Origin of the sequence: Micromonospora arida (assembly GCF_003857035.1) — a bacterium.
Classification (GTDB): Bacteria; Actinomycetota; Actinomycetes; order Mycobacteriales; family Micromonosporaceae; genus Micromonospora; species Micromonospora arida.
The window spans coordinates 1-53918 of record NZ_QGSY01000134.1 but is presented as its reverse complement, the minus strand read 5'-3'; the positions used below and the strand labels follow the sequence as shown (position 1 = coordinate 53918).

The window sequence follows — 53918 nt, the reverse complement described above, 5'->3', positions numbered from 1 at the left end:
CGACAAGCGTGTCCCCCCGCCGCATCACCAGGAACTGGTCCCCGTGCTGCACAGACACCTCGTGCATCCGAGGATCCGACAGGTCCGGAGAAGACCGACGCAGGGCGATCAACCGCTGGTAGAACGACAGCATCGAAGCATGCTCAGGCTTGTCCAGCTCCGCCCAGTCCAACCGCGACCGTACGAACGTCTCCGGGTCCTGCGGATCGGGCACGTCCCCCTCCGGCCACCCGTGCGACGCGAACTCCCGCCGCCGCCCGGTGCGCACCGCAGAGGCCAATTCCGGCTCCGGGTGCGAGGTGAAGAACTGCCACGGCGTAGAAGCAGCCCACTCCTCCCCCATGAACAGCATCGGAGTAAAGGGCGCGGTCAGCAGCAACACAGCGCCAACCCGCAGCAGCGAGGGTGAGAGAGAAGCCGAGATCCGATCCCCGGTAGCCCGGTTCCCGATCTGGTCGTGGTTCTGTAGGTAGGCCACCAGCCGATGCCCAGGCACCCGCGAATCCAGAGGTCGCCCATGGTGCCGGTTACGGAAGCTGGACCAGGTCCCCGCGTGGAAGAACCCACCCGTCAGCACGTCCGACAGCGTTTCGAGGGAGCCGAAGTCGCCGTAGTAGCCGTGCCGCTCCCCCGTCAGCAACGTGTGCAGCGCGTGGTGCGCGTCGTCGTTCCACTGCGCGTGCAGCCCGAACCCACCCGCCTCCCGGGGCGTGATGAGCCGCGGGTCGTTGAGATCCGATTCGGCGATCAGCGACAGCGGCCGACCCAGGTGCGTCGACAGCGACTCGACCTCGATGGCCAACTCTTCGAGCAGAGGCACCGCCCGGGTGTCCGGCAGCGCGTGCACCGCATCCAACCGCAGCCCGTCGACGTGGTAGTCGCGCAGCCACATGAGCACGCTGTCGATGATGTAGCGGCGTACCTCGTCGGAGTGCGGGCCGTCCAGGTTGATCGAGCGGCCCCAACTGTTGCTCTGCTCGGCGAGGTACGGACCGAACTGCGGCGCGTAGGCCCCGGAGGGCCCGAAATGGTTGTAGACAACGTCGAGGATCACCCCCAACCCGCGCTCGTGGGCGGCGTCGACGAACCGTTTCAGGCCGTCGGGGCCGCCGTAGGGCTCGTGGGGGGCGTACCAGCAGACGCCGTCGTACCCCCAGTTGTGTTCGCCGTTGAAGGCGTTCACCGGGAGCAGTTCGATCAGGTCGACACCGAGCGACACGAGGTGGTCGAGGCGGTCGATGGCCGCGTCGAAGGTGCCTTCCGGGGTGAAGGTGCCGATGTGCAGCTCGTAGAGGATGCTGCCGGGCAGCTGCCGGCCCGTCCAGGAGGAATCGGTCCACTGGAACGCAAGATGGTCGTAGCGGCGGCTCGGCCCGTGCACTCCCGCAGGCTGCCACGGTGACCGGGGGTCGGGCAGTGGGGTTTCGTCGTCGTTCAGCAGAAAGGAGTAGTCGGCGCCGGCGTCGGGCACGTCGACCTTCCACCAGCCGTCGGTGGCGGCGCGCATCTCGTGGTCGGTGTCGCCGGCCAGACGCAGCCGCACCCGGGTGGCGTCCGGTGCCCAGACGGAGAATTCGGTCATGAAACGGCCTCCTCGGCAGCGGTGGGAGGAGCCAGCAGAGCGACGGGGTAATCGGCCAGGAGGGTGTCCAGCGGCGTCTCTCCGCCACTGTAGACCCGCCCGGTGAACAGGTCCTTCATCTCGTGAACGGGAAGTGACAGGGCTGTGTCGCACCACCCACCGACACGTGCCAGTTCCAGCGGGAGCCGGGTCGCCACGGCGATCACCCCGCCCCGGTCGAAGGACACCGCGTGCCGGCTCACCGGCCCCTGCGCGGGCACCGGCCGGTAGGTGGTGAACAGCTCCGGGTGCGCCCGCCGCAACCGCAGGGTCCGCGACACGACGAGCAGCTTCGCCGCTCCGTCGGTGTCGACTGGGGGACGCCAGCCGCCGTCGATGCGTGCCAGCATTTCTCGGCGTACGTCGAAGTCGACCGGGCGGCGGTTGTCCGGGTCGACGAGGGAGTTGTCCCACAGCTCGGTGCCCTGGTAGGTGTCCGGCACCCCGGGCATGGTGAGTTGGATGAGCTTCTGCCCCAGCGAGTTGGACCAGCCGGCGGGGGTGATCGCGGCGGCGAGTTCGCTCAGCTCGTCGTGCAGGCTCGGGTCGTCGTACATCAGGTCGACCAGGGTGTGCAGGGCCTGCTCGAAGGCCGGGTCGGGGTCCGCCCAACTGGTCGAGGCCCCGGCCTCCCGGGCGGCCTTCTCGGCGTACGCGTGCAGCCGTTCCCGCTCGATCGGCCACGCGCCGACGGCGGTCTGCCAGAGCAGGTGGGCGAAGGCCGGGTCGGGCAGCGGCGCGTACTCCATCCATGCCTTGACCTGCTCGGCCCAGCGGGCCGGCAGTTCGCTGAGCACGGCGAGGCGGGCGCGGACGTCCTCGCCGCGTTTGGTGTCGTGGGTGGAGAGGGTGGTCATGCTGGCCGGCCAGCGGACCTGTTGGGCGGTGGCGAAGCGGTGGAACTCCGCGGGTGGCACGCCGAAGCGGACCGGGCTGTCGCCAACTTCGTTGAGCGCCACGAACCGGGTCCACCGGTAGAAGGCGGTGTCCTCCACGCCCTTGGCCATCACCGCGCCGGTGAGCTGCGGGAACCGCATGCCCAGCTCGTCGTCGGGGTTGCGCAGCCGGCGGGTCACCGCGTCCAGGGCGCCGGCCAGGTCGGGGCGGCGGCGACCCGCCTCGGAGCGGGCGGCGGCGAGCAGCCGGGCGCCGTGCGGCGGGTAGCCCCGGTAGACGGCGAACGCGGCGGCCAGCTCGGCGAGCGCCGCGCGGGCCTGCTCGGGCGGAACCTCGGGGGCGAGGGCGGCCAGCCGGGTCAGCTCGGCGGCGAGCAGCCGGGTGGCGGCGGCCAGTTTGGTGGCGTGGGTCAGGTCCTCCCAGGAGGTGTGCCGGCCGGTCACGTGAGTGTCCAGCACGGTGAAGTCGCCCTCGGCGTCGATGTCGATGAAGAGCCCACCGACCATGGCCAGGGCGTCGTAGCCGGTGGTGCCGTCCACCGGCCAGTCCGGCAGCTCCTCGCCGTACTCCAGGATCTTCTCCACCACGAGCCAGGTGTCCGGCGCGGCCTCCCGCAGCCGGGCCAGGTAGCCGGCCGGGTCGCGCAGGCCGTCCGGGTGGTCGACGCGGATGCCGTCGACCTCCCCGGCGGCGGCCCAGCGCAGGATCAGCTCGTGGGTGGCGGCGAAGACCGCCGGGTCCTCCACGCGCAGACCCGCCAGGCCCGCGATGGCGAAAAATCGGCGGTACGTCAGCTCGGCGTCACCGCGCCGCCAGGAGACCAGCTCGTAGTGCTGCCGGTCGTGCACCTCCCGGGCGCTGCCGTCGCCGGTGCCGTCGGCGACCGGGAAGCGGTGCTCGTGGTAGCGCAGCTCCCCGTCGACCAGCTTGAGGTCGTCCAGGGCGGCCGGGTCGTCGCCCAGCACCGGCAGCAGCAGCCGGCCCCGGTCCCAGTCGATGTCGAACCAGTCGGCGTACGACGAGTCGCGCCCCCGGCGCAGCACGTCCCACCAGGCGGGGTTGGCGGCCGGTACGGCGACCCCGGCGTGGTTGGGCACGATGTCGACGACCAGGCCGAGCTGCTTGTCGCGCAGGGCGGCCAGCAGCCGCTGCCGGGCGGCCTCCCCGCCCAGCTCCGGGTTGACGGCCCGGTGGTCGACCACGTCGTAGCCGTGCTGGGAGCCGGGGGTGGCGGTCAGCAGCGGGGCGCTGTAGAGGTGGCTGACGCCGAGGTCGTCCAGGTAGTCGACGATCGCGGCGGTGGCGTCCAGGTCGAAGCCGGGGCGGACCTGGATGCGGTAGGTGGCCTTGGGAGGGGTGGCCGGCATGTCAGATCGTCCTCTCCAGCACGACGAGGGAGCGGTCCGGCACCCGGATGGTGCCGCCCGCGCTGATCACGGCGGCGTCGTCCGGCTCGGGTTCGGCGGTGCTGATGACCCGTTCCCACTTCTGGCCGTACTCGCTGCCGGGCATGGTGAAGTCCAGTGGCGCGTCGTGGGCGTTGAAGCAGAGCAGGAACGACGCGTCGTGGTGCTTCTGGCCGTACTGGCCGCGCTCGCGGATGCCCTCACCGTTGACGAAGAGCGCCACCGAACGGCCGAAGTCGTTGCCCCAGTCCTCGCCGGTCATCTCCCGCCCGTCCGGGGTGTGCCAGGCCAGGTCGGGCAGCGGCTCGTCGATGCCGCGCCCGTTCACCGGCAGGCCGGTGAAGAAGCGGCGACGCCGGAACACCTGGTGCCGCTTGCGGAACGCGGTGAGCGTCTGCACGAACTCCAGCAGCTGCTCGTCGACGTTGTCCCAGTCGACCCAGGCCAACTCGCTGTCCTGGCAGTAGACGTTGTTGTTGCCGTGCTGGGTGCGGCCCAGCTCGTCACCATGACCGATCATCGGCACACCCTGCGACAGCATCACGGTGGCCAGGAAGTTCCGCCGCTGCTTGGCCCGCAGGGCGAGGACCGCCTCGTCGTCGGTGTCGCCCTCGACCCCGCAGTTCCAGGACCGGTTGTGGCTCTCGCCGTCCCGGTTGTCCTCACCGTTGGCCTCGTTGTGCTTGTCGTTGTACGACACCAGGTCGTTGAGGGTGAACCCGTCGTGCACGGTGACGAAGTTGATGCTGTGGAACGGCCGGCGGCCGTCGTCCTGGTAGAGGTCGGCGGAGCCGGAGATCCGGGACGCGAACTCGGCGAGGGTGGCCGGCTCGCCGCGCCAGAAGTCCCGCACGGTGTCGCGGTACTTGCCGTTCCACTCCGTCCACAACGGCGGGAAGTTGCCCACCTGGTAGCCGCCGGGGCCGACGTCCCACGGTTCGGCGATGAGCTTCACCTGGCTGACCACCGGGTCCTGCTGCACCACCTCGAAGAAGGTGGAGAGCCGGTCCACCTCGTAGAACTCGCGGGCCAGGGTGGCGGCCAGGTCGAACCGGAAGCCGTCGACGTGCATCTCGGTCACCCAGTAGCGCAGCGAATCCATGATCAGTTGCAGCGAGTGCGGGCTACGCACGTTGAGGCTGTTGCCCGTGCCGGTGTAGTCGACGAAGTAGCGGCGGTCCTCCTCGCTGAGCCGGTAGTAGCTCGGGGCGTCCACGCCCTTGAAGCTCAGCGTCGGCCCGAGGTGGTTGCCCTCGGCGGTGTGGTTGTAGACCACGTCGAGGATGACCTCGATGCCGGCGGCGTGCAGCGCCTTGACCATGCCCCGGAACTCCTGCACCTGCTGGCCGAGTCGGCCCAGCGCCGAGTAGCCGTGGTGCGGGGCGAAGAAGCCGATGGTGTTGTAACCCCAGTAGTTGCGCAGCCCCAGATCGACGAGGCGGTTGTCGTGGATGAACTGGTGCACCGGCATCAGCTCGATCGCCGTCACCCCGAGCCGGGTCAGATAGTCGATCATCGGCGGGGAGGCGATGCCCGCGTACGTGCCGCGCAGCTCCTCCGGGATGTCCGGGTGGCGCATGGTCAGCCCGCGCACGTGCGCCTCGTAGATCACCGAGTGGTGGTAAGGGGTGCGCGGCGGCTTGTCGTTGCCCCAGTCGAAGTACGGGTTGACCACCACCGACTTCGGCATGAACGGCGCCGAGTCGGTCTCGCTCATCCGCTCCGGCTCGTCCATGTCGTAGTCGTAGACCGCCGGGTCCCACTCCACGTCACCGTCGATGGCCTTGGCGTACGGGTCGAGCAGCAGCTTGTGCGGGTTGCAGCGCAGCCCGTTCGCCTGGTCGTACGGGCCGTACACCCGGTAGCCGTAGCGCTGGCCCGGCTCGATGCCCGGCAGGTACGCGTGCCACACGTAGGCGTCCACCTCGCGCAGCTCGACGCGGCGCTCCGCGCCGGTGTCCCACTCGTCGAAGAGGCACAGCTCGATCCGCTCGGCTACCTCGGAGAAGATGGCGAAGTTGGTGCCCATCCCGTCGTAGGTGGCGCCCAGGGGATACCGCTCGCCCGGCCAGACCTGCATCTCGCTCCTTCAACCCATGGTTATGTGCGCACCGGCCGATCGCTGCCCGCACGCATGCAGGTAGTGCCCCCGGCCCAGGCGCACCAATCCATCCTTCCAGGCGCTGCCCGGAAAACACCTGTCTGATGCGCGCTTTGCACCTCAGGTGTCCTCCGTCACGATCACCCTTTTGAAGGTGCGTTCTTGGGGCCGATGGACTTTCCTTGATCGGGGACAAGCGTCCGCGCGTGCCCGCCAGGCCCTCGGCCACCCCTTACACCTCTCGCTCCGCCGCCACTGACGCCGGCGCGTACCACCATGCATGGACGGAGATTGATGTGACGACCCTGCGGGTCGACGAGCAGCTCGCTGCCACCAAGGACCGGGCCCACCGGCCCACCGTGACCTCCCGGCCCCCCGCGCAGTCCGGTCCCACCGCGCAGCCCGGCACGCCCGTGCCGGCGCAGTCCGGCCCCGGGGTGCCCCCGCAGACCCGCCGCATCCTCATGCTGTCCTGGGAGTACCCGCCGGTGCTCGTCGGCGGTCTCGGTCGACACGTGCACGCGCTGTCGGTGGCGTTGGCCGCCGCCGGCCACGAGGTCACCGTCGTCACCCGCCACTCCGAGGGCGCGCCCCTGGAGGAGTACGCCGACGGCGTGCGCATCCTGCGCGCCCCCGAAGACCCGGTGGCCTTCCCCCTCGCCACCGGCTCACTGCTGGCCTGGACCATGGCCTTCAACCACACCCTCACCCGCACCGCCCTGCGCGCCACCCAGGCCGGCTCCTACGACGTCATCCACGCCCACGACTGGCTCGTCGCGCACACCGCGATGACGTTGCGCGACCACCTGGACATCCCGCTGGTCACCACGATCCACGCCACCGAGGCCGGGCGGCACCAGGGCTGGCTGCCGGAGGAGATGAACCGCACCATCCACGGCGTCGAGCAGTGGCTCAGCAGCGAGTCCAACCGGGTGATCGTCTGCTCCGGGTACATGCGCGACGAGGTGAACGCGCTGTTCGGCGTACCCGCCGGGCGGGTCGACGTGGTCGCCAACGGCGTGGAGCCGCGCCGCTGGCGGGTGCCCGCGCGTGCCGTGGCCGCCGCCCGCGCCCGCTTCGCCGGGAACGGCCCGCTGGTCACCTTCGCCGGCCGCCTGGTGTACGAGAAGGGCGTCCAGCACCTGATCGCCGCGCTCCCCCGGCTGCGCGAGCGGCACCCCGGGCTGCGTGCCGTGATCGCGGGTGACGGCCCGTACCGCGCCGAGTTGGAGGCCGAGGTGCACCGCCGCGGCCTGGGCGGCATGGTCACCATGCCGGGCTTCCTGGGCGGCACCGACCTGCCGGCGCTGATGGCCGCGTCCGACTGCTTCGCGGTGCCGAGCATCTACGAGCCGTTCGGCATGGTGGCCCTGGAAGGCGCCGCGGCCGGCGCTCCGCTCGCCGTCGCCGCCACCGGTGGCCTCGGCGAGATCATCGAGCCGGGCGTCACCGGGATGACCTTCCGTCCGCACGACCCGGACAGCCTGACCGACGCCGTTGACGCGCTGCTGTCGGACCCTGACCGTTCCCGCGTCATGGCCCGCCGTGCCCGCCGGATGGTCCACGACCAGTACGGCTGGGCCGCGATCGCCCAGCGCACCGCCGCCAGCTACGCCGCTGCCATCCACCACGACGCCGCGTTCACCGCCGAGCGCGCCGAGCAGCGGATGTCGCAGGGTCGGGCCCTCCCGGCGCTGCCCGAGGGCAACCTGCTCGCCGCCGCCGGCCTGCGCTGACCCTCGCCGTCCGGCCCGCTTGCGGTTGATCGACTCGGCCTTCTTGAAGTCGGGGTATCCCGGTGCTGCGGACCACCCGACTTGCGGTTGATCGACTCGGCCTTCTTGAAGTCGGGGTGTCCCGGCGCCGGAGACCCCCCGACTTCCTGAAAGCCGAGTCGATCATGACGTGAGGAGCGCACCGCACAGCTCAGCGGTGGGACGCCGGGCTACGCTGCCGGGCGCGAGGCGCCGGGGCGCCGGCCGGGTAGCTCGCCGCTGGGCCCGGCCGCGCCGCTCAATGTCGGGGCCGTCGGGCCGGGGCCGCTCAGCCCGCCCTCGGCGCACCAGTCTCGGGCCGTCGGGCCAGGGCCGCTCAGCCCGCCCTCGGCGCACCAGTCTCGGGCCGTCGGGCCAGGGCCTCTCAGCCCGCCCTCGGCGCACCAGTCTCGGGCCGTCGGGCCAGGGCCGCTCAGCCCGCCCTCGGCGCACCAGTCTCGGGCCGTCGGGCCAGGGCCGCTCAGCCCGCCCTCGGCGCACCAGTCTCGGGCCGTCGGGGCCGGGGCCGCGCAGCTCGGCGCCGGTCGGCCGGGGCTGTCAGAATGTGCGGATGTCTCGTCCTGTCGACGCCCTGGATGCCAGCTTTCCGATCGCCGCCTCGATCGCGCTGGACCTGATCCGACGCCCCGAGGTGACCGAGCAGTGGTCGAGCCCGAGCGCCCTGCCACACCTGTCGGTGGGTGGGCTGGCGTGTCACCTGGGACGACAGGCGGTCCGTGCCGCGGAACTGCTGCCGGCGCCGAGCGATCTGCCCACCCTGAAGTCGGCCGACAACCACTACGAGCGGGCCGCCTGGGTCACCGAGGGTTCCCCGGACAAGGACTCCGTCGCCTCCGGCCCCGACGAGGCCGACGCCGTACGCGGACCGGCCGACCTGCACGCCCGTTCCGCCCAGGCGCTGGAAGAGGTCGGCGACCTGCTCTCCCGGGGTGCCGCCCGTGACATCGTGCCGATTCCCTGGCAGGGCTGGGCCCTTCCGCGCAGCGAGTTCCTGCTCACCCGTCAGCTGGAGATCGTGGTCCACTCCGACGACCTCGCGGTGAGCGTCGGCGTGCCCACGCCGGAGTTCCCGGCCGACGTCTTCGACCCCGTACGCGACCTGCTGGTCCGCCTGGCCGTGCGTCGTAACGGCCAGTCCGCGCTGATCAGCGCACTGAGTCGCAGCGAGCGATCCCGGAACATCTCCGCCTTCTGACCGCCCGCCCCGGTCGCCGACCACCCGGGGCCCGGGGCCCGCCACCCGGGGCCTCCTGACGCCCAAGGCTGGGGGCCTGCCCCCGGCGTCACCCCGCCCGTGATCGACTCGGCTTTCTGAAAGTCGGGGTGTCCTGGCACGAGGAACACCGCGCCTTCAAGGAACTCGAGTCGATCACGGGCGTGACGGGGCAGCTCGGAGCGCGGAAACGCGGCAGGCCGCCGACCCCGGAGGGGTCGACGGCCTGCTGGCGTAGCGAGGAGCGGGTCAGCGCTCGCCGAAGGGGACGTAGTCCCGCTCGGCGGAGCCGACGTAGACCTGCCGCGGACGGCCGATCTTGGTCTCCGGGTCGTTGATCATCTCGCGCCACTGGGCGATCCAGCCGGGGAGCCGGCCGAGCGCGAAGAGCACGGTGAACATCTTGGTCGGGAAACCCATGGCCTTGTAGATCAGGCCGGTGTAGAAGTCCACGTTCGGGTAGAGCCGACGGGAGACGAAGAAGTCGTCCGCGAGGGCGATCTCCTCCAGCTCCATGGCGATGTCCAGCAGCGGGTCCGGCTTGGCCATCCGGCCCAGCACGTCCTGCGCGGCCTTCTTGACGATCGCCGCCCGCGGGTCGTAGTTCTTGTAGACCCGGTGGCCGAAGCCCATCAGCTTGACGCCGTCCTGCTTGTCCTTGACCTTGCGGACGAAGGACCGGACGTCGCCGTCGCCGGCGTGGATCTGCTGGAGCATCTCCAGCACCGCCTGGTTCGCGCCACCGTGCAGGGGGCCGAACAGCGCGTTCACGCCGGCCGAGACCGAGGCGAACAGGTTGGCGTTGCTGGAGCCGACCAGGCGGACGGTCGACGTGGAGCAGTTCTGCTCGTGGTCGGCGTGCAGGACGAAGAGCATGTCCAGCACCTTCGACATCACCGGGTCGACCTCGTACGGCTCCGCCGGCACGCCGAACGTCATCCGCAGCAGGTTGTCCACGTACCCCAGCGAGTTGTCCGGGTACAGCAGCGGCTGACCGATGGACTTCTTGTACGCGTACGAGGCGATGGTGGGGACCTTCGCCATCAGCCGGACCGTGGAGATCTCCACGTGCTCGGAGTCGAACGGGTCCAGGCTGTCCTGGTAGAAGGTGGACAGGGCGCTCACCGCGGACGAGAGCACCGCCATCGGGTGGGCGTCCCGGGGGAAGCCGTCGAAGAAGCGACGCATCTCCTCGTGCAGCAGCGAGTGCCGCCGAATCCACTCGGTGAACTCGGTCAGCTGCTGCTCGGTCGGCAGCTCACCGTAGATGAGCAGGTAGGAGACCTCCAGGAAGGAGGACTTCTCGGCCAGCTGCTCGATCGGGTACCCCCGGTAACGCAGGATGCCCGCGTCGCCGTCGATGTAGGTGATCGCGGATGAGGCAGCGGCGGTGTTGACGAAACCGGGGTCGTACGTGGTCATCCCGGTTTCCTTCAGCAGCTTGCTCACCCCGACACCGGCGGGGCCCTCGACCGCAGGATGCACCGGCATCGACAGCTGCCCACCGGGGTGATCGAGCTTGACTTCCGTCATGTGGTTCCTCGCTTCGCCGGCAGATCTACGTTGAATTGCCTTCGCTTCTACCGTAATTGCGGCTCGGGGGACAACGCCCGCCGTGGTTCGGCGGTGAGGTATGCGTCACCCGATTCCCGACCGGGCGGCCGGGAAACCCGGTATCCCGCCAGACGGGACCGGACCGCACCGACCCCGGGAGCCAGGCCGGACCAACCCCGGGACCGGACCGGACCGACCCGGGGAAGCCAGACCTGACGACCCCGGAAGCCGGGCCGGACCGACCCGGAAGCCAGGTCACGACAGGCTGAGGCGTCGCAGCGTACCGTCCGTCGCGACCTGGAAGACGGCGAGCTGGTTGGTGCCGGCGTGGAACAGCTTGTCGTCGGCGAGCAGCGCGGCGAACCGGCGTCCGCCGGGGTCGGCCGGCACCACCGGGACGACGGCCCCGATGCGGCCGTTGACGGCGACGGCGAGGAGGGTGCCGTCCGGGATCCGGTCCGGGACGTCGCCCCAGACCAGTGCCGGGAGGGCGCCGGTGTCCGGGTCCGTGGCGGTGAACGCCGCCAGGTCGGCGACCCGGGCGCTGCCGGCGGCCGGGCCGGCGCGTACCTCGGTGCCGACCAGGGGGTGGGGTGTCGGCAGGGGTGGCGGTGCGGGCACGCCACCGGGGAAGGTGACCGGTTCGCCGGGGCGGTCGTAGAAGTGCTTCGTACCGTCGGTGCGGGGGGCCTGCCGGGCGGAGCGCCCGTCGACCCGCCAGGGCAACCGGACGCCGGCCTCGTCGGCCACGGTCGGCAGCAGGTCGACGTGTTCCCAGTTGCGGTCGTCCACCCGGCCGGCCTGCTGCCGGGGTTCCTTGACGAACGTCGGCACCCAGGCGACCTCCCCGGCGGCGGCTTTGATGGCGTCCATGCCTCGGCCCTGCGCGCCGGGGCGGAAGCTGACCCCGTGGTCGGCGGTCACCACGACGAGGGCCTGGTCGTAGAGGCCGTTGGCGCGCAGCGTCCGCAACGTCTCGCCGATCAGCCGGTCGGTGTAGCCGAGCTGGGCGAGGTGCCGCTGCCGGGCCAGGTCGACCCACCCGGCGCCGTCGTTGGGCAGGTCCTCGGGGGCGTCGTAGCGCGCCCCGGACGGCAGGTACGCCCACGGTGAGTGCGGCATCAGCAGGTGCAGGAAGTGCAGGGTGGGCCGGGTTGTCGGCTTCAGCCCGGCCAGGAAGCTGGTGAACCGGGCCGGTTGGTTGTCGTCCAGGCTGTCCCAGCGGAACTTCGGGTCGGCCGGCACCGGTTCGGCGGCGTCCAGGCCGGCTTCGGCGCGGGTCTGCTCGCGGTAGGAGTCCTCCGGGTCGACAGCGCTCTCCGTCGGCCCGGCGACCCGGCCGAGCAGCTTGCCGGTCTCCCGGACCAGTACGCCGAGCCCCTGTTCCGGGGTGACCGGCTGCTCGCAGCGGCTGGGTGGGCAGAGCCGGGTGATGCTCTCCTCGGCGCGGATGTCGTACAGGCCGCCGAAGGCGGTGAAGATGTTGTCCGGGTACTGCGAGTAGTGCGGGGCGACCGGCTTGGCCGGGTAGCGGCCGGTGAGCATCGCCGGGAGCGCGTTGGGCGTCCACCCGCTGACCCCGGTGGAGTTGCGGTACCAGGTGGAGCCGCCGGCCAGCTCGGCGAAGTGCGGGTACCGCCCGGCGTCGATCTTCCCGTCCGCGCCGAGCAGGCTGACCAGTGGCAGCTCGTCGAGGATCAGCATGACCACCGGCGGGTGCACGGCCGAGCCCTGCGCGGTGCCGGCCGCACCGCCGTCGCCGCGCGGCAGGACCACCGCCGAGGTGGGCGAGGCGAGCAGGAAGAGCGCCACGAAGGCCACCGGCCCGGCGGCGGCCAGTCGCAGCACCCGGCCCGGCGCCCGCCACCGTCGGTGCGCGGCCGCGCCGGCGGCTCCGGCCAGCACGGCCACCAGCAGCAGCGGTACGCCCCGAAGTGGCGTGACGTGTCGGCCGACCTGCACGGCGAGGGCGGCGACCAGCAGCCCGACCAGCCCGGTGTGGGTGAGGGCGCGGGTGGTCCGGCCGGCCAGTCGGCTGAGCGCGCCGAGCAGCGCCACCGCAGCCGTGGGGAGCACCGTCACCAGGGCGAGCAGCAGCAGAATCTGGGCCGGGTCGGCGCGGTGGAAGAGGAAGAAGTCGGGGCTGCGGCCGAGCACGTCCAGCAGTGGCTGGGTGACCACGAGACCGACCAGCGCGACGATCTCCAGCAGCCGACCCAGCTCCCCTCGCCAGCCCTTGTCCCACAGCGGTTCAGCCACCCATCACCGTCCGGTAGAGCGTGCGGGTGCCCGAGGGCAGTTCCAGCCGGTCGGTGATCCGCCCTCGGGCGGCGAGCAACGTCTCGAAGGTGTCGCGTCGGTAGTCCGGGAACAGACCGGCGGGCTTGTTGGCCAGCAGCCGGGTCGCCATCGGGTCCTCCGGGTGGACGAACTCCACCACCACCGCGCCGCCGGGCGCGGTCATCCCGGCCAGCCAGTCGATGACCTCCGGCAGCGGTACGTTGCGCCCGATCGCCAGGTGGTGCACCACGGCCAGGGCGAGCACCACGTCGGCGGACGCCCGCTCGGCGAAGCCGGCCCGCTCGACGCCCCGCCAGCCGCCACCCGGCGAGGGGTCGGCCAGGTCGAGCACCAGCGGCAGGATGCGGCGCTGCCCCTCGGAGCGCAGCTGTCGGTACAACTCGTCGACGACCGTGGGGTCCTGCTCGACGGCGACCACGTAGTCGGCGTGCCCGGCTGCCAGCCGGGAGTACCGGCCGTCGTTGGCACCGAGGTCGAGCACGAGGCGGGGGCGGGTGCCGGCGGCGACCGCGGCGGCCACGAACTGCTCCTTCGCCACCCGGTCGCGGGCCGAGTAGCCGCAGGTGCGTTGGTAGTCCGACCAGTGGCTCTCGGGCGGGCGGCGGTCCAGTTTGCGGACCAGTTTCTCGATGCCGCGTACGGTGGCGAGCAGCAGCTCCCGGGAGAAGCCGGCGGCCCGCAGTTGGTCGCGTACCTCGGTGGTGCTGGCGGTGGCGTTGCGTTGCTGCATGGCCCCGTGCAGGTGCAGGTGGGTCAGCACGCCGGGGCGCAGCCGGCGGGCCCCGCCGAAGAGCGGGCGCAGCTCGTCGGCCTCGATGCCGTCGACCCGGGCGCGCAGCCACGGTTGGAAGTCGACGCCCAGGTGGGCGGTGAGCATCAGCGGGTAGAGCACGGTCTGGCAGAACTGCCGGTAGCCGGCCCAGGCTTCGCCGTCGCGGACCGGCTCGAAGGAGCCGATGTCGATGAAGACCGGTTGGGCGCCGCGCCACTGGAGGTTGTACGCCGACCCGTCCTTCGTGGTGAAACCCTCGCCGAGCGCGGCGGTCAGGATCTCCAGGTGCAGCAGGGCGGCGTCGCGCAGCATGCTGAACGACCACTCGTACGGGTGGGAGACGAACGGGATGCGCTCGTGGCGCAGCACGGCCGCCCACGGCGTTCCGGTCGCGGCCGGCAGCAGGGTGGGCGGGGCGTCCTCGGTGGCGCATACCTTGCGCGCGGCGACGAGCGCCGGGAAGAACGTGCTGCCGGTCAGTGCCCGCCAGTGCTCGGCGGCCTGGGGGTCCAGCCCGCGCAGCACCTCGTCGCCGACGTGGAAGACCCGGTTGGCGGGGTCGCGGAAGGAGGCCGGCTCGGGCCGTACCTCGGTGGGTGAGATCGCCATCGTCGGGGCTGGCCCGCTCAGCGCTGGTCGGTGGGTTGCCGGCGGAACCGGTCGACCAGCCGTCGCCAGTAGAGTTTTGCGGCGACCGCGGCGCCAGCCACCCCACCGACGACCGCCTGCACGATCAGGCTGCCGGACCCCGCGTCCAGGTAGGCCAGATGTTCCACCGATCGCTCCTTGCCTCGCCGCCTCGACACCGGCGTCCCAGGGCGTACACCGATGAGGCTTTTGACCCAGAAAGCCGGACTTGTCCATCACCGTACGCCGGTCGCTGTCGCCGTCGCGGCCACATCGGCGTACTCCCAGCCTCACCACAGAATGCGGCCGTGACGGCCGGCCGCGCCGGTACGCTGCGGACGTGCGCTGGATGATCGTGGACGCGCCGCTGGACTCCTCCGGAGCCGGGCGCGGCGAGGAGCGGGCCCCGGCGGCGCTGCGCCGCGCCGGCCTGCGCGAGGCCCTCGCCGCCGACGACGACGGACAGATCGACGAGGCGCGGTTGCGCGACCCGAACCGCGACCCGGCCAGCGGGGTGATCGGAGCGGCCGGGCTGGTCCGCGCCGGTGGCGCCATCGCCGCGCGGATCGGCGCGCTCATCGCGGACGGCCACCGACCACTGGTGCTCGGCGGCGACTGCGCGATCCTGCCCGGCGTCTGCCGGGCCCTGCCCCCGGCGACCGACCTATGGTTCGTCGACGCCCACCCGGACTTCCTCGACGGCACGACCTCACCGACCGGTGAGGCCGCCGACATGGACCTCTCGGTGGTCACCGGGCACGGCCCCGCCGCCGCCGTCGGCCCGGACGGCGCGCTGATCGAGCCGAGCCGCGTCCATCTGATTGGGCACCGCCCGGCCACCGACGAGAGCAGCCGGGTCGAGGCGGCCCGGATCGACCCGGCGATCCACCAGGTCAACGCCGCCGAGTTGCGGCGCCGGGGCGCGGCGACGGTCGGAACCGGCCTGGCCACCGACGGCGACGGGCCGGCCTGGCTGCACCTCGACCTGGACGTGGTGGACCCGCGCGACCTGCCCGCGGTGACCTACCCCGAGCCGGACGGGCCCCGCTGGGCGGACCTGATCGCGCTGGTCACACCGTTGGCCCGCGCCGACCGGCTGCTCGGGATGAGTGTGACCGACCTGAACACTGACGAGGACCCCGACGGGCGGCACACCCGACGCGTCGTCGAGGTCCTCACCGAGATGCTGGTCGGCTGACCGGTCAGCCGTCGGCCGTTCCCGGCCGGGTGGTGCGCTCCGCCCAGGCGTGCAACGCGTCGCGGTCGCCGGCGCCGTCGAGGTTCAGCGCCGCCTCGATCAACGCGAGGTGGGTGAAGGCCTGCGGGTAGTTGCCCAGCGCGGTGCCGTCGGCGTCGAGCTGTTCGGCGTACAGGCCGAGCGGCCCGGCGTACGCGCGGAGCTGGTCGAACACCTCGGCGGCCTCCTCTCGGCGCCCGGCCAGGACCAAGGCGGAGACCAGCTCGAACGAGCAGAGCAGGAACGCGCCCTCCTCGCCGGGCAACCCGTCGTCGGCCGCGTACCGCCGGATGAGCGCCGGGGCGATGGCGAGGTCCCGCCGGATACGGTCGATGGTCGCCACCACCAGCGGGTCGCCACCGGCAAGGAACCCGACCAGGGGCATCCGGAGCAACGACGCGTCGAGTTCGGTCGAGTCGTACGCCAGCACGAAGCTGCCGACGCGGCTGTCGAAGCCACGCTCGATCACCTCGGAGTGGATGGCGTCGCGTTCCGCGCGCCACCGCTGCGTCGGTGCGTCGTGGTCCCCGACCAGGTCGGCGAGGCGGACACCCCGGTCGAGGCAGACCCAGGCCATCATCTTCGAGTTGACGTAGTGCCGCAGTGGCCCGCGGATCTCCCAGATGCCATGGTCCGGCTCCCGCCACCGGGCGGCCATCGTGTCGACGTGCCGGCGCAGCACCTGCCACTGCGCGCCGGTCAACTCTCCGGTGAGCTGCTGGTACAACAGCGCGGCGTCGAGCACGTGCCCGTACGTGTCGAACTGGAGTTGCTGGGCGGCATCGTTGCCGATGCGCACCGGCCGCGAGCCCGCGTACCCGTCGAGGTGATCGAGGATCTCCTCCTCGCGGGTCACCCCGTGGATCCCGACGAGTGGGCTGAGGACGTCGCTCGCCCCGCCGCACGTGCTGAGCAGGAAGCGCAGGTAGCGACGGCCCTCCTCGGCGTGGCCCAGTCGGAACAGGGCGAGCAGCAGCAGCGCGGCGTCGCGGTGCCAGGTGAAGCGGTAGTCCCAGTTGCGGACCCCGCCGATCTCCTCGGGAAGCGAGGCGGTGGGTGCGGCGAGCAACGCCCCGGTCTCGTCGAACGACAGGCCCCGCAGCACGGCGGCGCTGTGCCGCACCTCGTCGCTGCCCTGGCCGGTGTAGTCGGCGCGGTCGGACCACTCCCGCCAGGTGCGGCAGGTGCGTTCCAGCAGGTCGGCCGGGTCCAACTCGTCGATGTCGCCCGGGCCGTAGCCGAGGAGCACGTCGACCGTCTGACCCTCGTGCAGCACCGCCTCGGCCCGCAGCGCCGCGCCGTCGACGCGGAACGGCAACCCGGAGCGGAGCCGCAGCCCGGCCTCGGCCGCCACCCAGTGGTCGGCGTCCCGGTGCCAGAGCGCCGGGCGGGCACCGTACCCGGGGCGTGGCGTCACCTCGGCCCGCACCCGCACCGACCCCTCCCGTACGAGGAGGCGGCGTACCAGCAGCATGTCCGCGCGGAACGGCTGTGCGGCGTCGCCGGCCCGTACGGCGAGGAAGTCCTGACCGACGGCGCTGCCACCGCCAGCGTGGTACGCGCTCTCCAGGACCAGGGTGCCGGGCAGGTACCGGCGGACCGGCGCGGCGTCAGTGGCGACGGAGAACGTGAACGCGCCCCCGACGCGACGGTCCAGCAGCCGCGCGAAGACAGCGTCACCCTCGAAGTGCGGCACGCAGAACCAGTCGACCGCGCCGTCCACGCCGATCAGCGCCCCGGTGTGGGTGTCGGAGAGGAACGCGTACGAGTCGATCGGCGGCGTGGTCGGGAAGCCGAAGGCCGGCACGCGGCTCCTTACCCGGCGGTCCGGCACGGAAACGCGACTACCGGTCGCGGCGACGGGTAGTCGGCCGGATGCGACAGTTCGTCAACTGGTCCGGCAGCCTTTCGTTCACCCCGGGGGAGTTCGCCGAGCCGGCCGACGAGGACGCGGTACGGGAGCTGGTGGTGCGGGCACGCCAGGACGGCAGGACGATTCGCCCGGTGGGGTCCGGCCACTCGTCGAGCCCGTTGGTGCGCACCGACGACATCCTGCTCAGCGTGGATCGGCTCGCGGGTGTCATCACCGAGGACGCCGATCGGGCGCGGGTGTGGGCGGGCACCAAGCTCAAGGCCCTCGGTGAGGGGTTGTACGACGCCGGGCTGGCCATGGACAACCTCGGCGACGTGGATTACCAGTCGATCGCCGGCGCGACCGCCACCGGCACGCACGGCACCGGCATCGGTTTCGGCAACCTGTGCACCCAGGTGACCGGTGTTCGCCTGGTCACCGGCACCGGTGACGTGCTGGAGATCTCGGCCGACGAGAACGCGCACCTGGTGCCGGCGGCCCGGCTGTCGCTGGGCGCGCTCGGCGTCGTCACCCAGGTCACGTTGCAGGTGCAACCCCAGTATGAGCTGCGCCGCCGGGCGTGGTGCGCGCACCTCGAGTGGACCCTCGACCACCTGGCCGAGCTGCAACACACCAACCGCAACATGGACTTCTACTGGTACCCGCGCAGCGACCAGACGCAGATCCGCACCATGAACCGCGCCGACCAGGCGTCCGGCCAGCGGGTGTGGGCCGCGCCGCGGGTCCCGGACTCCGGGCCCTGGGGCGCGCCCCACGAGATCCGGTCCGGCCCGGCGCACCGCACCATCCCCCGGGAACGGGACCTGCGGTTCGAGGAGATCGAGTACATGCTCCCGTCGGAGGCGTTCCCGGCCTGCTTCGCCGAGGTCCGTCGGCGGATCCTGCAACGGCACCGCACGGTTGTCGGCTGGCGGGTACTGGTGCGCAGCATCGCCGCCGACGACATCTGGCTGAGCAACGCGTACGGGCGGCCCACCACCACCATCGCCTGCCTCCAGAACACCTCCCTGCCGTACGAGGACTACTTCCGGGACATGGAGGCGGTGTTCCGCCAGTACGGTGGCCGCCCGCACTGGGGCAAGAAGCACTGGTTGACCGCCCGTGACCTGCGGCCCCTCTATCCGCGCTGGGACGACTTCCAGGACGCCCGCCGCCGACTCGACCCGGACGGCGTGTTCCTCAGCCCCGACCTCGCCCGGCTGCTGCAGGAGACCCGATGACCGAGATCGGCGCCCGCCTGTGGGTCGTGCCGGGCGGGCACATCCCGTTCCCCGGCAACGGTCCGGAACCGGCGTTCACCAGCTTCGACCAGCTCTGCGTCCTCAACGCCACCGACACCCGCGCCGACGTCGAACTGAGCCTCTACTACGAGGACACCGAGCCGGTCGGCCCGTACGCCATCACCGTCGACGCCCGCCGGGTGCGACACGTTCGGCTCAACGACCTGATCGACCCGGAGGCCGTACGACTCGACCGACCGTACGGCTGTCTGCTGCGCTCCCCCGTCCCGGTGGTGGTGCAGTTCCTGCGCCAGGACACCCGACTGCCGGGGGTGGTGGCACTGGCCGCCACCATGGCCTATCCGGCGTGACAGCGCACTCAGGTTCATTCGACGGTCACCGGGTAACCGCCACCATGAAAACGACGGCCGGGGCGACCGGCGGGCAGACCGCGTCCGGCGCCCTCCGGGACCGGGTCGCCGAGGCCGCCCGGGCCGGTCACGGCCGCCTGCGGACGTACCTCATCGTGGCCCTGCAGGCGGGCGTGGCCGCCGCGCTGGCCTGGCTGGTGGCCCGCGAGGTCCTCGGCAACCACGAACCGACCTTCGCGCCGGCCGCGGCCGTCGCCGTCATCGCGGCTTCGCTCGGCAACCGCGCGCCCCGCGCGGTGGAGTTGGTCGCCGGGGTGGTCCTCGGCATCGGCGCGGGTGACCTGCTGATCAGCCTCTTCGGCACCGGCCCGTGGCAGACCGGAGTGATCGTCTTCCTGGCGACCGCGGCGGCGGTGCTGATCCGTGGCGTCGGCGCGCTGATGGCCCAGGCCGGCGGTACCGCGGTGCTCGTCGCGACCCTCACCCCGACCGCACCGGACCTGGAGCTGCCTCGAACAATCAACGCCCTGGTCGGCGGGGTGGCGGGACTGTTCGTGATGCTCGTCCTGCTGCCCATTAACCCCATACGGACGATTCGCCGCACCGCCGAACCCGCCCTGGACCTGTTCGCGCGGGAGATGACCGCGTCGGCACAGGCGCTCGCCGAGGCGGACAGTGAGCGCGCGAAGGCGGTGCTGGACCGGATGCGCGACGCCGACCCGCAACTCCAACAACTCACCGAGGTGACGACAGCCGCCGAAGAGGTCGTCCGGCTGTCCCCGGTCCGGTGGCGGCGTCGTCGAGTGATCCGCGCGTACCGGGCCGGGGCGGCACACATGGAGCGCGCCTTCCGGAACAGCCGCGGTCTGGTCCGGCGGATCGTCACCACGCTGCGCGACGGGGAACCGGTGCCGGCGGGCCTGCCGGCGGCGGTCGAGCACCTGGGCGAGGCGGTCCGGCTGCTGAACCGGGAGTTCCTCGCCGCCCAGGAGCCCGTGCAGGCCCGCGCACGGGCGCTGCGCGCCGTCAGCGAGGCGGGCGGGGCCTGCCGGCAGGGTCTCGGCTTCTCCGGAACGATCGTGGTCGCCCAACTGCGTACCGCCGCCAACGACCTGCTCCGGGCCACCGGCGTGCCCCGGGACGAGGCCCGCCGGCTGGTCCGCGAGGCCGCCGCCGCTGATCGGTGACTCAGGTACGGCGGTGGTGCATGCCCAGGCGCAGCAGCACGAACCGCAGCACCGTAGCGGCCAGGTTCGCCGCCACCAGCACGGCCAACTCCACCGGCCGGGCCGGCATGGCGGATACGACGTGCAGCACGGCCAACGCGCCACTGGTCAACGCCAGACCGAGGGCGAAGGCCAGCAACCCCTGCGCGTGATGCCGGGCGGCGTGCTGGCGTCCGCTGATGCCGAACGTGAGCCGACGGTTCGCTGCCGTGTTCGCCACCGCGGTCACCAGCAGCGCCAGCAGGTTCGCCGGCTGCGCGCCGAGCACGCCCCGGGTCGCCACGAACAGCAGCAGGTACGCGAGGGTGCTCGCCACCCCCACCGCCGCGAACCGGACCAGCTGCCGCGGCAGCCCGACCGGCAGGTACCCCGGCAGCGCCTGGCCGGGCCGTGCGGGCGGCGCGGTCAGCGGCGTTCCGGCCGGCTGCGCAGGCGACAGGGTCAGCGGTGCCCGGCCGAGCTGTGCGCGCAGGTCGGCCAGGGGCAGCGCGCCGGTCAGCAGCGCCCGGCCCAGCCGACCCACGCCCCGCAGGTCGGCCAGGGCGGTGGCGACGATGTCGACGCGGCTGTCCGGGTCGTCGACCCAGTCCACCGGCACCTCGTGGATGCGCAGCCCGGCCCGCTGGGCCAGCACCAGCAGCTCGGTGTCGAAGAACCAGCCCGTGTCCCGCACCAACGGCAGCAGCTCCACGGCCACGTCGGCGCGGATCGCCTTGAACCCGCACTGCGCGTCGGAGAACCGCGCCGCCAACGCGCCGCGCAGCAACAGGTTGTAGGCCCGCGAGATCACCTCCCGTTTCGTGCCGCGCACCACCCGCGAGGTACGCGCCAACCGGGTGCCGATAGCCAGGTCGGAGTGGCCGGAGATGAGCGGCGCGACCAGTGGCAGCAAAGCCGCCAGGTCGGTGGAGAGGTCCACGTCCATGTACGCCAGCACCGGCGCGGACGACGCCGACCAGGCAGCGGAGAGCGCCCTTCCCCGCCCCTTCGCGTCCAGGTGCAGCACCTCGACGCCGGGCAGCTCAGCGGCGAGGCCGTCGGCCACCTTCAGGGTGTCGTCGACGCTGGCGTTGTCGGCGACGGTGATCCGGAACGGGTACGGGAAGTGCGCGCTCAGGTGGGCGTGCAGCCGCCGTACGCACGGTCCGAGGTCAACCTCCTCGTTGTGGACCGGGATCACCACGTCCAGCACGGCGGCGGTGGGTCGGGCCTGGACGGCGGCCCGTGGTTCACCCAGCGCGGTCACGACGCCTCCGTACCGGCGCTGAGGTCGTAGACGGTGACCCCGTCGACGGTCTGCGCCGGGAACGTCTCCGCGACCCAGGCGGCGATCTCCTGGGAGGCCGAGCTGCCGCCGTTGGCCCGGAAGCCACCAGCACCGACGAAGTAATGGATTTTCCCGTCGGCCACGTACCGCTGGAACTGCGCGAGCGTCGGTGACGGGTCACTGCCGTTGAAGCCGCCGATCGCCATCACCGGTTGGCCGGTGGCAAGCTGATAGCCGGAGGCGTTGTTCGAGCCGACCGTCGCCGCCACCCAGGTGTAGTCGGCGCTGTCGCGCTCCAACAGCTGGCGCAGGGCGGCGCTGGGCTCACGGGCGTCCAGCAGCCCGCCCATTCCCCCGCCGGCCGAGCGCCCCTGGCCGCCGTCGGCACCGGGGAACTGGCCGCCACCTGGGAAGCCGGGCGCGCCGGTACGACCACCGCCCGGGAAGCCGGGCCCCGGACCGCCGTTCTGACCGCCACCGGGGAACTGGCCGCCACCCGGAAGTTGACCGCCGGCCGGTGGTTCCATGCCGGCGGGCGGTCGCCCTCCGGGGAAACCGCCACGACCGAGCCCGCCCGCCACGAACGGGCCGGCGCTGGGGATCGACCCGGTGTGCGGGGTGGCGGCGGTCTGCACCGCGTACGCCACCGGGCCGGCGAGGACCGCCGCCGCGCCAAGGCCCAGCACGACCGGCACCAACCGGCGGGGCAGTCGGGTGACCAGCAGAAGCAGCACCGCCCCGACCAGGCCGGCGACGAGCACCGTGGTCCGCAGCCACGGGTACCAGTCGGGGCTGCGTCCGAGCAGCACCCACGCCCACCACACGGTGACCGCGAGAGTGCCGGCGAGCGTCGTCGTGGCGGCCAACGGACGCCATCGCTGCCAGCGTGTGCCGGCAGCGGCACCGTCGGCGGACGCGGGCAACGGATCACCCGCTGAGGTCCCGGCGACCGCAGCCGGAGCCGGAGCCACGGCCAGTCGCCGCTCGCGCCAGAGCAGCGTCACGCCGATGCCGACCAGCGCGCCGATCGCCGGTGCGAGCGCCACCGTGTAGTAGGCGTGGAAGATCCCGGACATGAAGCTGAAGATCAGGCCGGTGACCAGCAGCCAGCCGCCCCAGAGCAGCAGCCCGGCCCGGGTGCGGTCGGTGCGCGCCGCCCGCCCGGTCAACAGCAGGCCGGCGACCAGCAGGATCAGCGCGGCCGGCAGCAGCCAGGAGACCTGACCACCGATCTCGCCGCCGAACATCCGCAGCACGCCGGTCTGCCCGGAAAACGGGCCGCCCCCGCCGCCCGGCCGCGCGCCACCGCCGCCGACGCTGCCCACCTCGTCGCCGGTGATCCGGCCAAGGCCGTTGTAGCCGAGGGTCAGCTCCAGGATGCTGTTGCCCTGCGACCCGCCGATGTACGGGCGGGCGCTGGCCGGAATCAGCTCGACCAGCGCCACCCACCAGCCGGCGGAGACCACCACCGCCAGCCCGGCCAGCAGCAGCTGCCGGACCCGCCGCCACAGCCCGGTCGGCGCGGCCAGCAGGTAGACGCCGGCGAAGACCGGCACCACCAGGAACGCCTGCAACATCTTGGTGAGGAAGCCGAAGCCGACCAGCACACCGACCAGCACCATCCACCGGGTGCTGGCCGTCTCCAGCGCACGCACGGTGGCGTACGCCCCGGCGACCAGCAGCAGGACCAGCAGCGCGTCCGGGTTGTTGAACCGGAACATCAGCGTCGCCACCGGGGTGACCGCGAGGACCGCGCCGGCGATCAGACCGGCGGCCGGCCCGTACCAGCGCTTCACCGTCGCGTGGAGCACGCCGACCGAGGCGACCCCGCAGAGCGCCTGCGGCACGAGCATCGCCCAACTGTTCAGCCCGAAGACGCGCACGGACAGGGCCATCAGCCACAGCGACGCGGGTGTCTTGTCGACGGTGATGGAGTTGGCGGCGTCCGACGAGCCGTAGAGGAACGCCTTCCAGTTCACCGAGCCGGCCTGCACGGCCGCCGCGTAGAACGAGTTCGCCCAGCCGGAAGCTCCCAGGCCCCACAGGTAGAGCAGGCCGGTGGCGAGCAGCAGGACCGCCAGCGCGGGCCGGGCCCAGGCCGGCGAGCGGCGTGTCGGCGGCGAGTGCTCGTCGGGGCGGGTGACCGTCGGCGGCTCGGGTGCGGCGGATGCCGTCGGCAGGGTCTCTGTTCTGTCCATGCGGCCAGCCTCGACGGCGGGGCTGGCGCGACCCCGTGCGCCGACTATGCGTCAGCTGTGGGATTCGGCAACCGGACGGTGAACACTGTCCGACCTGGACGGCTGTCCACCCCGACCGCGCCGTGGTGGGCCTCCACCACCGCCGCGACGATCGCGAGGCCGAGGCCGGTGCTGCCGTGCGCGCGGGACCGGGAGCTGTCGCCCCGGGCGAACCGCTCGAACATCTCCGGTTGCAGCTCCTGCGGCACCCCCGGCCCGTCGTCGGCGACGGTGAGCACGGCACTGGCGGCGTCGACGGCCAGCGTGGTGGTGACAGTGCTGCCGGGCGGGGTGTGCACCCGGGCGTTGGTGAGCAGGTTCGCCACCACCTGGTGCAGCCGGGCCGCGTCGCCGGGCACCCGGATCGCCACCTCGGGCAGTTCGAGCTGCCAGCGGTGTTCGGGGCCGGCGACGTGCGCGTCACTGACCGCGTCCACCACCAGGGCGGTCAGGTCCACCGGTTCGACAGCGAGCGGCCGGCCGGTGTCGAGGCGCGCCAGCAGCAGCAGGTCATCGACGAGGCTTGTCATCCGGGTGCTCTCCGACTCCACCCGGCGCAGCGCGTGCGCCACGTCGGCGGGGACCTCGTCGCGGCCACGCCGGGCCACCTCGGCGTAGCCGCGGATCGCCGCGAGAGGCGTCCGCAACTCGTGGCTGGCGTCGGCGACGAACTGGCGTACCCGGGTCTCGCTGGCCTGCCGGGCGGAGAGCGCGTCGGCGACGTGGCCCAGCATCCGGTTCAGCGCCGCGCCGACCTGACCGACCTCGGTGCGCGGGTCGGTGTCGGCGGCCGGGACCCGGACGGCGAGCGCCACCTCCCCCCGGTCCAGGGGCAGCTCGGTGACGCGGGTGGCGGTGGCGGCCACCCGGTTGAGCGGTCGCAGGGTCGCCCGCACGATCAGCGCGCCCGCCACACCGGCGAGCAGCAGCCCGACCGCGGCCACCCCGGCCTGTGCGGCGACCAGCGCCCAGATGGTCTCCTGGACGCCGGAGAGGGGGATTGCGACGACGCGTACGCGGCCGTCCCAGTACTGCCGGGCCACGGCCCGGTAGTCACCGCGCTCGCCGAGGTCGACGGTGCGCGGTCGGGCGTCGACCGGCAGGTCCGCCAGCACGGCGACCTCCCCCACTGCGACGGTCTGCTCGTCGGGGAACGGATCGGCGCTGGAGACGCTGTTGGTCAGGGTCCGGGCGCTGGTCACGCGGCCGTCGGTGATCTCGGCGACGACCGCGCCGGACGGCAACCCGGGCGGGATGCCCGGCCCGTTGCCGGGAAACGCCGGCCGACCTGGACGGTCGCCCCGCATGGCCGTGGCGGGGGCCAACTGGGCGTCGAGCCGGTCGATCAGGAAGTGCCGCAGCGCCACAGTGGTCAGGCCACCGATGGCGACGCTGACCAACGCCAGCAGCGCGAGCAGGGCGAACACCAGTCGGGTACGCAGGGAGCGCCCGGCCAGCCACCCGCGGGCGACGCGCAGCGGGTGGCGCCTACTCGGCGGGTTTGAGGACATAGCCCGCGCCGCGCAGCGTGTGGATCATCGGTGCCCGGCCGGCGTCGATCTTCTTGCGCAGGTACGAGATGTACAGCTCCACCACGTTGGCCTGGCCACCGAAGTCGTAGTTCCAGACCCGGTCGAGGATCTGCGCCTTGCTGAGCACCCGACGCGGGTTGCGCATCAGGTAACGCAGGAGCTCGAACTCGGTCGCGGTCAGGGTGACGAGTTGGCCGGCCCGCCGGACCTCGTGGCTGTCCTCGTCGAGGCTGAGGTCACCGACGGTCAGCACCGCCTCCTCCCGGGCGGCGATCGCCAGCCCGGAGCGGCGCAGCAGCGCGCGCAGCCGGGCGATCACCTCCTCCAGGCTGAACGGTTTGGTGACGTAGTCGTCGCCGCCGACGGTCAACCCGGCGATGCGTTCCTCGACCGCGTCGCGGGCGGTCAGGAAGAGCACCGGCACGGTCGGAGCGTGCTCGCGCAGCCGGCGCAGCACCTGGAAGCCGTCCAGGTCGGGCAGCATCACGTCGAGCACCACGGCGTCCGGCTGGAACTGTCGGGCGGTGCTCAACGCCGCCATGCCGTTGCCGGCGGTGCGGACCTGCCAGCCCTCGTAGCGCAGGGCCATCGAGAGCAGGTCGGTGAGCGTGGGTTCGTCGTCGACCACCAGCACCCGGACGGGCTCACCGTCGGGGCGACGCAGCTCGATCCGGCTCGGCGCGGCCTGCCCGTTCATGACCATGGGCCCCATGGTGGCCGCCACGCCTGTGCCGCGCCCCTGCGGAAGCTGTGCGCGAGCTGTGCGGGCGGGCCGACGCGACGCCGGCGACGCCACCGGTCAGCCCCGCCTCGTGGTCACTCGGACACCCCGTACGCGTCCGTGCGCACGAACCGCATGCTCCAGCCGCCGGCCTCGTCGGGCCGGTCACGCTCGTAGAGGTGGTCGGGGCCGGGCTGCACCGGGCCCGTGCCGTCCGGGTGACGCATGATCCAACGCTGGGGCGGGGCGCCGTCCGACCCAGCCGGCAGCAGCCGGACCAGGCCGTCCGCGGGCCCACCGACGAAGCGTACGGTGACCTCGCTCATCGCGGCGTCCCCTCGGGTGACCGTGCCGGCACAATCGGTGACACCGGCTCTGGCTCGCAAGCTACCGCACCCGCCGCCGTGGCGCAGCGAGGTGCGCGGGGCCGTCCGCACGGAATCTGGCTCGGTTTGCCCAGCTCGGCACTCGGGTACCGGCACCTGTGCACCCGTCGTCGGCGGGGCGAGGACGAGGAGCGGTCGATGCGGATGCTGGACGGGCGGTACCGGCTCGAACAGCGCATCGGTGTGGGCGGGATGTCCGAGGTGTGGCGGGCCTACGACCAGGTGCTGGACCGGCCGGTCGCGGTGAAGCTCCTCTCGCCCGGCCGTGACGATCGGGACGGCCCGGTGGACCGGATCCGGGCGGAGGCCCGGTCGGCGGCCCGGCTGGAACACCCCAACGTGGCCAGCGTGCACGACTTCGGCACCTCCTCGACGTGGCCCGGCCAACCGGTGCCCTACATCGTCATGGAGCTGGCCGAGGGTGAGACGCTCGCCGTGCACCTGCGCGCCGGGCCGCTGGACTGGCGGATCGCGGTGCGGGTCTGCGCGGAGGTCGCCGCCGCGCTGGCCGCCGCGCACGCCGAGGGCATCGTGCACCGGGACGTCAAGCCCGCCAACGTCATGCTCACCCCGGCCGGGGTGAAGGTGCTCGACTTCGGCATCGCCATCGCCGCCGGCGCGCCGGACCCGATGCCGACCGGGATGGTGCTGGGCACCCCGGCGTACCTGGCACCCGAACAGCTGGACGAGGCGCCGGCCTCTCCCGCGGCCGACATGTACGCCCTCGGCGTGCTGCTCTACTACAGCCTCACCGCCCGCCTGCCCTACCGTGCGGCGACCGGCAGCGAACTGCTGCTCGTCCGCCGCCGTCAGCCACCGGAGCAGCTTCCCGACATCGCCGGGCTCCCGCCGGAGGTCGCCGACCTGTGCCACTCCTGCCTCGCCGACGACCCCGAGCAGCGTCCGACCAGCCTGGTCGCCGCGCTGCTGCTGGCCGAGGCGGTGGACGCCCGGGTGTACGTGCCGATGACGATCGCGACGACCCGCCGGCCGGCCCCGACGTCGCCGTGGACCGAACGGGCCGCTGCGGAAGCCACCGAGGCTGTGGTGCTGATGGACGAGCCGCACCTGCCCGCCGGGCGCTGACCGGACGACCCGCGGCGTTTCGCCGGGCGGCGAAGGGGTAGCCGGCCTGGTGAGCGACGGGAGAAACGCGATGCCGGATCAGAGTTCCTGGCTGCGTGAGGCCACAGCGACCGCCGAGGGCGGTCACGTACGCACCGACGATGGCGGGCTCTCCACCGCGCTGGCCTCACCGCTGGCGCCGCACTGCACCGGGTTGACCCCGGAACAGTTACTGGCCGCGGCCTTCGCCTCCTGCCTGCATCACGCGGCGGTGGAGGTGGCCGGGGAGATCACCGACGAGGCGCACACCGTGCAGGTCCGGGCGGAGGCGAAGCTGGGGCGGGACAACGACGGCCGGTACCGGGCCGACGTGCACGCGGAGATCTCCTCGGCTGGGCTGAGCCGAGATCAGCTGGCCGACCTGGTCGAGTACGCCGACCGGCTCTGGCCGTTCTCCAGCGGCGACGCCAGCCGGCACCGTCTGACCGTCACCCCAGCCGAGAACGGCCGACACTGACTCCACGCTCGGGGGGCCGGTTGGTGGAGGCGCGCCTCGGTTGTTCGGCTGAGCCCTGAAGGTGGCCGGAGGTGCAGCCGGCGAAGTGACGGGGCGACCGCATTCACCCGGCAAGTCGGGAATAACCGTCTGGAGCCATCCGAGAGGTTGATCTACTCCACTCGCGTTTTGCCCGATAAAGTCGGCATGATCAGGGCAAATTGTGGCGCATGCCACCGTACGGGCTGATGGCATCCGGCATTCAGCTCTTTAGCCTCGTCAGGTGCATCCCGACGACCCCTCCGCCCAGAAGCTGACCGACGCGCGCCCGAGCACCCCCTCGGACGACGCCGCATCAACCGAACGGACGATCGGCCGTCACCGCGCTTCCGAACCGTCGCGGCGTGCCCTGCTGGGCTCGACCCCGGTGCGGGTGGCGCTGGCCACCGGTGTCACCTGCTGCCTCAGCCTCGTCGCGGTCGCCACCGCGCGAGGCAACGACGACACCCCCCGTACGGTCGAGCCGCTCGCCGAGGCGGTGGCCGACCGCGCCGCCATCGCCAACGAGCGCGCCTCCCGGTCGCTGGACCGCGACGCCGCCCCCGCCCGGATCCTGCCCAGCCCGACGGCGAAGCCCACGCCCACTCCCACCGCAGTCCGCAAGGCACCCAAGAAGCCGGTCAAGCCCCGCCGCCCCCGGCCGGTCGCCGGCCTCGACCAGGCACAGATGGACAATGCGAAGATCATCGTGGACGTCGGCCTGGAGATGAAGATGCCGCGCCGCGCCCTGGTGGTGGCACTGTCCACCGCGATGCAGGAGAGCAACCTCTACAACCTGGCCAGCGACGTCCTCCCGGAGTCGGCGGAGTACCCGAACCAGGGCAGTGGCTCCGACCACGACTCGGTCGGGTTGTTCCAGCAGCGGCCCAGCAGCGGCTGGGGCACGGTGGCCCAGCTGATGCGCCCGTCGTACGCCGCGCGGGCCTTCTACACGGCGCTCAACGAGATCCCCGGCTGGCAGGACATGAGCGTCACCGCCGCCGCCCAGGCCGTGCAGATCTCCGCCTACCCCGACGCGTACGCCCAGCACGAGGACCGGGCGACCACCGTCGCGGCGGCGCTCACCGCCTGAGCCGGGCACCCACACCCGCGCAGTCTCAGCGACGGCCCGGCGGTGGCTCCGCGCCCGCCTCCGGGCCCCCGACCCGGCTGCCCGGCACCGCGGCGGCTGCGGTGGGGGTGTCGGCGGGCACCTGGTCGACCGTCACCTGGCTGAGGATCTCGTCCACCCGCACCTCGCGCCGTCGGCGAGCGTCCAGCGCCGCCTCGAAGTCGCGCCGGGCCTGCACGGCCTCCGCGTACGCCCGCTCCCGCACCCGCCGTGCCTCCTCGCGGGCCTCGTCCAACTCGGCGCGGGCCTGGGCCAGGATGTCGGCGGCCTCGCGCCGCACCGCGTCCCCGGCGTACCGGGGGGCACCGACGTCGCCCAGGTCGAGTCGCTGCAGGAGCCCACTGAGCCAGGCTGCCTCCTGGCGGATCTCGTCCCACTCCCGGCCCGCCCCGGCCGCGCCCTCGGCCCGCGCCGCGAGCCGGGACAACCGGATCCCCAACTCGTCCAGGCAGTAATCCACCTGCCGCTGGTCGTAACCGGTCTCAACGACGGAGAACCTCATACTGTCGCCCCCAGGCAGCTGCTGTTACTTCCCCACCTGGATCCTCGGCCGCGACCGCTCGCGCCGAGGGGGTTCGGGAAAATTGTTCAGCATGCGCGCAGGCGGCGCGGGGCGTCAGGCGCGCTTGGGCAGCACGACGACCCGGCCGAAGAACTCGTCAATGCGGCGCACCACGTCGTTGAAGTCGTCCAGGTCGATCGGCTTGGTGACGTACGCGTTGGCCTGCAACGTGTAGCTGCCGACGATGTCGGTGTCGGCGTTGGAGGTGGTCAGCACGACGATCGGGATTGTCCGCAGATCCTCGTCCTGCTTGACCGCACCGAGCACCTGCCGACCGTCCATCCGCGGCATGTTCAGGTCCAGCAGGATCACGTCCGGGCGGCGGGCCTGCTCGTGTCGGCCCTCGGCGCGGAGAAACTCCATCGCCTCCTCGCCGTCACTGACGACGTCGATGATCTTGTCGACGTCGGAGTCCGCCAGTGCCTCCTCGATCATCAGCACGTCACCCGGGTCGTCGTCGACCACCAGGATGCGTACCGGCTGCGGGCTGTCTGCGCCCATCACTACCTGCCTCAGAGTTGGCGAAGACGGGACCCTGACGGTCACCGCGCTGGCGGGAAAATCTAGCCCATCAGGACGCACTGCGGGACGCGGGGTCGACCGACTCCGGTTCGTAGCGCAAGACGTCGGCGAGACCGGTCACCCGCAGCACCCGCTCGACCCGCCCGTGGGCGCCGGTGAGCCGGAGCCACCCCCCGTCGGCCCCAGCCTGATTGTCGCCCCGGACGAACACGGCCATCCCGGTGGAGTCACAGAACGTCAGGTCGGTCAGGTCGAGCAGGATCCGGGTCTCGCCCGCCGCAGTGAGCCGGTTGATCGCGGCGGTCAACTCGGGGGCGGTGCTCAGGTCCAGCTCGCCTGCGAGCCGCAGGCAGGCGCCACCACCGTCGCGCTCGACGTAGTTGACGCTGAACGTCACCGTTCTCCCCCTCGCTCCACCCTCGGTGGGACGTTTGCAGTGCGGCAAGTATACGCAGAGCTGAAACGTTCGCCTCCGAGCGCGGTGATCAATCCGGATGCCACCGGCAGCTCGGTCAGCGGGCAGTGGCTGGCAGTGCCGCGCATCCCAGCGCCAGCGCCCGCGCCGCCCGGGGGAAGTCCCGCAACGCGGCGGCGTAGTGCTCCAGCGGCAGCACGACCGCCCCGGCGGGCACCCCACGACTGCCCAGGATCCCCGACAGCCACTCCACGAACTCGGTGAACAACGAGGCGTCGTCGACGTAGACCGCCGCCGCCAGGAAATCCACTATGTGGCCCAGGTCGCTCACTGTCGCGTCGAGCTGAGCGGCGGTGTACTCCCGTGCCGCCGGCACCCGCTCCCGCAACTCCGCCAACGCGCTGTCGATCAGCTCACCGCGACGGCGCACCAGGCTGGCGTACTCGTCGTCGGCCAGGTGCGCCAGCCGGGCCGGCGGCGCCCCGCGCAGCGCCCGCTCGTCGGCGATCAGCTCGGCCGCCGAGGGCGCGTCCGGCGCCCAGGCCACCCCGAGCCGGCGCGCCCACCGGCCGTCCGCGCCGAACCCACGCCCGCCGACCACCACCGGCACGTCCGACCGGCGGCAGGCCTCGATCATCCGATGGGCGTACGGCAGGCGCATCGGCAGCGCGCACGCCAGCGCGACCGCGTGCGCGTCGTAGCGGTGCAGGTACGACACGAGGTGCGCCGCGGGCACGCTGGCGCCCAGGAAGGTCACCTGCCACCCGCGTAACCGCAGCACCTCGGCCACCAGCCGAGGCGGCAGCGCGTGCCACTCGCCGTCCATGCAGGCGACCACGACCCGCCCGCCGGTCGGCCGCGGTTTGGCGTACGCGGACACCGCCGCCACCACCTGCTCGCTGATGTGGGTGGCCGCGTGCTCCTGGGCGACGCTCCACTCGTTGCGCGCCCACCGCTCGCCCACCTCGGCCTGCGCGGGCGCGACCAGGTCGAGCAGCACCCGCTCCGCTGGGACGCCCGCGTCGAGCAGGCCGATCGCCATCTCGGTCGCGCCGTACTCGTCGGCGTCGGCGAGGCAGTCCAGGTAACCGGAGTACGCCTCGCCGAGGTCGGTGGTGGCCGTGGCGGCGGTCACGCGTCAGCTCCCTCTGTCTGGTCGGTGCCGGTGGGCACCGAGTGCAGGTGCCGCACCCCGCGCCCGCTCGGGCCGGCCGCCCGCAGCGCCAGCACGGCGATGTCGTCGTGGTCGCCCTGCCCCAGCCAGTCGCAGGTGATCTGCTCGACCCGTTCGGCCAGGGCCGGCGCGGGCATCCGCTGGCAGCCGGTCAGCGCGGCGACCAGCCGCTCGGGGCCGAAGTGTTCGTCGCCGCGCCGACCGCCCCGGGCCTCGGTCACCCCGTCGCTGTAGAGCAGGCAGGTCTCGCCCGGCGCCAGCCGCACGGTCACCTCCCCGACCCGGGGGTCGGGCACCACCCCGATCAGCATGCCGCGCAACGGCACCGTCTCCACCTCGCCGGAAGCGCGCAGCACCAGTGGTGGCAGGTGCCCGCCGCCGGCCATGGCGAGGGTGAGGCCACCATCGCGCTCCGGGCGGGCCACGCCGAGCACGATCGTGGCGAAGCGGCCCTGACCGTGCGCCTGGGTGGTCTCCAGCAGCGCGTCGTTGAGCAGCCGCAGCAACCGCGCGGGGTGCGACTCCAACCGGTGCAGCGCCTGAAGGCACTGGCGCAATTGGCCGGTGAAGACGGCCGCTTCGACGCCCTTGCCCGACACGTCGCCGAGGAAGAACACCGAGCCGCCGTCGGGAAGCCGGTGCGAACCGTAGAAGTCGCCGCCGATGCGCAGCCCCGCCTGCGCGGGCCGGTACGCGGTGCCCCACTGCACGCCGGCGGCCTCGACCGGTTCGACCGGCAGCAGGCTGGCCTGGAGGGTGTCGGCCACCTCCGCCTGGTCGCGGTAGAGCAGCGCGGTGGTCAACGCCGCGCCGGCGCGGGCCGCGAAGGCGCGGACCAGCTCCACGTCGTCCTCGTCGTACCAGCGGGTGGCGCGACGGGCCACCAGCAGCACACCGACCGGCGCGTCACGCCCCGGCAGCGGGACGACCCGGGCGGCGCTCTCGGTGCCGGCCAGCCCCGGCAGCCAACCGGCGTCGACCGCCTGCTCGACCAGCCAGTCCACCGCGTGCGGCTCGGCCCCGGTCAACCCGTCGGCGATGGCGGTCGGCAACTCGCCGCCGGCCAGCACGCCGCTGTCCACCGTCGGCACCTCGTCGTCGGTGCGGGAGGCCCGCCACCAGCGAGCGCGCCCGGCCCGCGGGGCGACCACCAGCACCGCCACCTCGGCCAGGGTCGGCACGGCGAGTCGGACGACCGCGGCAGCCGCCCGGTCGGGGTGCAGTGGGTTGCCCAGCTTGTCGCCGACCACGGCCAGGAACGCCGAGCGGGCCCGTTCGGCGAGCAACGCGTCGGCGCGGCTGACGCTGTCGGTGACGTCCTCGACGTACCAGCAGCAGCGGTCACCGGAGAGCGGCACCTGGCGCGCGGTGAGCCGGCGCCCGCGATGGGTGAAGCTCCCGGGGACGCCTTCGCTCAACCCGGGCACACCGGCAGCGCTGAGCAGGTCGCCGGACGTCACCTCGGGCAGCAAGCGCTCAGCCACCGGGCTGACGTGCCGCACGACGCCATCGGCGTCGCAGACCACCAGGCCTTCCCGGAAGTGCTCGACGACCTCTAACCAGCCGGGCGTGCCCGGCCCCCGGTCGGGGGCCAGCGGCGGCAGGGCAACGGTGGGGCGGCGAACGTCGGCGGACCACGCCGAGGGTCGTGTCGTGCTCGGCGTGGAGAGCCGTCCGTCGCCCGGGTCCCAGTCCCTGACGTCGGAAGCAGTCACCAGCTGAGCCTCACTCCTTCTCGTTCACCGAGCCCGTGCCGGAACCGGCGTGCATGGTCAAAACTTTCCCGCCACCCTACGCCGGAACCCGGAAAGCGGCATCTCACGGCAGGTGACGGGCACCGCCACGGCGGGGGCGTTGGACGAGGGACACGGGGGCGCTTCGCCGCCCCCGCTTTGCGTTTCGTCGCTCGACAAGGAAAATGGTGGGATGCCCGACCAGCTGTTGACCATCGAGACGACCCGGCTCGCCGCCGGGAACGTCCGACTCCGGCTGACCGGCGACCTCGACTACGACACCGCGCCCGAGCTGATCGCCGCGACGGCCGAGCTGCGCGGCGACGGCGACGCCCCGGTTCTGGTCGACCTGACCGGGGTGACCCTCTGCGACTCCTCCGGGCTCAGCGCGCTGCTGGTGGTGCACCGGGCCGCCGGGGCGATCCGCCTGACCGGGGTCAGCCCCCAGCTTCAGCGGATGCTGGACCGCACGGGCCTCAGTGAGTTGCTCGCCGAGGCGTACGCCGATGACGACGTGCGCGCCGTCGGCTGACCCGTAGGCCACCCCCGGAAAGCGAAACGGGGTGGCCCCCGACCCTGGGACCTGGGGTCGGGGGCCGGAGGAATGTCTAGGGTGCCGTCATCGGCTGGAGCCGGGGGCCGTCCTCACGCAGCTCGCCGATCGGGGCCGGGTCCACGTCCGCGGGCTCCCCCGAATCGGGCGTCTGGTACAGGTAGCGGACGAACTGCCCACCCGCCTCGTTGTCGTCCGCGCCGGGCCACTGACCGATGCAGTCCATTCCGATCACCTCGCGGCCCGTTCCGTCAGCCTCCTCCAGCAACGCCCACAGGCTCACCGGGTAACACCTGGTGACCTCGGGTGTGAGCTGCCAGCGGGCGTACCAGCCGGGTCGAGCGGGGACGATCTCGACAACTTCCTTCATGACGACCTTCCTTCCGCGTACCTCGGAAGAACTCCGGTCCTGACCCGATCGTGCGGGCCGTGCGGGTGAGCACCCCTCACCCCCGCCGGATGAAGCGTGGCGCGGGCCGCTCCGACCCGGCCGGCGGCCTCCGTTTCCTTCTCCGGGACGGCGGGAAGGCGACTGGCGCAGCCACGATCCCCAGCGGAAGGGATGCCACCATGCGCAAGCAGATGGAGGGCGACAACCAGAGGCGCCGGGCACTGGCCCGGCAGGCCCGCGAGCAGAATCGCCAGCCCAGCGAGATCGGCGCCAGCCTGAGCGCGTCCAAGCAGCTCACGAGCCTCGATGCGGGTAAGCGGGCCGGCCCAGCAGCGGCCGGAACGCACAAGTCGGACAGTACGCGCGGCGGGCCGGCACCGCCGCCGGTCGGTAGCGCCGACAACCCGCGACCGCAGCCGTCCCCGCCGAGCGGCGCGGCCGGTGTGAACAGCATGGGCTACCACGACCTGGTCGACGAGGTCCGGCGTCGCGCCGGGGTCGACTTCAAGACCGCCAAGGTGGGCACCGAGGCGACCGTGCTGGTCCTCGCGTTCGCCCTGGAGGCCGCCGAGCGGCAGCGGCTGCTCGCCGCGGTGCCGGCGTCGCTGCACGACGTGCTGCCGGTCGACGGCATCGAACGGCACCAGGACCTGCCCGGCTTCCTGGCCGAGGTGGGGCGGATCAGTGGCAACACCCCGGAGCAGGCCCGGTACCAGGCCGAGGCGACGATCGCCGCGCTCGCCGAGCAGGACGGCGACCTGGTCGAGTCGTTGCACGTACCCGACGGGTTGCGTGACCTGCTGAACCCGCCGGAGGCCGGCGGCGGCCTGGTGGGCGCCTCCACCACCACACCCACCCTGGACGCCGACGAGATCAGCGCTGCGCTGACCGACCTGCCCTACTGGGCCGGCGACAGCCAGGGCCTCTACCGGGTGGTCGCGCTGCCGCCCGACAACCTGGACCGGGTGCTCGCCCGGCTCGACCGGCTACGCCAGGACAACGGCCGCGGCCCGAGCATCGGGCGTCCGGGCGACACCGCCGCCGTGTTGACAGTGCGGACCAGCCAGGCCAACGGGGTCACCGCGCTCGACGTGGACCTCGCCCGCCAGATCGACGACGCGATCGACGAGGTGGGGGCCGGGATGGCCGGCGGCTGACCGGGCACCACGACACCGTCGGGCCGGCGGACCGGGGGCGACCCCGCTCCGCCGGCCCGTCCGCCGTGCCGGGTGGGCCGTGGCTCGGCTAGCGTGCCGGACATGAACCGCGCCGCCGACCGGCTGGAGCTGGTCGCCGACCCGGTCCGCCGGACCGGGCGGACGCTGCTGTCCGCCGGGGTCGAGCAGTCGTACGTGGATGTCGAGGATCCCCGGCACCTGCACTTCGAGTACGTCCGGCGGATCGCCTCGGCGGTGGAGGTGGCGGCCCCGGCCGGCGCCCCGCTGAACGTCCTGCACCTCGGTGGCGGCGCGTTGACGCTGCCCCGCTGGCTGGCCGCCACCCGGCCCGGCTCCCCGCAACGGGTCGTCGAGCGGGACGCGGCGGTGGTCGAGCTGGTGGCCAGGGAGTTGCCGCCGCTGCCGCCGCAGGTGCGGGTGGAGGTCGCCGACGCCCGGGACGCCCTGACCGGCACCCCGGACCGCCGGTACGACCTGGTGATCGCCGACATCTACCGCGCGGCCCGGATGCCCCGGCACGTGCGCACCGTCGAGTTCGCCGCCGAGGTGGCCCGCGCCCTGCGCCCCGACGGGTTGTACCTGGTCAACGTCACCGACCTGCCGCCGCTGGTCGGTACCCGGGCGCAGGTGGCCACCTTGCGGGCGGTCTTCACCGACGTGTGCGTGGTCGGCGACCGGCGGATGTTACGCGGCCGCAGGTACGGCAACCTGGTGCTGGCCGCGACCTCGCGTCCCGGCGGGCTGCCGGTGGCCCGGCTGGCGGTGGCCGCCCTGCGCGACCCGGTGCCCGGCGGGCTGCTGCATGCCGCCGCGCTCGACACGTTCGTCGCTGGCGCCCATCCCGTCACCGACACGGACGACAACTCCCGCCACTGATCGCCGTTGTGCCCGCAATGCCGGTTTCCGACGGCGCGCGCGGGGAAGGCCCGCCGGATGAGCGACGTCGACGATCGGGCGACCGGCCGCCGAACTCTGATCGTGATCGGCCTGGTGCTGGCAACAGCGCTAGCGCTGGGCTTCGTGTACGCGACCCGGCGGGTGCTGGTCTGGGCGGTCGTCGCCGCGTTCTTCGCCGTCGCGCTCAAACCCCTCGTCGACCGGCTGCAACGCCGCTTCGTCCGGCGTCGGGCGCTGGCCACCCTGCTGGTGTTCCTCGCCGCGTTCGTGCTGCTGACGATCCTGGCAGCGCTCATCCTGGTGCCGCTGTTCGGGGAGTTGGGCCGCTTCGCCGACCGGGCACCCGAGCTGCTGCGGGAGGCCCGCGCCGGGCGGGGCCCGGTGGGGCAGCTACTGGAGCGCACCGGGGCGCGGCGCTACGTCAGCGACCACTCGGGGCAGTTGCACGACCTCGGCGGCCGACTGCGCCAACCCGCGGTCGGTGTGCTCCGCGGCGTCGTCGAGTCGGTCGCCGGGCTGGTCACGGTCATCGTGCTCGCGTACCTCATGGTGTTGGAGGCGCCGCGGATCACCCGCGGCCTGCTCGCGGCGGCCGGGGACGGTCAGGGCGAGCGGCTACGCCGGGTGGGCCGGGAGGTGTCGCGCACCGTCACCGGCTACCTCACCGGGAACCTGCTGATCAGCGTGATCTGCGGGGCGTTGACCTACGCGGTGCTGGCCCTCACCGGAGTGCCCTTCGCGGCCGTGATCGCCCTGCTGGTGGCGGTCGCCGACCTGATACCGCTGGTCGGGGCGACACTCGGCGCGGTGATCGCGGCCGGCGCCGGCTTCCTGCACTCCCCCACCGCCGGGGTGGTGGTGCTGGTCTTCTTCGTGGTCTACCAACAGCTGGAGAACCATCTGCTCCAACCACTCATCCTGTCCCGCGCGGTCCAGCTGAACCCGTTGACCGTGCTGGTCAGCCTGCTGCTCGCGGCGGAGCTGGCCGGTCTGCTCGGCGCACTGCTCGCCATCCCCGCCGCCGGCATCGTCCAGACCCTGCTGCGCGAGTACGGCCCGCGCCGGCTGCGACCCGCCCCGCCGGCCGGCCCGGCCGCGCGGTCCGGGCGACCCGACGGTCCCACGGACTGACCGTCGCGGCCGGCCTGCTCCGCGACGACCTGGCCGGGCCCGCTCAGCGGGCCCGGGTCGCGACCTCGGGTGAGGTGCTCTCCAACGGCACCGCGTTGGCGGGTACCAGCCCCAACTGGACCGCGGACCGGGTCAACGCGGCGTCCAACGCCCAGTCGGCGCTCACCCGCGTGCGGTTTCCCGGCATGGCCATCAGGTGGTACGCCCGGGTGACCGCCTTCGCCGGCAACCCGGCCAGGTTGACCTGCAACGGGTTCGCCGCCGCGTCCTTGCCACCCAGGTCGACGACCCAGCCCAGGTCGTGGTGCTTGTACGGCTTACGGCGGCCGAAACCGTACGACGCGGCGATGTTGTACGCCGCGCGCTTGCCCTGCCGCTGCGCGTGCTGGGCGGTCATCCCGCACACCTTGCCCGGATTGACCAGGTCGGGCACCGCGGCGGCGTCACCGCACGCGTACACCTCCGGATAGCCGGGAACGTTGAGGAACTCGTCGGTGACCAGTCGACCCCGGTCGGTCCGCAATCCCAGCTCGTTGACGAACGGGTCGGGGCGCACCCCCACACACCACACCAGGGTGCAGGTCGGCACGTACTCGCCGTCGGTGAGCTTCACCCCGTCGCAGGTCGCCTCGGCCACCGAGGTACCCAACCGCACGTCCACCCCGCGCCGGTTGAGCACCTTGTGCGAGGTGTCCGACATCCGCTTGTCCAACTCCGGCAGCACCCGGGACGCCACGTCGAGCAGCATCCAGCGGGGCCGGACGGTGAGCCGGGGCCGCTGGGCGTGCAACGCATCGGTGAACAGTTGCCCGTGTGCCGCGACCTCGGTGCCGGTGTAGCCCGCACCGACCACCACGAACGTGGAGCGGGCCCGTTGCTCGGCCGGGTCCTCGGCCTGCTCGGCCAGCTCCAACTGCCGGACGATGTGATCATGCAGGTAGACGGCCTCGGGGAGGCCACGGAAGCCGTGCGCGTACTCGGTCACCCCCGGGATGGGCAGCAGCTTGTTCACGCTGCCCACGGCGAGCACCAGCCGGTCGTACGCCAACCGGTTCTTCTCCCCCTCGGCCTGGGTGAAGCCGACCCAGCGGTTCTGCAGGTCGACGTGGTCCGCCTCGCCTACCACCACCCGTACGCCTTTGAGCGTGCCGGTCAGCGGCACGGCGATCCGTTTGGGCTCGACCACCCCGGCCGCCACCTCCGGCAGCAGCGGCAGGTACAGGAAGTAGTCGGTGGAGTTCAGCACCACGATCTCGGCCCGGTCCCGGGCGATCCGGCTCAACGTCTTCGCCGCGTGGTAACCGGCGAACCCGGCCCCCACGATCACCACACGAGGTTTCGTCATTGCGGGCCGTTTCCCGTCGAAGGCCGCGACAAACGTCGGACGCGCCAGCCGTGCTCAGCTCGGCTGGAGCCGGACGTGGCCGCTGTGACCCACCGCCTCCAACTCCCACTGTTGGCCGAACGCCCGGACCCGCTCGGCGATGATCCGGCCCAGTTCCGCCGGGACGTCCGGGTCGAGGACCAGGCGGCCGTTGACCGGGTTGACGCCGAGCATGGCGGATCAGGGCCAGCGGCGTGCCGGCCGCCCACGCCTGCGGGCTGCACGCGGTCGGGTATGGCACGGCGAAGAGCAGCCGCTCCCGATCGAACCCGCTGAGCGCCTCCGGCAGCCGGTGACCGAACTCCTCGGCCGCCTCGAACATCGCCAGACTGATCCGGTTCGACTCGGCCCGGTAGCCGTACCGGGCCAGGCCGAGCGCGGCGATCGAGTTGTCGTGCGGCCAGACCGTGCCGAGGTGGTAGCCGAGGGCGTTGTAGAGCCGTTCCTCCCGGGACAGCGTGCGGATGCCCCAACCGGAGAACATGTCCGGTGACATGAGTTGCCGCACCACCGCGTCGGCGCGCTCCGGGGGAACGATTCCGCTCCACAGCAGGTGACCCATGTTCGAGGTCTTGGAGTCGACGCGGTTCTTGTCGCCGTCCAGGGCGACCGCGTAGTAGCCGCCCCGTTCCTCGATCCAGAAGTCCTGGTTGAACCGCTCGTGCAGGGTGTTGGCATCGTCACGCAGCCGGCGCGCCAACGTGGGATTGCCCAACGGCCCGTCGAACAGTTCGGCCAGCCGCATCTTGGCGTCGTAGGTGTAGCCCTGAAGGTCGCAGGTGGCCAGCGGGAGCACGGGGATCCGTCCGTCGGCGAAGCAGACGCCGTCCGGCGAGTCTCGCCAGCACTGGTTACCCAGCCCTTCGGGCGAGCGGGTGGCGTACTCGACGTAGCCGTCGCCGTCCCGGTCGCCGTACTCGTCGATCCAGCGCAACGCTGCCAGCGCGTTGTCCCGCAGGCGCCGGACGGTCTCGTCGTCGCCGGTCCAGCGCCAGTACTCGGAGAGCAGGATCAGCCAGAGCTGGGTGGCGTCAGCGCTGCCGTAGTACGGTCCGAACGGTTTCTCGCCGCTGCGGGTCAACTCGCCGCTGCGAACCTCGTGCAGGATCTTGCCCGGCTCCTCGTCGGTGAAGTCGTCGCACGTCTCACCCTGGAGCCGGGCCAGGGCGAGCAGCGTGCCCTTGGCCAGCGCGGGCCCGGCGACCAACGTCTGATACGCGGTGATCAGGGTGTCCCGGCCGAAGACGGCGAGGAACCAGGGCAGCCCTGCACCGGGCAACATGATCCGCTGGCCCTTGACCTCCAGGTCGAGCCGCAGCGCCGACAGGTCGTCACGGGACTGGCGTATGGTGCGCTCCAACGCCACGTTGTCGCTGCGCAACACCGCGCGCTCCTCGGTCCACCGGCGCAGCGGGTCGTCGGCGCGGCCGTGGATGACGTCGGCGATGTCACCCCGAACCGGCTCGACCACCCCCATGCCGTCCGGCAGCGGCACGTGCAGGTCGACCTTCCATTCCTCGCCCTGGCCCAGCTCCAGGTCCCAGACCAGGTCGTCGCCCTCGATGCGGTCGGCTGGCTTCGCGCAGCACACCCGGGTCTGCGCGGAGAAGCCACCACGCTGGTAGGAGAAGCGCAGCTCAGACCCGTCGTCGGCATGGTCACGGCTGATCTCGGCGGAGCGGTCCCGGACCCTCGACTTGACCTCGAACAGGTCGGCGAAGTCGACGGCGACGGCCAGTCGCAGCTCCACCCGGACCGGCTCCCGCCGGAAGGAGACCAGTTCCACGCGCTCGTGAAAGCCGTCGCCGACGTAGCGCAGGCGCCGCAGGCCCAGAGTGTTCGGCGGCAGCCCGGGCAACTCCGGATTGGTGAGCACGTACTGCGCCGAGTAGTGGTCGATGGTCTCGGCGCGCAACAGCAACAACGCGCCGCCGTTGACGGTCAGGTTCCAGCCACTGAGCAGGCGGGTGTCCAGGTGGACAAGCCCGCCGATGCTGCCCGGCGGCACGTCCCCCTGGGCGTTGGAGTACAGGAAGGTGGGCCCGCTGAGCACCGCGAGGGAGTCGGGTCCCAGCTCCGGCGGGATCGCCCGCTGATCGCCGTTGTCCGACTCGTCGATGGACAGACTGGGGAAGGGGCGGGCAGGGGTTGCGCGAACGGCAGCCATGACACCCACCGTAGGAAGCGGGGAACTGAGCGTCATCACCCGCTGCGGGTGAAAGCTCCGGTACTCCGTCGGCCCGGGGCGGCGGGCCGACGGTCAGGCGGGGGCCGGCGCGGTGATCGCCCAGCGCTCGTGGTCGCGCCAGGCGCCGTCGATGAACAGGTAGTCCGGAGAGAAGCCCTCCAACCGGAAACCCAGCTTGCGGGCCACCCGCCGGGACGGCTCGTTGCCCGGTTGGATGTTCGCCTCCAGCCGGTGCAACCCAACCGAGGTGAAGGCGTGGTCGATCACCAGGGCGACGCCCGCCGAGGCGTGCCCGGTCCCGCTGTACGGCAGGAACGCCGCGTACCCCAGGAAGCCACCACGCAGCGCACCGAGCACGATCCCGCTGATGTTCACGTAGCCGGCGATCTCGCCGCTGGCCCGGTCGCAGATCAGGTAGCCGGCGCTGTCGCGGCGACGGATCCGACGCAGATAGAGCTCGTACTCCTCCGGGTTGGCCGGCGCGTTCAACCACGGGTGGTGCAGGTCCCGACTGCGCCGCGCGGCGGCGACGAACTCGTCCGAGTCGGTGGGCCGGGGTCGCCGGATCGCGGCGGGACCACCGGTACGCAGGTATCTCACGGCGGATCACTCTGACCGACCGGTGCCGCCGTTGTCCAACCGGCCGCGGCGTGCGTGTGGTGGCGCGCCGTGAGCGCGCGAGGGTTAGTGTGCCTCTCGGGCCGCGAGCAACGCGGCGAGATGGTCCCTGCTCCAGGCCCGCGCTGCCGCGATGAGGGTCAACAGACTGCGCCCCAGCGGGGTGAGTTCGTACTCGACGCGGGGCGGATTCTCCGGGTACGCCGTCCGCGCCACCAGGCCGTCGCGCTCCATCGCCCGCAGGGTCTGCGTCAGGACTTTGGGCGTGATGGCGCGAAGTGGCACCCGGATCTCGGTGAAGCGACGCGGGCCGCCTTCCAGACAGAGCACGACCATCCCGGTCCACTTGTCACCGATCTGGAACGGCAGGGCGCTGGACGGGCACATCGGATCGAACATCTCGGCATCGAGATCCGTCATCCCAGTATCTTTGCAGTAACCAGTATCTCGTGGATACCGTCCCTGACGTCGAGGAAGACCGCGGAACGGGGGACGAGCCCATGAGCAGCATCGCCATCTTCGGAGCAGGCGGCAGAGCGGGACGGGCCATCACCGCCGAGGCGCGTGACCGCGGCCATCGGGTCACCGCCGCCGTCCGGGATCCGCGCAAGGCAGGCGACACCACAGCGGACGGCATCTCGGTGGTCCGGGGTGACGTCACCGACCCGCGCTCGACAGCCACGATCCTGCATGATCATGACGCGGTGGTCAGCGCCGTCACCCCCGCGTCAAGCCCCGAAGCCCTTGCCGCCCTCGGCCACCTCGACGACCAGTTCTTCGTCAACGCCGCCGACGCGCTCCTGCACGGCATGACCGAGGCCGGAGTGGTTCGTCTCATCCTCATCGGCCTGTTCGCCAACCTTCAGGACGAGCACGGCCGCCTGATCCTGGACGACCCCGCGTCGTTCCCCGGTCACCTGCGCCCCTTCGCCCTGGCGCACACCGCCGGCCTGGACCGGCTCCGCGCGGCGGACACCACTGTCGACTGGCTCATGCTCACCCCGCCGGCGATGCTGGACGCGGCCGCCCCACGGCGGGGCCGGTACCGCCTCGCCGGAGACACGGTGACCGCGTCCGGATCAACGACGTTGTCGTACGCCGATCTCGCCGTCGCGGTGATCGACGAGATCGAAGCCCCACGGCATCACCGCACCCGGGTGTCCATCTTCGACTGACCGTGGACTAGCGGGGCGTCAGCAGGCTGAACTCCTGACCGTCGGGGTCGGCCAGCACCACCCGACCGGTCTCGCCCCGACCGGCCTCGACGAGGGTCGCTCCGAGCGAGAGCAGCCGGTCGACCTCGAACTGCCAATCGACGTCGACAGCCGGAGCGAGGTCGAAACGCACCCGATCCCGACCCCCGTTCGGCATCAGCGGTGGGCCACCCCAGCTGATCTTCGTGCCGCCGTTCGGTGACTGGATCGCGGTCTCCTCGTCCTGGTCCCAGACCAGCGGCCAGCCCAGCGCCGCACTCCAGAAATAGCCGACCTCCTGCGACCCGTCGCAGGCCAGCGCACCGACGAAGCCGCAGCCGGCGAGGAAGTTGTTGCCCGGTGCGATGACGTCGAACTCGTTGCCCTCGGGGTCGGCGAGCACCACGTGATCGATCTCCGGGCCCTGCCCGATGTCGGTGTGCCGCGCACCGAGCTCCAGTGCCCTGGTCACCGTCTGCCGCTGGTCCTCCAGCGAACTGCTGGTCAGATCGAAGTGCATCCGATTCTGGACCACCTTCGGCTGCTGGTTCGGGGCGAAACGGATGTGGTACCCGTTGTCGTTGGCGGGTAGCAGCAGGACGCCGTCGTGTGGATCGTCGACGATCTCCCGCCCCAGGAGCCCGGACCAGAACTGCGCGAGCCGCAGGGGCTCGCTCGCGTCGAAGCTGATCGCGAACAGGTGTGCAGTCATCGCTGCGCTCATCTCCCATCGGACCGGACGCCGTGACAGCCGTCGGAGCGGGAGCCTAGGGCTGCGCCAGGTCGACCGCACCCGAGTTTCAGCGGTTCATCCCCGGTAGGGCGGGGCCACACCCCACCCCCTGCGTGGGGTGAAAGACTGTCGTCGGGACGTGCGGCGTTGTGATCCACTTGCCCGGTGAGCCGAACCCCCTCGATCCCCCCGGCCGACGTCCAGGAGCGACTGTCGCGGGAGCTGAACATCTGGCTCTGCACAGTGCGACGCGACGGGTCCCCGCACCTGACGCCGGTCTGGTTCGTCTACCTCTCCGCGACGTTCTGGGTCGGTTGCGAGAGCCGCAGCGTGAAGGCCCGCAACGTCGTGGCCGACCCACGGGTGTCCCTGGCTCTGGAGAGCGGCGACGCGCCAGTGGTGGCGGAGGGCGCCGCCCACGTGCACCGAAGTGGATTCCCGAGCCCGGTCGTCGAGGCGTTCGCGCGCAAGTACGACGGCTGGGACGTCGGCCGGCAGGTCGACCCGGACGGCGAGCGGGTGCTGCTGGAGATCCCCGTCCGGCGGTGGCTGCTCGCGGGCACCGCACAGTGAGCCGTCGATGCAAGAATCGGCCGGTGGAGAAGGAGCTGACGACGGCCCTGGCGGGCGTACGGGACGCGTTCGCCCGGTACCCGCGCCGTGCGGTGCTCGATGGCTGCCCGCACTGCCGGGGCTCGGTGCTGGTCGACGAGCACGACCTGTTCTCACTGACCATCAGCCTCGGCAACACGGTCGGCAGCCGGGCGGACGTGAAGGCCCTGCTCCCCGTACTCCTTGAGCGCCTGCTCGGGTCCGACGACCTGGACCCGGCCATCGTCCTGGGCAAACTCCCCCGTCAGGAGTGGCGCACCTGGCCGCGGGTCGAGCAGGAGGCCGTCGACGCGTACCTCGACGCGGTGTGGCGGTCGTTGCTGACGGATCACCCGCCGCGGCTCGGGTCGTTCACCGATCCGGCGACCTTCCTCGACGCGGCTCGCGCGGCCGGCGAGCGCGTCGAACGATTCCTCGCTGTCTGGGACGCCACGCCCACCCCGTCGGCGGACCGTCACCTGGCCGAGATGGTCGCCAGACTCGACTTCGCCAAGCCGAAGCCGAGCGTCCTCGGCGTCTGGTTACGCCGAAAGGCGACCCGCGACCGTCTGCACCGCGCCTGGGAACGTGACCACGATTCGCCCTGGGCCGACGACCTCGCCCAGGCCTACGATCTCCTCCGTGTCTGAACCGGCCTGCCGCTTCGGCTGCAAGAGCCGATGAACCGGCCCGGGGTGACACCGCCCGCCGGGCAAGCGGTCCGTCAGAGCGGGCCGGGGAACGTCTGCTCCATCGGCATCGGCACCTGGAGGTAGGTGGTGCCGCGCATGTCCAGCCAGGCCCGGTCCGGCCCGCGCACCAGGCGCACCATCACCTCCTCGCAGGAGGGGCAGCGGGCGACGAGGCCCGGGGCGTGCGAGTAGACGTGCAGGCTGGCCATCGACCCGGTCGTCCCGCAGTTCTCACAGCGGCCCATCGCGCTGCTCAGGTCGACGGTGAACAGCTCACGCATCGGGCCGTCGAGCATGTTGCCGTCCAGGTACGACATCTCGGTCATCGAAATCTCCTCGACACTGCGTGAGTGAGCGGGTGGTCAGCCGGTGGGGCCGAAGCGTTCGGTCTTGACCCGGCGCGACGGGTGACCCAGCCCCACCAGCAGGTCGGCCACGGTCTCCACGAACGCGGTCGGGCCACAGACGTAGGTGAGTGGTTCCAGGTCCGGTGGCCACCCGTGCGTGTTGACGTCGGCGAGCCCGATCCGGTGCGGCTCACCGCGCCAGCCCTCGGGCGCCTCACGGGTGTAGACGTACGCGACGTCCAGCCCGAAGTCGTCGCGGACCCGGCGGCGCAGCTCGTCGGCGTAGATCACGTCGCCGGGGGTGCGCACCGAGTAGATCAGCCGGAACGGCGCCTTGCTGCCCACCGCCCGCCGCGCCCGGATCATCGCCATCAGCGGCACGACGCCGGAGCCACCGGCGACGAGCTGCACCGGCGCGGTCTCCTCGGGCCGCCAGATGAACCAGCCACCGAGCGGTCCGCGTACCTCGATCGGGTCGCCGGCCCCGAAGACATCAATGAGGTACGGCGACACCTCGCCGTCGTGCACCCGCTGCACGGTCACCTCGATGCGCGGTCCTCCCGGCCCGTCCACGGCCGGCCCGGCGATCGAGTACGACCGGGCCGCCTGGTAGCCGTCCGGGGCGGTGAGCCGCAGGTCGACGTGCTGCCCGGGCAGGTGCCCCGGCCAGTCCGGCACCTCCAGCACCAGGGTCTGCGCGGTCGGTGTCTCCACCCGGCGCTCCACCAGCCGGCCGACCTGCCAACGGTTGGGCGTACGGCGTTGGGTGCTCGTCGCCACGGCGCGCTCAGTCACCCTGGTACCGCTGTTCGCGCCACGGGTCGCCGTAGTCGTGGTACCCGGCGGTCTCCCAGAAACCCGGCTCGTCCATCGTCTTGAGTCGGAGGCCCCGCACCCACTTGGCGGACTTCCAGAAGTACAGGTGCGGCACCAGCAGTCGCGCCGGCCCGCCGTGCTCAGCGGGCAGCGGTGCGCCGTCGAAGGTGTGCACCACCCAGGCCTGGCCGCCGCGCAGGTCGTCGAGCGGCAGGTTGGTGGTGTACCCGCCGTAGGAGTGCGCCAGCGCGAAGTGCGCCCCCGTGTCGACGTCGGCGAGCAGCGTGTCCAGTGAGACGCCCTGCCAGTTGGTGCCGAGCTTGGACCAGCGGGTGACGCAGTGGATGTCCACCATCGGCGTCTCCTGCGGCAGGGCCATCAGCTCCTGCCACGACCACCGGTGTTCGCTGCCGTTCTCGGCGGAGATGACGAACTCCCAGGTGTCCAGTGACACCCGGGGCGTCGGGCCGGCCGAGAGCACCGGAAAGTCCTCGGTCAGATACTGACCGGGTGGCAGGGCCGGCTCCTGCGTTCGGGGCCGACCCTGAAAGCCCGGTGACACGATTCCCATTGCACAGTCGTACCACCCGCGCCGGCCGGGGCGAGAGCTTTCCCGCGTACCCCGTCGTCAGCCGGCGCGGCGCGGTCAGTGCCGTTCCGCGACGACCTCGCGGTCCCCGGGCAGGTTGCCACCCCGGGTGGCGCGCAGGCTGGTCACCGTGACCACCACCAGCACACCGATGATCACGCCGAGCGAGGCCAGGGTGGGGATCTGCGGCACGCTGTCCCAGATGCCGTGCGCCCAGTGCAGACCCAGCTTGAGGCCGATGAACGCCAGGATGATGGCCAGGCCGTAGCTGAGGTGCACCAGCCGGCTCAGCGCCGCGTGCAGGACGAAGTAGAGCGCCCGCAGGCCGAGCAGGGCGAACGCGTTCGTGGCGAACACCAGGTACGGGTCCTCGGTGATGCCGTAGACCGCCGGCACCGAGTCGACAGCGAAGACGACGTCGGTGGCGAGCACCGCGACCACCACCAGGGCGAACGGCGTGAGCGCCCGCTTCGCGCCCTGCCGGACGGTCATCTTCGTGCCGTGGTAGTCGTTGACCACCGGCATGACCTTGCGCAGCAGCTTCACCGAACGCATCTTGTTGATGTCGACTTCCTGCTGATGCCCGGACAAGGCATCACGCAGCAGCTTCACCGCGGTGGCGAGGAGGATGATCGCGAAGAGCAGGAAGGCGAAGTCGAGGGTCTGCAACGCCGCCGCGCCGAGGGCGATGAAGACGGCCCGCAACACCAGCGCGCCGGCGATGCCGTAGAGCAGCACCCGCTGGGCGAGCACCGCCGGCACCGCGAACGCCGCCAACAGCAACATGAAGACGAAGAGGTTGTCGACCGAGAGCGACTTTTCCACCAGGTAACCGGTCAGGTATTCAACGCCCTGCTGGGAGCCGAAGCGGGACCAGATCCAGGCGCCGAACGCCAGCGGCAGCGCTATGTAGAACGCCGACCAGCCGACGGCCTCCCGCATGGAAACCTCGTGCGGGCGACGGGTGACCAGGAAGTCCAGCACCAACAGCAGGAGGACCCCGAGGATGGTGACCGCCCACAGCGTGGGCGTGCCTACCGACGACAGGTCACTGGCGGCAGACAGATACAACACGTGGTTCATGTGGGTCTCCTCGAACACCGTCATGTTCGAGGTCTCCTTCACCCACCACCTGGTGGGCAACCACCCGAGGCGCGCCGGGCGCGCCGTACTGACCGGAATGGTTCGTGGGAAGTACTCCCCTCGCACGACAAGGTTAGGCCAGGTGGAATCGCCACGCCAAGCGGGACATCGATGGTTGCCCTGGTAAACCGCTGTGTGTGCGTGGTACGAGCGCTGTCAGCCGCGGCGCAACGTCGCGCCCGGGGCCATCGCCTGCTCGACCAGGCCCCGATAGTCACGTGGCAGTTGCGTCGCCACGTCATCGAACTCACCGCCGGTGATCGCCTCCCGCAAGGTGGTGAAGACCGCCCGGCTGGCGTCCTCGGCGGCGCGCTCCCGAACACCGGCGCGCAACGCGACCCGGGCGACGAACTCCGCCGCGCCGAACCGGTCCGCCTGCTCGGTGCTCGGGCTCGGTTTGAGCACGAGTTGCAGCGGTTGGGGCAACTGGGCGGCCAGGTCCAGAACCTCACCGCCGGTCAACCGCTCGGCGAACGTCTCCAACACGGCCCGGGTCAGCTCGACCGCCCGCTCGGACGACGTGGCGGTGCGCTGGGAAACCTGGTCGATGAAGGTGTCGTAGTTCATCGCGTACTCCCTTGGACTCGCGTCGGCGTCTGCGGGTACCCGCGGCGGCCGAGGAGAAACGGCGCCGGTTTCCTCCGCCGGGCGGGCGTGACCGGCCGGCGGGCGGGTAACCGCCGCCGGTCGTCACCACACCGATGCCCGAGGGAGCCCACGCCATGGCGAGCTACGCCGACGTCCTGCAGTACCTGTCGAGCCTGGACTACCCGGCCGAGAAGGACGACGTGGTCCGCGAGGCCGAACGGGAGGGTGCCCCGCCGGACGTGCTGAAGGCGCTGCGCGCCCTGCCGCCGGTCGACTACGCCAACGGGACCGAGGTGGCCCGGTCGGCCGGGATCGAGGCGGCGCCCGAGGTCGGCCCCGCCCAGCGGGCCGAGCAGGCCCGAGACAAGAAGCACAACAGGGTCTCGCAGCACCTGCGCGGCATCTGACCCAGCGGTGACGCCCACCGCGCGGCGAAGGGATCGTCGCCGATGACCTACACCGGCGGCCCGTCCCGGCCAGCGGACGTGCGTTTTCCGGCCGCGGTGGTGCAGCTCGCCGTGGTGGCGGTGGTCGGCATCATCGCCGGCTGCGTCTTCGCGCTGCTGCTGCCCCTGCCGCTCGCCGCGCTGGCCGGCTGGGACGTGGGCGCGCTGAGCTGGCTCGTGCTGGTCTGGCACAAGATCTGGCCGATGGACGCCGAGCGGACCGCCCAACTGGCCGTGCACGAGGACCCGAACCGGGCGATCCGGGACGCCCTGCTGCTCGTCGCCTGCCTGGCCAGCCTGCTGGCTGTCGGGTTGGTCGTGGCCAGCGCGAAGAGCGCGCCCCCCGGGGTTGCCCGGGAGTTGCACAGCGGCGTGGGCGTGCTCAGCGTGGTGCTCTCCTGGTTCGTGGTGCACACCGTGTTCGCCGCCCGGTACGCCCGGATCTACTACACCGGTCCGGACGGCGGGGTGAACTTCAACCAGCCCGAACCGCCGCGCTACTCCGACTTCGCGTACGTCGCGTTCACCATCGGGACGACGTTCCAGGTCTCCGACACCAACCTGACCAGCAACGAGATGCGTCGTACGGTGCTGCGCCACTCGATGGTGTCGTACCTGTTCGGCGCGTTCATCATCGCCGTGACCGTGAACCTGCTGGCGGGCCTGGCGCGGTGAAGGCTACTTACGCTCCAGGCCGCACAGTCCCCCGGAGCGCGACACGGGGCGGGGCCGATCGAAGGGCCGGGACAGGCGGGCGCCCCTGGTCACGAACCGCGACCCAGGGCGCCACGCAAGCCTGCCCAGGCGGTGAACCGCACCCGAACCGGTCGCGGTCACCAGGCGGTGGAGGCTCGCTCGAACCGAGCGGCCAGCACTGCCGGGTCCAACCATACGGCAGAACATCCTCCGTTTGGTCAGAATTTGGGGAAGTGTGGGCCAGGGCACGTCACGGCCGACCGGTCACCTCCGCGTACCGATGCTCCAGGTCGACCCGGGCCAACGCCCCCACCAGCCAGGCCAACTGCTCGGACTCGCCAGTGGCAAGGCCGGCCAGGTCGTCCGCCGACCTGCCCAGCCCGAGCCGACGCGCGGCAGCCAGCGCCCGCCGGTCGGCGACCGGGGCAACCTCCCGCCACAACGCCTGCGCCTCGCGGAGAAACAGGTCGACGACCTGATCGTCCACGCCCGGAAGCTCGGCCAGCAGCGCCCGCTCCCGGACCGGGTCGTGGTGCGCCACCGCCCGCAGCCGGCGCAGATCACCCCGGTACCGCTCGACCACCGTCAGAGCCAGGTCACCCAGCACAGCGGCCAGCGCGTCCACGTCACCGCGTTGGCCGCTGGCGCGCAGCACCCGGACCCGGTCCTCGTGCAGCGAACGCGCCAGCCGGGCCGCGCTGTCCCACCCCTCGTCGCGCACCGCCCGCGCCCCGTCCAACGCCCGACGGAAGTCACCGCGACGGGCCAGCAGCACCGACAGGTACAGCACCTGGAACAGGCTCGCCGGATTGTTGGTCACCCGGAACCCGTACTGCTCGGCGAAGCCCCGCCCGCTACCGGCGAGCCGGCGCGCCAGACGTTTACGGTCCTCCACCGGAGTGATCAAACTGGTCGCCATGCCGGCGACTACCCGCGCCACCCCCGGCCACACACCACCACCCTGGGCGGGCGTTGTCGTCAGCCGTGCAGGCCGCCGGTGCGATCGCGGGCCTTGAGGCGGGTCGTGGGCAGGGCGGGCGCTGGCAGCGGCGGCGCCGAATCGTCGGCGACCACACCGAAGCGCCCGTCGCCGGCCATCCAGTCCTCCCGGGCGGCGGCGATCTCCTCGTGTGACCGGCCCACGAAGTTCCACCACATCACCAACGGCTCCTCGAACGGTGTACCGCCCAGCAGCAGCAGCCGGGCCCCGGCTCCGCCACGCACTGTCAGCTCCCGGCGCCCCGAGCCCAGATACAGCAGCGCCCCCGGCTCGAACCCGACCCCGGCCGCCTCCGCGGACCCGGACATCGCCAGCACGGCGTACTCGAAATCCGGCCGCAACGCCATCGTCGCCGGCGCCTCCCCGCCCAACTCCAGCTGCACCCCCACCAGCGGGGTGTGCACCACCGCCGGTGACCGCTCCCCGGCGAACTCGCCGACCAGCAGGGTGACGTCCAGATCGCCGTCCCGCCAGCGCGGCAGGTCGGCGTGGTGCGCGAAGTCTGCCGCTCCGGCCCGCGCCGGGTCCGGCAGAGCCACCCAGAGCTGCACACCGTGCATCACCGGCGGGTGAATGGCCGGCGAGCGCTCCGAGTGGGCGATACCGTTCCCGGAGGTCATCACGTTCAGCTGGCCGGGCACGATCGGCTGCACGTTGCCGAGGCTGTCCCGGTGCAGAATCTCGCCGTCGAGCAGCCAGGTCACCGTCTGCAGCCCGGTGTGCGGGTGCGGCGGCACCTCCATACCGGGCCGCTGCGCCACATCGTCCGGGCCGAAATGATCCACGAAACACCACGCGCCGACCATCCGGCGGGCGCGCTGCGGAAGCAGCCGCCGCACCGTGGTGTACCGACCCAACGGCACGTCGTGGCCGGGCAACAACACACTGCCGGGATCGACGTCGGCCACGCCAGGCGGTCGGGTCTGCGCCAGCATTGATTCAGTACGCTCCACCGCCCGACTGTACGCGCACGCCCATTCGCGACCGCGGTGCTTCCAGCCAGGGCGGCCGGGGTTCACCAGCTCGTGGCGGTGGGGCCTGGCCCGGCATGGACTGGCCCGGCGTGGGTTACCGGTGGCTGGAGGAGACCAGCACGCTGTTGGCACCGGCGATCAGGTCCAGGTACAGGCGCTCCGCCGACCGGTCCCAACCCGGCGTACCCAGCACCGAGCCCGCGGCCACCCCGTCCCAGCGAGCGTCGCGTACCACCACCGAGCCGGCACCGGCTCCCGCCCGAACCCGTACCGGAGTCTCCCCGGGGACCCGGACGTCGAGCTGGCTGGTCCCACCGGTGAGTCGCACGGTCAGGATGCTGGCGGGCTGGTCTGCGCGCGGGCCCGTGGGGTCGCCGGGGCGCGCAGGGGTGATCGGTGGCAGGAGAATCTCGGTACGGCTGGAACCACCGGCGAGTTCCACGCCCAGCAGCCGGGCCCGGGTCAGGTCCAGCACCTGACTGCTCACCCCGCCAACGAGATGGAGACGCCAGGCGACCCGCTCGTTGAGCAACACCCGCACGGCCCGTGGCCCGCGCGTCCCGGACTCCACGAGGTCGAGCCGCACGGTCTTCCCCCGTGTCGCAGGTCTGCCCGCCACACCCGAGCCGGCCGGGGTACTGATCCGGTACAGGTCGTCGCCCAACTCGGCCACCCGCAGCTCGAACGAGGACAGCCCATCCGCGAGAACGAAGGTGCCCTCCTGCCGACCCGCCAGCGGCGCTGTCAACGTCTGCTCGGCAGCAGCACCCGCACCACCGCGGCGACCCTCAGCCGCGTCCAGGTCAGCGACGCCCCCCGGACGGCCGCCGTCATCGGGGCCAGTGCCGTCGGGGCGAGTGCCGTCGGGGCGAGTGCCGTCGGGGCGAGTGCCGTCGGGGCGAGTGCCGTCGGGGCGAGTGCCGTCGGGGCGAGTGCCGTCGGGGCGAGTGCCGTCGGGGCGAGTGCCGTCGGATTGACCGGAGTAGGTCATGCCGAGGTGGTCGGGATCGGCAACGACCACGGCCACCGCTGCCGCGCCCAGGAGCAACACGACGGCGGCAGCGGCCACCAACAGGCGAGCGCCCGTGGACCACCGTCGCGGCGCGGCCGCACCGGACGGTTCCGGCTCCGACTCCGGTTCGCGATCCGCGCCGTACCCCACTGCGGCCATGCCTGTATCCCTCCGCCGGTCCCCGTCCAGGGGTACGTACCCGCCGGCCGATCGGATCACTCGGCGCCGATCACGTCACTCCGCTACATCGCCAACGTAGATCTTGGACAGTTTCCGTTCGCGCGGCCCGCCCACAGCACGGAAACTGTCCAAGATCTACGAACAACGCCGACCAGCAGCCACGGCCGGCAGTCGACGGCCCCGCGGCCAACGAACGAGGCGGCCAGCGAACGAGGACGGCGGCCAGCGAACGAGAACGGCGACTGGTGAACGGCGGACCAGCGACCGGCTAGAGCAGAAATGCCGCTGGCCGGCACCCCGGGTTGCGGGTGCCGGCCAGCGGTCGGTGTCGTGCGGTGGTGCTTAGGTGCGCTGGTTCTGCGATGGTGCTGTGCCGCAGGTCAGCTGTTCCAGTACTGACCAACCAGGTCGGCGGCCTGCTGCTCCCACTGGGCGTAGGCGTCCGGGTAAGCCGACACCTGCACCGTCTGCGCGGCGTCGGTCAGCGGCATGTCCTGCCACCCGTCAACCTGCTTCAGACCCTTGAGGAACGCGGTCGTCGAGTAGGCCGGGTCGGTGATCTGCTCCGGCGTACCCCAACCCGAGCTCGGGCGCTGCTGGAACAAGCCCAGCGAGTCATGGTCGTTCATATCGCCCAGGTGACCCAGGTTCTCCAACTTCGACTCCTGCAGGCTCGTCGCGATCGAGATGACCGCGGCCCGCTCCGGCAGACCGGCCTTCTTCGTGGCGGCGATGATCGCCTTCACGTTGGCGGCCTGCTCGTCGTTCAGGCTGATCCGGGACTGCTCGCCCTGGGTGCCGTGCGGGATCAGCTTGCTGGTGTCGGGCTTGTCGGCCTGCACCGCTACCGCGACGGGCTTGCCGTCGACGGGGTTGGCCACGTGGGCGATCGGGCCGGCGAAGACACCACCGGCGAACGCGAGGCCAGCAACAGACAGGACGCTCTTACGGAAGATCGTGTTCATGAGGGGTAGCTCCTTCGGGGGTAGGACACCCGACCGCCAAAAAGGGGGGGCGGCGGCAGGGTGTGAGCACCTCGTCCGGCGCTGCACGTACAAGGGGGAAGTTTGGGGGTGACGCCGTGTCGGGCGTCACCCCCAAAC

Annotated in this window: 50 protein-coding genes and 1 pseudogene; 18 read left to right on the top strand and 33 right to left on the bottom strand. The window is 72.1% G+C overall.

The annotated features are described in order from the left end of the window. The 3 genes from treZ to glgX all read right to left on the bottom strand — a co-directional run. Window positions 1–1582 (bottom strand): malto-oligosyltrehalose trehalohydrolase (gene treZ, locus DLJ58_RS08050; RefSeq protein ID WP_124854570.1); only part of this gene is annotated, 1582 nt, incomplete at its 3' end. Next, entirely contained in the window at window positions 1579–3885 is a 2307-nt protein-coding gene (gene treY, locus DLJ58_RS08045) for a malto-oligosyltrehalose synthase (RefSeq protein WP_124854569.1), read from the bottom strand. The genes treY and treZ, both read right to left, overlap by 4 nt. Before the next feature lies 1 nt (window position 3886). Continuing rightward, the gene (gene glgX, locus DLJ58_RS08040; protein WP_124854568.1) at window positions 3887–6004 is read right to left on the bottom strand and encodes a glycogen debranching protein GlgX; all 2118 of its coding nucleotides are present in this window, start codon (window positions 6002–6004) and stop codon (window positions 3887–3889) included. Between the two features lie 317 nt (window positions 6005–6321). On the opposite strand from glgX, the gene DLJ58_RS08035 reads away from it, so the two are divergent. Further along, window positions 6322–7761: a glycosyltransferase family 4 protein gene (locus DLJ58_RS08035; RefSeq protein WP_124854567.1), complete on the top strand. Its 1440-nt coding sequence runs from the start codon at window positions 6322–6324 to the stop codon at window positions 7759–7761. 589 nt (window positions 7762–8350) lie between these two features. Further along, window positions 8351–8995, top strand: coding sequence for a maleylpyruvate isomerase N-terminal domain-containing protein (locus tag DLJ58_RS08030; RefSeq protein ID WP_158629561.1), 645 nt, complete (start codon window positions 8351–8353; stop codon window positions 8993–8995). 267 nt (window positions 8996–9262) lie between these two features. On the opposite strand, the gene DLJ58_RS08025 is transcribed toward DLJ58_RS08030, so the two are convergent. The 4 genes from DLJ58_RS08025 to DLJ58_RS34055 form a co-directional block, all read right to left on the bottom strand. After that, on the bottom strand, window positions 9263–10546 hold the full coding sequence (locus DLJ58_RS08025; RefSeq protein WP_124854565.1) for a citrate synthase: 1284 nt from the start codon (window positions 10544–10546) through the stop codon (window positions 9263–9265). A gap of 276 nt (window positions 10547–10822) precedes the next feature. Then, window positions 10823–12826 (bottom strand): sulfatase-like hydrolase/transferase, encoded by a 2004-nt coding sequence (locus DLJ58_RS08020; RefSeq protein ID WP_124854564.1) that lies wholly within the window; start codon window positions 12824–12826, stop codon window positions 10823–10825. After that, window positions 12819–14249, bottom strand: coding sequence for a class I SAM-dependent methyltransferase (locus tag DLJ58_RS08015; RefSeq protein WP_124854563.1), 1431 nt, complete (start codon window positions 14247–14249; stop codon window positions 12819–12821). Before DLJ58_RS08015 ends, DLJ58_RS08020 begins: the two co-directional genes overlap by 8 nt. A gap of 17 nt (window positions 14250–14266) precedes the next feature. Continuing rightward, a complete protein-coding gene (locus tag DLJ58_RS34055) occupies window positions 14267–14416 on the bottom strand; it encodes a hypothetical protein (protein WP_165947858.1) in 150 nt (49 codons plus the stop codon). Between the two features lie 200 nt (window positions 14417–14616). Between DLJ58_RS34055 and DLJ58_RS08010 the strand changes: the two genes are divergently transcribed. Continuing rightward, window positions 14617–15465 (top strand): arginase family protein, encoded by an 849-nt coding sequence (locus DLJ58_RS08010; RefSeq protein WP_244218836.1) that lies wholly within the window; start codon window positions 14617–14619, stop codon window positions 15463–15465. Between the two features lie 4 nt (window positions 15466–15469). On the opposite strand, the gene DLJ58_RS08005 is transcribed toward DLJ58_RS08010, so the two are convergent. After that, complete coding sequence (locus DLJ58_RS08005; protein WP_208740923.1) at window positions 15470–17311, bottom strand: glycoside hydrolase family 15 protein; 1842 nt, start codon at window positions 17309–17311, stop codon at window positions 15470–15472. Between the two features lie 68 nt (window positions 17312–17379). On the opposite strand from DLJ58_RS08005, the gene DLJ58_RS08000 reads away from it, so the two are divergent. From DLJ58_RS08000 to DLJ58_RS07990, 3 genes are read left to right on the top strand one after another with little or no spacing between them, the layout of a single operon-like run. Then, window positions 17380–18597: a D-arabinono-1,4-lactone oxidase gene (locus DLJ58_RS08000; protein ID WP_124854561.1), complete on the top strand. Its 1218-nt coding sequence runs from the start codon at window positions 17380–17382 to the stop codon at window positions 18595–18597. Then, on the top strand, window positions 18594–18968 hold the full coding sequence (locus DLJ58_RS07995; protein ID WP_124854560.1) for a sensory rhodopsin transducer: 375 nt from the start codon (window positions 18594–18596) through the stop codon (window positions 18966–18968). The genes DLJ58_RS08000 and DLJ58_RS07995 overlap by 4 nt, the downstream gene beginning before the upstream one ends. Before the next feature lie 44 nt (window positions 18969–19012). Then, window positions 19013–20155, top strand: a complete 1143-nt coding sequence (locus tag DLJ58_RS07990) for an FUSC family protein (RefSeq protein WP_124854559.1) — start codon at window positions 19013–19015, stop codon at window positions 20153–20155. 1 nt (window position 20156) lies between these two features. Here the strand turns inward: DLJ58_RS07990 and DLJ58_RS07985 are convergent, their stop codons facing one another. The 5 genes from DLJ58_RS07985 to DLJ58_RS07965 form a co-directional block, all read right to left on the bottom strand. Further along, window positions 20157–21440 carry a bifunctional glycosyltransferase family 2/GtrA family protein gene (locus DLJ58_RS07985; RefSeq protein WP_124854558.1) on the bottom strand — a complete coding sequence of 428 codons (1284 nt, stop codon included), beginning with the start codon at window positions 21438–21440 and terminating at the stop codon, window positions 20157–20159. After that, entirely contained in the window at window positions 21437–23659 is a 2223-nt protein-coding gene (locus DLJ58_RS07980) for an ArnT family glycosyltransferase (protein WP_124854557.1), read from the bottom strand. The genes DLJ58_RS07985 and DLJ58_RS07980 overlap by 4 nt, the downstream gene beginning before the upstream one ends. Before the next feature lie 44 nt (window positions 23660–23703). Beyond that, window positions 23704–25209, bottom strand: a complete 1506-nt coding sequence (locus DLJ58_RS07975; protein ID WP_124854556.1) for a sensor histidine kinase — start codon at window positions 25207–25209, stop codon at window positions 23704–23706. Beyond that, entirely contained in the window at window positions 25187–25927 is a 741-nt protein-coding gene (locus DLJ58_RS07970) for a response regulator transcription factor (protein ID WP_372433046.1), read from the bottom strand. Before DLJ58_RS07970 ends, DLJ58_RS07975 begins: the two co-directional genes overlap by 23 nt. 119 nt (window positions 25928–26046) lie before the next feature. Beyond that, a complete protein-coding gene (locus DLJ58_RS07965; RefSeq protein ID WP_091408172.1) occupies window positions 26047–26277 on the bottom strand; it encodes a hypothetical protein in 231 nt (76 codons plus the stop codon). Window positions 26278–26475: 198 nt separating this feature from the next. Between DLJ58_RS07965 and DLJ58_RS07960 the strand changes: the two genes are divergently transcribed. The 3 genes from DLJ58_RS07960 to DLJ58_RS07950 all read left to right on the top strand — a co-directional run bounded on the left by DLJ58_RS07960 (window position 26476) and on the right by DLJ58_RS07950 (window position 29030). Next, window positions 26476–27423 (top strand): serine/threonine-protein kinase, encoded by a 948-nt coding sequence (locus tag DLJ58_RS07960; RefSeq protein WP_124854555.1) that lies wholly within the window; start codon window positions 26476–26478, stop codon window positions 27421–27423. Between the two features lie 70 nt (window positions 27424–27493). After that, the gene (locus DLJ58_RS07955; RefSeq protein ID WP_030332593.1) at window positions 27494–27919 is read left to right on the top strand and encodes an OsmC family protein; all 426 of its coding nucleotides are present in this window, start codon (window positions 27494–27496) and stop codon (window positions 27917–27919) included. A 262-nt stretch (window positions 27920–28181) separates the two neighbouring features. After that, window positions 28182–29030 (top strand): hypothetical protein, encoded by an 849-nt coding sequence (locus tag DLJ58_RS07950; RefSeq protein ID WP_167493687.1) that lies wholly within the window; start codon window positions 28182–28184, stop codon window positions 29028–29030. Between the two features lie 25 nt (window positions 29031–29055). On the opposite strand, the gene DLJ58_RS07945 is transcribed toward DLJ58_RS07950, so the two are convergent. From DLJ58_RS07945 to DLJ58_RS07925, 5 genes are all read right to left on the bottom strand, one after another. Next, on the bottom strand, window positions 29056–29571 hold the full coding sequence (locus DLJ58_RS07945) for an ATPase (RefSeq protein WP_124854554.1): 516 nt from the start codon (window positions 29569–29571) through the stop codon (window positions 29056–29058). Between the two features lie 114 nt (window positions 29572–29685). Continuing rightward, on the bottom strand, window positions 29686–30132 hold the full coding sequence (locus DLJ58_RS07940; RefSeq protein WP_124854553.1) for a response regulator: 447 nt from the start codon (window positions 30130–30132) through the stop codon (window positions 29686–29688). A 70-nt stretch (window positions 30133–30202) separates the two neighbouring features. Next, entirely contained in the window at window positions 30203–30550 is a 348-nt protein-coding gene (locus DLJ58_RS07935; RefSeq protein ID WP_124854552.1) for an STAS domain-containing protein, read from the bottom strand. 115 nt (window positions 30551–30665) lie between these two features. After that, window positions 30666–31703, bottom strand: coding sequence for a cobalamin B12-binding domain-containing protein (locus DLJ58_RS07930; RefSeq protein ID WP_124854551.1), 1038 nt, complete (start codon window positions 31701–31703; stop codon window positions 30666–30668). Beyond that, window positions 31700–33457, bottom strand: a complete 1758-nt coding sequence (locus tag DLJ58_RS07925; RefSeq protein WP_124854550.1) for a PP2C family protein-serine/threonine phosphatase — start codon at window positions 33455–33457, stop codon at window positions 31700–31702. The genes DLJ58_RS07930 and DLJ58_RS07925 overlap by 4 nt, the downstream gene beginning before the upstream one ends. A gap of 211 nt (window positions 33458–33668) precedes the next feature. Here DLJ58_RS07925 and DLJ58_RS07920 point away from each other — a divergent pair, with 211 nt between their 5' ends. After that, window positions 33669–34007 (top strand): STAS domain-containing protein, encoded by a 339-nt coding sequence (locus DLJ58_RS07920; RefSeq protein WP_124854549.1) that lies wholly within the window; start codon window positions 33669–33671, stop codon window positions 34005–34007. A 76-nt stretch (window positions 34008–34083) separates the two neighbouring features. On the opposite strand, the gene DLJ58_RS07915 is transcribed toward DLJ58_RS07920, so the two are convergent. Continuing rightward, window positions 34084–34398: a hypothetical protein gene (locus DLJ58_RS07915; RefSeq protein ID WP_124854548.1), complete on the bottom strand. Its 315-nt coding sequence runs from the start codon at window positions 34396–34398 to the stop codon at window positions 34084–34086. Window positions 34399–34598: 200 nt separating this feature from the next. On the opposite strand from DLJ58_RS07915, the gene DLJ58_RS07910 reads away from it, so the two are divergent. The 3 genes from DLJ58_RS07910 (at window position 34599) to DLJ58_RS07900 (ending at window position 37625) form a co-directional block, all read left to right on the top strand. Next, a complete protein-coding gene (locus DLJ58_RS07910; RefSeq protein WP_124854547.1) occupies window positions 34599–35576 on the top strand; it encodes a DUF2267 domain-containing protein in 978 nt (325 codons plus the stop codon). A gap of 102 nt (window positions 35577–35678) precedes the next feature. After that, window positions 35679–36473 (top strand): spermidine synthase, encoded by a 795-nt coding sequence (locus tag DLJ58_RS07905; RefSeq protein ID WP_124854546.1) that lies wholly within the window; start codon window positions 35679–35681, stop codon window positions 36471–36473. A 57-nt stretch (window positions 36474–36530) separates the two neighbouring features. Beyond that, the gene (locus DLJ58_RS07900) at window positions 36531–37625 is read left to right on the top strand and encodes an AI-2E family transporter (protein WP_124854545.1); all 1095 of its coding nucleotides are present in this window, start codon (window positions 36531–36533) and stop codon (window positions 37623–37625) included. A gap of 43 nt (window positions 37626–37668) precedes the next feature. Here the strand turns inward: DLJ58_RS07900 and DLJ58_RS07895 are convergent, their stop codons facing one another. From DLJ58_RS07895 to DLJ58_RS07880, 4 genes and pseudogenes are all read right to left on the bottom strand, one after another. Further along, entirely contained in the window at window positions 37669–38970 is a 1302-nt protein-coding gene (locus DLJ58_RS07895) for an NAD(P)/FAD-dependent oxidoreductase (protein ID WP_124854544.1), read from the bottom strand. A gap of 400 nt (window positions 38971–39370) precedes the next feature. Then, window positions 39371–41176, bottom strand: a pseudogene (locus DLJ58_RS35115) (amylo-alpha-1,6-glucosidase); the annotation flags it as partial. A 93-nt stretch (window positions 41177–41269) separates the two neighbouring features. Beyond that, window positions 41270–41797: a GNAT family N-acetyltransferase gene (locus tag DLJ58_RS07885; RefSeq protein ID WP_124854542.1), complete on the bottom strand. Its 528-nt coding sequence runs from the start codon at window positions 41795–41797 to the stop codon at window positions 41270–41272. Between the two features lie 84 nt (window positions 41798–41881). Further along, window positions 41882–42235, bottom strand: coding sequence for a winged helix-turn-helix transcriptional regulator (locus tag DLJ58_RS07880; RefSeq protein ID WP_124854541.1), 354 nt, complete (start codon window positions 42233–42235; stop codon window positions 41882–41884). An 80-nt stretch (window positions 42236–42315) separates the two neighbouring features. Between DLJ58_RS07880 and DLJ58_RS07875 the strand changes: the two genes are divergently transcribed. Then, entirely contained in the window at window positions 42316–42990 is a 675-nt protein-coding gene (locus tag DLJ58_RS07875) for an NAD(P)-dependent oxidoreductase (RefSeq protein ID WP_124854540.1), read from the top strand. 7 nt (window positions 42991–42997) lie between these two features. Here the strand turns inward: DLJ58_RS07875 and DLJ58_RS07870 are convergent, their stop codons facing one another. Continuing rightward, window positions 42998–43720 (bottom strand): VOC family protein, encoded by a 723-nt coding sequence (locus DLJ58_RS07870; protein WP_124854539.1) that lies wholly within the window; start codon window positions 43718–43720, stop codon window positions 42998–43000. 186 nt (window positions 43721–43906) lie between these two features. Between DLJ58_RS07870 and DLJ58_RS07865 the strand changes: the two genes are divergently transcribed. Then, complete coding sequence (locus DLJ58_RS07865) at window positions 43907–44314, top strand: pyridoxamine 5'-phosphate oxidase family protein (protein WP_124854538.1); 408 nt, start codon at window positions 43907–43909, stop codon at window positions 44312–44314. A 23-nt stretch (window positions 44315–44337) separates the two neighbouring features. After that, window positions 44338–44982, top strand: a complete 645-nt coding sequence (locus tag DLJ58_RS07860; RefSeq protein WP_124854537.1) for a hypothetical protein — start codon at window positions 44338–44340, stop codon at window positions 44980–44982. Window positions 44983–45056: 74 nt separating this feature from the next. On the opposite strand, the gene DLJ58_RS07855 is transcribed toward DLJ58_RS07860, so the two are convergent. The 5 genes from DLJ58_RS07855 to DLJ58_RS07835 all read right to left on the bottom strand — a co-directional run bounded on the left by DLJ58_RS07855 (window position 45057) and on the right by DLJ58_RS07835 (window position 48486). Beyond that, entirely contained in the window at window positions 45057–45350 is a 294-nt protein-coding gene (locus tag DLJ58_RS07855) for a DUF6510 family protein (protein WP_091408116.1), read from the bottom strand. Between the two features lie 36 nt (window positions 45351–45386). Continuing rightward, window positions 45387–46151: a ferredoxin reductase gene (locus DLJ58_RS07850; protein WP_091408113.1), complete on the bottom strand. Its 765-nt coding sequence runs from the start codon at window positions 46149–46151 to the stop codon at window positions 45387–45389. A gap of 7 nt (window positions 46152–46158) precedes the next feature. After that, entirely contained in the window at window positions 46159–46758 is a 600-nt protein-coding gene (locus DLJ58_RS07845) for a sulfite oxidase-like oxidoreductase (protein WP_091408112.1), read from the bottom strand. Window positions 46759–46833: 75 nt separating this feature from the next. Beyond that, complete coding sequence (locus tag DLJ58_RS07840) at window positions 46834–47883, bottom strand: TerC/Alx family metal homeostasis membrane protein (RefSeq protein ID WP_386993783.1); 1050 nt, start codon at window positions 47881–47883, stop codon at window positions 46834–46836. A 192-nt stretch (window positions 47884–48075) separates the two neighbouring features. Then, the gene (locus tag DLJ58_RS07835) at window positions 48076–48486 is read right to left on the bottom strand and encodes a DUF2267 domain-containing protein (protein ID WP_124854536.1); all 411 of its coding nucleotides are present in this window, start codon (window positions 48484–48486) and stop codon (window positions 48076–48078) included. Window positions 48487–48641: 155 nt separating this feature from the next. Here DLJ58_RS07835 and DLJ58_RS07830 point away from each other — a divergent pair, with 155 nt between their 5' ends. Both DLJ58_RS07830 and DLJ58_RS07825 read left to right on the top strand, forming a co-directional pair. Then, entirely contained in the window at window positions 48642–48914 is a 273-nt protein-coding gene (locus tag DLJ58_RS07830; protein ID WP_030332551.1) for a DUF2795 domain-containing protein, read from the top strand. Window positions 48915–48956: 42 nt separating this feature from the next. After that, window positions 48957–49628, top strand: a complete 672-nt coding sequence (locus DLJ58_RS07825) for a DUF1345 domain-containing protein (RefSeq protein ID WP_124854535.1) — start codon at window positions 48957–48959, stop codon at window positions 49626–49628. A 271-nt stretch (window positions 49629–49899) separates the two neighbouring features. Here the strand turns inward: DLJ58_RS07825 and DLJ58_RS07820 are convergent, their stop codons facing one another. From DLJ58_RS07820 to DLJ58_RS07805, 4 genes are all read right to left on the bottom strand, one after another. Next, entirely contained in the window at window positions 49900–50568 is a 669-nt protein-coding gene (locus DLJ58_RS07820) for a hypothetical protein (protein WP_124854534.1), read from the bottom strand. Window positions 50569–50627: 59 nt separating this feature from the next. Beyond that, window positions 50628–51602 carry a pirin family protein gene (locus tag DLJ58_RS07815; RefSeq protein ID WP_124854533.1) on the bottom strand — a complete coding sequence of 325 codons (975 nt, stop codon included), beginning with the start codon at window positions 51600–51602 and terminating at the stop codon, window positions 50628–50630. A 115-nt stretch (window positions 51603–51717) separates the two neighbouring features. Next, window positions 51718–52794 (bottom strand): hypothetical protein, encoded by a 1077-nt coding sequence (locus DLJ58_RS07810; protein ID WP_124854532.1) that lies wholly within the window; start codon window positions 52792–52794, stop codon window positions 51718–51720. A 401-nt stretch (window positions 52795–53195) separates the two neighbouring features. Further along, the gene (locus tag DLJ58_RS07805) at window positions 53196–53780 is read right to left on the bottom strand and encodes a hypothetical protein (RefSeq protein ID WP_124854531.1); all 585 of its coding nucleotides are present in this window, start codon (window positions 53778–53780) and stop codon (window positions 53196–53198) included. Between the last annotated feature and the right edge of the window lie 138 nt (window positions 53781–53918).

What these genes read in the sequence shown, in the direction of transcription:
- treY (WP_124854569.1), bottom strand. Translation starts at nt 3,885, where the DNA reads ATGCCGGCCACCCCTCCCAAGGCCACCTACCGCATCCAGGTCCGCCCC.
- glgX (WP_124854568.1), bottom strand. Translation starts at nt 6,004, where the DNA reads ATGCAGGTCTGGCCGGGCGAGCGGTATCCCCTGGGCGCCACCTACGAC.
- DLJ58_RS08030 (WP_158629561.1), top strand. Translation starts at nt 8,351, where the DNA reads ATGTCTCGTCCTGTCGACGCCCTGGATGCCAGCTTTCCGATCGCCGCC.
- DLJ58_RS08025 (WP_124854565.1), bottom strand. Translation starts at nt 10,546, where the DNA reads ATGACGGAAGTCAAGCTCGATCACCCCGGTGGGCAGCTGTCGATGCCG.
- DLJ58_RS08015 (WP_124854563.1), bottom strand. Translation starts at nt 14,249, where the DNA reads ATGGCGATCTCACCCACCGAGGTACGGCCCGAGCCGGCCTCCTTCCGC.
- DLJ58_RS08010 (WP_244218836.1), top strand. Translation starts at nt 14,617, where the DNA reads ATGATCGTGGACGCGCCGCTGGACTCCTCCGGAGCCGGGCGCGGCGAG.
- DLJ58_RS08000 (WP_124854561.1), top strand. Translation starts at nt 17,380, where the DNA reads ATGCGACAGTTCGTCAACTGGTCCGGCAGCCTTTCGTTCACCCCGGGG.
- DLJ58_RS07995 (WP_124854560.1), top strand. Translation starts at nt 18,594, where the DNA reads ATGACCGAGATCGGCGCCCGCCTGTGGGTCGTGCCGGGCGGGCACATC.
- DLJ58_RS07990 (WP_124854559.1), top strand. Translation starts at nt 19,013, where the DNA reads ATGAAAACGACGGCCGGGGCGACCGGCGGGCAGACCGCGTCCGGCGCC.
- DLJ58_RS07980 (WP_124854557.1), bottom strand. Translation starts at nt 23,659, where the DNA reads ATGGACAGAACAGAGACCCTGCCGACGGCATCCGCCGCACCCGAGCCG.
- DLJ58_RS07975 (WP_124854556.1), bottom strand. Translation starts at nt 25,209, where the DNA reads ATGTCCTCAAACCCGCCGAGTAGGCGCCACCCGCTGCGCGTCGCCCGC.
- DLJ58_RS07970 (WP_372433046.1), bottom strand. Translation starts at nt 25,927, where the DNA reads ATGAACGGGCAGGCCGCGCCGAGCCGGATCGAGCTGCGTCGCCCCGAC.
- DLJ58_RS07965 (WP_091408172.1), bottom strand. Translation starts at nt 26,277, where the DNA reads ATGAGCGAGGTCACCGTACGCTTCGTCGGTGGGCCCGCGGACGGCCTG.
- DLJ58_RS07960 (WP_124854555.1), top strand. Translation starts at nt 26,476, where the DNA reads ATGCGGATGCTGGACGGGCGGTACCGGCTCGAACAGCGCATCGGTGTG.
- DLJ58_RS07955 (WP_030332593.1), top strand. Translation starts at nt 27,494, where the DNA reads ATGCCGGATCAGAGTTCCTGGCTGCGTGAGGCCACAGCGACCGCCGAG.
- DLJ58_RS07945 (WP_124854554.1), bottom strand. Translation starts at nt 29,571, where the DNA reads ATGAGGTTCTCCGTCGTTGAGACCGGTTACGACCAGCGGCAGGTGGAT.
- DLJ58_RS07940 (WP_124854553.1), bottom strand. Translation starts at nt 30,132, where the DNA reads ATGGGCGCAGACAGCCCGCAGCCGGTACGCATCCTGGTGGTCGACGAC.
- DLJ58_RS07920 (WP_124854549.1), top strand. Translation starts at nt 33,669, where the DNA reads ATGCCCGACCAGCTGTTGACCATCGAGACGACCCGGCTCGCCGCCGGG.
- DLJ58_RS07915 (WP_124854548.1), bottom strand. Translation starts at nt 34,398, where the DNA reads ATGAAGGAAGTTGTCGAGATCGTCCCCGCTCGACCCGGCTGGTACGCC.
- DLJ58_RS07910 (WP_124854547.1), top strand. Translation starts at nt 34,599, where the DNA reads ATGCGCAAGCAGATGGAGGGCGACAACCAGAGGCGCCGGGCACTGGCC.
- DLJ58_RS07905 (WP_124854546.1), top strand. Translation starts at nt 35,679, where the DNA reads ATGAACCGCGCCGCCGACCGGCTGGAGCTGGTCGCCGACCCGGTCCGC.
- DLJ58_RS07900 (WP_124854545.1), top strand. Translation starts at nt 36,531, where the DNA reads ATGAGCGACGTCGACGATCGGGCGACCGGCCGCCGAACTCTGATCGTG.
- DLJ58_RS07895 (WP_124854544.1), bottom strand. Translation starts at nt 38,970, where the DNA reads ATGACGAAACCTCGTGTGGTGATCGTGGGGGCCGGGTTCGCCGGTTAC.
- DLJ58_RS07880 (WP_124854541.1), bottom strand. Translation starts at nt 42,235, where the DNA reads ATGACGGATCTCGATGCCGAGATGTTCGATCCGATGTGCCCGTCCAGC.
- DLJ58_RS07875 (WP_124854540.1), top strand. Translation starts at nt 42,316, where the DNA reads ATGAGCAGCATCGCCATCTTCGGAGCAGGCGGCAGAGCGGGACGGGCC.
- DLJ58_RS07870 (WP_124854539.1), bottom strand. Translation starts at nt 43,720, where the DNA reads ATGACTGCACACCTGTTCGCGATCAGCTTCGACGCGAGCGAGCCCCTG.
- DLJ58_RS07855 (WP_091408116.1), bottom strand. Translation starts at nt 45,350, where the DNA reads ATGACCGAGATGTCGTACCTGGACGGCAACATGCTCGACGGCCCGATG.
- DLJ58_RS07845 (WP_091408112.1), bottom strand. Translation starts at nt 46,758, where the DNA reads ATGGGAATCGTGTCACCGGGCTTTCAGGGTCGGCCCCGAACGCAGGAG.
- DLJ58_RS07840 (WP_386993783.1), bottom strand. Translation starts at nt 47,883, where the DNA reads ATGACGGTGTTCGAGGAGACCCACATGAACCACGTGTTGTATCTGTCT.
- DLJ58_RS07835 (WP_124854536.1), bottom strand. Translation starts at nt 48,486, where the DNA reads ATGAACTACGACACCTTCATCGACCAGGTTTCCCAGCGCACCGCCACG.
- DLJ58_RS07830 (WP_030332551.1), top strand. Translation starts at nt 48,642, where the DNA reads ATGGCGAGCTACGCCGACGTCCTGCAGTACCTGTCGAGCCTGGACTAC.
- DLJ58_RS07825 (WP_124854535.1), top strand. Translation starts at nt 48,957, where the DNA reads ATGACCTACACCGGCGGCCCGTCCCGGCCAGCGGACGTGCGTTTTCCG.
- DLJ58_RS07820 (WP_124854534.1), bottom strand. Translation starts at nt 50,568, where the DNA reads ATGGCGACCAGTTTGATCACTCCGGTGGAGGACCGTAAACGTCTGGCG.
- DLJ58_RS07810 (WP_124854532.1), bottom strand. Translation starts at nt 52,794, where the DNA reads ATGGCCGCAGTGGGGTACGGCGCGGATCGCGAACCGGAGTCGGAGCCG.
- DLJ58_RS07805 (WP_124854531.1), bottom strand. Translation starts at nt 53,780, where the DNA reads ATGAACACGATCTTCCGTAAGAGCGTCCTGTCTGTTGCTGGCCTCGCG.